This is a genomic window from Martinezella miluonensis (assembly GCF_900094545.1).
GTDB lineage: Bacteria > Pseudomonadota > Alphaproteobacteria > Rhizobiales > Rhizobiaceae > Rhizobium > Rhizobium miluonense.
In genome coordinates, this window is the sequence record NZ_FMAH01000033.1 from 1 (window position 1) to 55926 (window position 55926).

A 55926-nucleotide genomic window follows, 5' to 3' on the forward strand; every position below is an offset into this window, starting at 1 on the left:
GCCAAATACAAAGGAGAAAGGTTTAATTCCATCACGCTGCTTATTGTTGGGCGTGGCGGCCGGTCAGGGCAACCCTCGTTGTGATTCTGCGAGCCTGAAACGGCAACACGCGCCATGTGAGACAGAGGAAGGCCCGAGACGAACCACGGTCCTGCGGTATTCAACCCGCGCATCAGAGTCTGATCAACCGTCGTCTCAATGCCGCCGCGTCCTGCAATAGGCAGCATATTTGTCCCTCGTCGACGCTGAAAAAGGCGACAAGAAAAACCTATGCCCAAACTCTTGAAAACGGACATGAGAATCATAAACCCCCAGCCAAGGCCAGGGGTTTGTCAGCAATCTGAGGCCCCGGTTTCCGGGGCCCTTCTGGTTTTTTGCGGTTAAGCCAGCATTATCATAGGCTTGTGGAAGCAGATCCGCGCTTCGCCTTCCGGTTTACAGAGGAAGGAGCGCTACTGGCTATCAGAGATTGTTCACAAGTTGGGAAATGCCGGGCATTTTAATGATTCCATTAAAGACCTGGAAGCGCCTTCACCTCTATCTCACATGACTGAAACGGTGGCAGAGGAAGGTGAATCGCATGAAACAATGGATTTCGCTGCAAGCCGAAGTCGGCAATTTTCAGCAGAAGCGTGCGATTTATATTTTCGCGCTTAAGATGAGTTTTGCAGCTGTCATCATGTCGCTTGCGATCATGATCGTGATGCTTCCCGTTTTGCAATGGCTTGATCTCCTGCCATTGCCGATCATGGAGGTGATGCGCTTCGGTGTTCTCTTGGCCTGGATCATCGGCGGCACCGTTTCCGGTGTGCTGGCGATATTGGCCGGTTTCTCGATTCACAAGCTCGCCGTTTCCCGTGCCGAGTTCGAACGGTTGAGCCGCACCGATGGGCTCTCCGGCCTGCTCAATCGTCGCGCCTTTACGGAAGCATTGAAAGAGGCGGGGCATGGCGCCTCGCTGGTGATCTTTGACGTCGATCGCTTCAAGACGATCAATGATCGCTTCGGCCACGCATCCGGCGATGCCGTGATCGTTGCTGTATCGCAGATATTGGGGCGTGTCTTCACGGGTGAGGACATGATCGCCCGACTCGGCGGCGAGGAATTTGGCGCCATTATTCATGGTGGCGATATCGATGAACGCATCGCCCGCATCGAAGCTGTCAAGGAGCAGGTAGCCAATCATTCGATCGCTATCGACGGCGGCTCGGTCAAGATTACCGTCTCCGCCGGAATTGCCGACATGGGCAAGGATCGCAAGACGGAAGGCGTCTATGCCGCGGCCGACAAGGCGCTCTATCTGGCCAAGACGCTTGGCCGCAATCGCGTCGTCCACGAGCGCGAACGCCTGTCTCAGGTCTGGCGCCGCTATACCACCGAGCAGGAAGAGGAAGCCCTGCCGGCCCTCATGGAATTGCAGCGCTACGTGTATCGCATGTAGCGCCGCCGAACGGCATTGGCGCTTGCGCGGGCGGCGACTATTCTGCATGCTTCGGCAGAGCTTCAATTTGGATCCGCCATGCAACGCGTCACCTCCTACCTGCCGGCCGGCACCCCGTCTTCCAATCCGATCGATCGCGTCGTCCTGCCGCATGATCTCAGGCACTTGCGCCGCAAGCTGCTGCATCTCGAAAATGGCGAAATGGTCATGCTCGACCTGAAGGAGCCGGTGCTGTTTGCCAATGGCGATCTGCTGGTGCGCGAGGACGGCGAGTTGATCGAGATCGTTGCCGCGGACGAAAAGCTATTCGAGATCAAGCCACGCGATCGCAGGCATCTGGTCGAGCTTGCGTGGCATCTCGGCAATCGCCATCTTTCGGCGCAGATCGAGGAAGAGCGCATCCTCATCCTGCGCGATCACGTGATCCGCTCAATGCTCGAAGGGCTCGGCGCGACAGTCGCCGAGGTGAGCGAGCCTTTCCAGCCCGCGCGGGGTGCCTATCATTCCCATGGCAGCCATTCGCAAGGGCACGGCCACCAACACGATCATGGGCACGATCATCATTCGCATGATTGAGCGCAGACGGCTGACACGGCGATGACGGACGATCGCGACCTTCTGGCTTTGTTGCGGCTGATGGCCTGGCTGTCGCCGGCCTTCCCGGTGGGATCCTTTGCCTATTCGGGCGGCCTTGAACGGGCCGTTCACGATGGGCTAATTCATGACGACAGGAGCCTGCGGGACTGGATCGCGACCCTGATCCAGCACGGCGCCGCCTGGAACGATGCCGTTTTGCTGGCGGAAGGGCACCATGCGGGAGAAGATGCGCCGCGGCTCGCAGCCGTGGCGGAACTCGGCGAGGCGCTGGCGGGCTCGAAGGAGCGCCACACCGAAACCATGCTGCTTGGCGAAGCCTTCCTGTCGGCCGCCAGTGCCTGGCCGCACGAGATCTTTTCGATGCTGCCGGCAAAGGTTGCCTATCCCATTGCGGTCGGCGCCGTTGCTCGCGCGCATGATATTCCTCTCCAGAAGACGCTTGCCGCCTTCCTGCATGCCCTTGCATCGCAGATGCTGTCGGCCGGCATCCGGCTCGGCGTGACCGGGCAGAAGGATGGGGTCGCCATCCTTGCGGCCCTGGAGGATATCATTGCTGAAGTGGCGACGCGCGCGGCGAAATCCGATCTTGACGATCTCGGCGCGGCGGCAGTGCAGGCCGATATTGCGAGCCTGCGCCACGAAACCCAGAGGACGCGGCTTTTTCGTTCGTGATGCGCGGCCTGAAGAAAATTCCACTGCCGAGGTTCATCCTACGTCATTCGCCGCTGTGCGACAGGCGGATGCTTCGCTATCCTGCTATTTTACCGGAGTTGCGACTATGAAATCGAGAAATGGACCTTTGCGCGTCGGCATCGGCGGGCCCGTCGGCTCGGGCAAGACGGCGTTGACGGAAAAGCTGTGCAAGGCGATGCGCGACGATTATTCCGTCGCCGTCGTCACTAACGACATCTATACGACGGAGGATGCGGAGGCGCTGGTGCGGATGCAGGCGTTGACGTCGGATCGCATCGTCGGCGTCGAAACCGGCGGTTGCCCGCACACTGCCATCCGCGAGGATGCGACGATCAACCTGCAGGCCATCGCCGGCCTTAACGAGCGGCTCCCCGATCTCGACGTGGTCTTCATCGAATCCGGCGGCGACAATCTGGCGGCGACTTTTTCGCCGGATCTTGCCGATATCACCATCTATGTCATCTCGGTGTGCCAGGGAGAGGAAATCCCGCGCAAGGGCGGTCCCGGCATCACCAAATCGGACCTTCTCGTCATCAACAAGAAAGATCTGGCGCCTTTCGTCGAGGTAGATCTCGACGTGATGGATCGGGATGCGACGAGGATGCGTCAGGCTCGTCCCTTCGTCTTTTCCGACATGAAGCGGGGCGAGGGCGTCAGCAAGATCGTCGATTTCCTAAAGGAACAGGGCGGCCTGTGAGCCGCCCCGTCATTATTCAAGGACCCAATCAGGCTGCTCTATTCAGCCGCAAAAGGCGGTAGTCTTAGCACATTCGTACCTTTCGGCTTGGAGCTGCGCGTATCCCTGTTTTCCATGGCGTCCAGGCGCTCCTCCAAGGTGGTGAGCGACTGGCGGTTTTCATTGACAGCGGTTGCCAGGCCTTCCTTGGTCAAGACCTCATCATCCGCATCCTTCTTGCCGACCAGCCTGCCGAAGAGGAAGCCGAGCAGGCGCGATACGTCGTCCATGATCAGGAAGAAGGACGGCACGACCACCAGGCTGAGCACCGTGGAGACGATGATGCCGCCGATGACGGCGATCGCCATCGGTGCACGGAAGGAACCACCTTCGCCGACGCCGAGGGCTGACGGCAGCATGCCGGCCGACATGGCGATCGAGGTCATGATGATCGGGCGGGCACGCTTGCGGCCGGCCTCGATGACGGCGTCGAGCCTTGGCATGCCCCGGTGCATCATCTCGATGGCGAAGTCGACCAGAAGAATGGCGTTCTTCGTTACGATGCCCATCAGCATGAGAATGCCGATCATGACGGGCATGGAGAGTGCGTTGCCGGTCAGGATCAAGGCCAGCGCCACGCCGCCAATCGCCAATGGTAGCGAAAACAGAATGGTGAAGGGCTGGATCACGTCCTTGAACAGCAGGATCAGCACGGTCAGAACAAGCAGAAGGCCGAGCAGCATGGCATTGCCGAAGCTCTGCACCATTTCCTTTTGTACCTTGGTGTCGCCGCTTTCCGCCAGATGCACGGTTGCCGGGATCTTGGCGCTATTGACGATATCGAGGAAGTGCTCCGACGCCGTATCCAGCGCCACGCCCTGCGGCAGGTCGGCGCCGATGGCGACGACGCGGTAGCGGTTGTTGCGCTTGATGGAAGACAGGCCTTCGGAATATTCGATATCTGCGACGGTCGACATCGGCACGGTGGCGCCTGTCGATGTCTTGATACGCAAGGCGCGGATTGCGGCAAGATCGCGCCGCATGCCGAGCGAAGCCTGGACGCGGATCGGGATCTGGCGATCGTCGAGCGAGATCTTTGCGAGCGAAGCGTCGATATCGCCGATGGTGGCCACGCGGACCGTATCGGAAATCATCTGTGGCGTGATGCCAAGACGGGCCGCCTCATCCTTGCGCGGGTAGATCTGCAGTTCGGGACGCGGCAGCGCGCCGTCGGCGCTGACGTTTGCCAGTGCCGGATCGGTGCGCAACTCTGCTTCCAGAATGCCGACCGCCTGCCTCAGATCCTTCTCGCTGCGGGAAAGGAAATTGTAGGTCAGGTCACGATCGCCGCGGTCGTTGAGCTTGGTGATGCGCACGTCGGGGATCGAGCGCAATTTTGCGAAGACTTCCTTTTCCACCTCCCACTGCGGATGCAAGCGGCCATGCACCGTGACTTTCGGCAGGTAGGGGCCGATGACGGGCAGCGAGCCGAGGACGTCGTTGACAAGCTTCTTCGTCAGCGACTGGTCCAGCTTGCCGAGCTCCAGGGTCACCGTTGCGCGGCGCAGCTCCAGATCGCCTTTCGGCGAGGCGCCTCCGAGCACGAAGACGTTTTCAACACCGTCGATGCCCTTGACGCGGCGATAGATCTCGTTGGTCGCCTGCTCGGTATCATCGAGCCGCGCATTCGGGGGAAGCTCGGCCGACAGCACGATGCGCGAGGAGTCTTCCGGCGGGATGAAGCTGCCGGGGACGAACATGATGAGCGCGGCCACGGAGGCGATGGAGAAAGCGAATGCCGCGATCAGCGTCGGGTAGCGCGTATACCACTTCCTCGTCGTCAGCCGAACCAGCCAGCTATAGCCGCGCATAAAGCGGCCGTCATTGTCGTGATGATCGTCGACGCCGTCTTCGGCGCGCATGAGGTAGGCGGCCATCATCGGCGTGATCAGACGCGCGACAAGGAGGGAGAAAAACACCGAGAAGGCAACCGTCAGGCCGAACTGGATAAAGTACTGGCCCGGAATGCCCGGCATGAAGGAAACGGGTACGAAGACCGCGATGATTGTGAAGGTCGTCGCGATGACGGCGAGGCCGATTTCGTCCGCCGCGTCGATAGCGGCTCGGTACGGCGTCTTGCCCATCTTGATGTGGCGGGAGATGTTTTCGATTTCGACGATGGCGTCGTCGACGAGGATGCCGGTCGCGAGCGTCAGCGCGAGGAAGCTGACGAGGTTCAGCGAAAAGCCGATCTGGTTCATGATCCAGAATGTCGGGATCGCGGAAAGCGGCAGGGCGACTGCCGAGATCAGCGTCGCGCGCCAATTCCTCAGGAAGAGGAAGACGACGATAACGGCCAGAAGCGCGCCTTCGAGCAGCGTGTGCATCGCTGATTCATAGTTGCCGTAGGTGTAGTAGACCGCATCGTCGATCATCTCGATCGAGACGTTCGGGTTTTCAGCGCGTACCTTGTCGAGCGTGTCGCCGACGGTCTTGGCAACGGTCACTTCGCTGGCGCCCTTGGCGCGGAATACGCCGAAGGTAACGACAGGGGCGCTGTTGAAGCGCGAGAACGACTTCGGTTCCTGATAGGTATCCTTGATCACGCCGAGGTCGGAGAGTTTGACGAAGCGGCCGTTCGTCAGCGCGATCGTGGTGTCGGTCAGCTGCGCGACAGCGCGTGCGTCGCCGAGCACGCGGATTGCCTGCTCGCTGCCGGCAACCTGGCCGCGGCCGGAGCCGAGATCGATATTGGTGTTACGCAGCTGCTGGCTCACCGACAGCGCGGTGATGCCGTAGGCGTTCAGCTTGTTCGGATCGAGTTCGATGCGCACTTCGCGGTCGGCACCGCCATAGCGGTCGACGCGGCCGATGCCTGCCTTGCCTTGCAGAGCGCGCTTGACCGTATCGTCCACGAACCAGGACAGCTCTTCCAGGGTCATGTTGGGCGAGGAAACGGCGAAGCTCTGGATCGCCTGGCCGACCACGTCGACCTTGGAGACGATGGGCTGATCGATGGTGGACGGCAGGTTGCCGCGGATGCGGTCGATAGCATCCTTGGTGTCCTGAACGGCTTGCTGTGTCGGTATTTCCAGGCGGAAGATGACGACCGTCTGCGATTGGCCGTCGGTAACGGTCGATTGAATTTCATCGATGCCGTTGATGCCGGCAACCGCGTCTTCGACCTCCTTCGTCACCTGCATTTCGAGCTCGGCCGGCGATGCGCCGCTCTGCGTCACTGTGACGTTGACGACGGGCACGTCGATGTTCGGAAAGCGCGTGATCGGCAGGTTGAAGAAGGCATGCGCGCCCACGATCATCAGCAGGAAAAAGCCGAGGAGCGGGGCGACCGGATTTCGGATGGACCAGGCTGAGAAGTTCATCGTGCCATTCTCGCTCAGTTGGAGGCTCGCGAGGCATCACGCACGGGCGTGATGCGATCGCCGTCACGGACATAGGCGCCAGCCTTGGCGACGACATCCTCGCCGGCCTGCAGGCCGTTGAGGATCTCGATATAGGCGCCATCCTGAATGCCGGTTTCGACATTCACGAACTTGACCACGCCGTTTTCGACCTTGCGGGCGGAAGAGCCGTTTTCGTCGGTGTTGACGGCCGTCAGCGGCAGGGCGACGCCTTCTTCCTGGCGAATGATGATCTCGGCGCTGCCGTACATGCCGGCGCGGGCCTTTTCACCCTCGTCGATGGAGACGTGCACCGCGCCGAGGCGGGTGACGGAATCGACGATCGGTGCGACCAGGCGTACGGTGCCGGCGAGCTTCTCGCGGCTGCCCGAGAGAGAAATCCGCGCCTTCTGTCCGATGGCGATCTTGGTGATGTCGCTTTCGGAAACATCGACCACCAGTTCGAGCTGGCTGTTGCGGATGATGGTGAAGAGCGGATCGCCATTGCCGTTGGCGATAGCGCCGACTCGGGCGTTGCGCGAAGCAACGGTGCCGGCCACAGGGGTTTTGATGCCGGTGCGGGCGAGCTTGAGATCCGTATCGGCGATCTGGCTGTCGGTGACCTTGAGATCGGCCTCGGCAACCGCGATCGCCTGTTCGGCCGATGCTTCGCGCGCCTTGTTGGCTGCTGCCGCTGCGTTCGCCTGTTCGACGGAGGAGGTCGACATCGTGCCCTTGGCGCCCATCGCAACGGCGCGGACGCGCTGCAACTCGGCTTCCTCGGCGTTGGCGCGAGCCTCGGCGAGCTGCGCGTGCAGCTGGGCAAGGCTGGCCTCGCCCTTGGCTCGCGTTGCTTTCATCTGGCTCTTCTGCAGGACCAGCGCGTCGTCGTTGAGCGCGGCGAGGGTGCTGTTCGCCTCGACCTTATCGCCGACGTCGGCATTGAGCGTGCGGATCGAGAGGCCATCGACCTGCGGCTGGATGTAGACTTCTTCGACAGCCTTCACCGTGCCGGTCGCAACCACCTTGTCGGTCAGCTTCCGCGTGGCGGCGGTGGTGATGACGATCGCGGGCAGGTTCTGCTTCGGTTTCGCAACGACGGGCTCATCGGCCAGTGCGGCGGGCGTCAGCAGGGAAAGCAGGATTGCAGTCGTGCTTAGCAGTCTAAACGGCGTGGAGGCCATGCGTCCGGTTCCAGTTCGGCAATTGGTCAAAGGGATTTCGCTGTTTTCCGTCGCGAACACGGGGATCAATGCATGCGAGCCGGCTACTCCCGGCGGATCAACATCCGTCTGTCATGCCTGCAGATCCTCATCCTAAATTTGCTCTCTTAAATGGGAGCGGTTTTCAAATCCCGCAAGATCACGGGAAAATGATTTCGCGGGTATTTCTACCTGTCGCAACCATGCGAAGCAATCACGGCATTGTGATGTCGCAATTCAATTAGTTGATGACTGACCGCTTTTAGGCGACTGCGACGGCAAAGCCAGCTTTTTGTTGCTGCTGTTACAAAATGAAAAAAACGCGCGAGGTGGTGAACCTCGCGCGTTTCGTTATCTGTGGTCGGTATCGGAGCCTATTTCAAGGCTGCGTCCGTGATATCGTGCGTGTAGGCGCCGGTCGGCTTCTTGTTGATGATCTTCTGATCGAGCAGAGCTTCGACCGTACGGTCATAGAGCTTCATGTCGAGCTTGCCGTTGCCGATCAGCTTGGCGACTTCGCCTGCCATGCGCTTCTGGTGGCTTTCGTCCTGACCGCCATTGTCCATGACGATTCCGGCTGCTTCGTCCGGATGTGCGACGGCATATTTCCAGCCCTTCATCGACGCGCGGACGAACTTCACCATGTCGGCCTTGAACTTCGCGTCCTTCAGCTTGTCTTCCTTGACGTAGAGGCCGTCTTCCAGAAGGTCGTTGCCGAGCTTGGTATAGTTGAACACCGTCAGATCTTCCGCCTTGAAGCCGGCATCGATCGCCTGCCAGTACTCGTTATAGGTCATGACGGAGATGCAGTCGGCCTGCTTCTGGACGAGCGGCTGCACGTCGAAGCTCTGCTTCAGCACATTGACGCCATCCTTGCCGCCATCGGTCTTGAGGCCGAGCTTATGCATCCAGGCGAAGAACGGATATTCGTTGCCGTAGAACCAGACGCCGAGCGTATGCCCCTTGAAATCCTTCTCCGTCTTGATCGGCCCATCCTTCGGGCAGATCAGCTCCAGACCGGACTTCTCGAAAGGCTGGGCGATGTTGATTAGCGGCACGCCCTTTTCGCGGGCAACGAGCGCACCACCCATCCAGTCGACGATGATATCGGCGCCGCCGCCGGCGATCACCTGCTCAGGGGCGATATCCGGGCCGCCCGGCTTGATGTCGACGTCGAGGCCTTCCTCCTTGTAGAAGCCCTTGTCCTTGGCGACGAAATAGCCGGCGAACTGGCCCTGGGCCACCCATTTCAGCTGCAGCGTCACCTTGTCGGCGGCCATGGCGGCCTGGGCGGCAGCCAGGGTCATTGCACTTGCCATCAATGCGAGCATTATTTTTTTCATGTCTTCACCCTTTTTTCCCTCTGAAGTTATGCCTTGATCCCTTGAGGAGATCCCGGATTACGTCTGCCCACCACGGATAGACGGATGCCAGAACGTCACCATTCGTTCGATGATGGCGACGATACCGTAGAAGACGGAGCCTGCGATCGCGGCAATCGCGATTTCAGCCCAGACCATATCGAGGTTCAACCGGCCATTTTCGGTTGAGATGCGGAAGCCCATGCCGGACATGGGTGTGCCGAAGAATTCCGCCACGATGGCACCGATAAGGGCCAAGGTCGAGTTGATCTTCAGCGCATTGAAAATAAAAGGAGCGGCCGCCGGCAGGCGCAGTTTGAACAGTGTTTGCCAGTAGCTCGATGCGTAGGTGCGCATCAGGTCGCGTTCCATATTTCCGGCTGCAGTGAGGCCCGCCACCGTGTTCACCAGCATCGGGAAGAAGGTCATGACGACCACGACGGCGGCCTTGGATTGCCAATCGAAACCGAACCACATGACCATGATTGGCGCAACACCGATGATCGGCAGAGCGGAGACGAGATTGCCGATCGGTAACAGGCCGCGGCGCAGGAGGGCGAAGCGGTCGGCCAGGATGGCTACGACGAAGCCGCTCGCGCAGCCGATGATGTAGCCGACCAGAACCGATCGGAAGATCGTCTGTTGAACATCGATCCAAAGGGTCGAAAGAGAGTCGGCAATTCTGGCACCGATGGCGCTCGGCGGCGGCAGGAGGATGAAGGGAATACCGGTCCCACGCGTAATCGCTTCCCAGACAATAATGATCCAGACACCGAAAATGGCAGGAATGAGCAACCGCAGCGTATAACTGCCGGCGGCCGAATGCACCGGGATGATCGACAGGATCGAGACGCAGCGCCAGGCAAGCAGCCAGGTCGCGGCGAGCAGGATGAAAAACGCCGCCGTCGCATTGCCTTCGTTGCCGGATAATCCCGCGAGCAGCAGCCAAGCGGCTGCGTGCGCGGCAAAGAACAGGATTGCTGCGTTAAGGGTTGCCGACAGGCTCATGATGGAAATGGCGGCGGCGGCGCCGATGAGAATGAAAATAACAAACGTCGTTCCGCTGCTGACCGGTGCGGCGGTGTCGGCGGCAAATAGCGGTAGCACCGGAACAGCTGCAAGACAGAGAAGCAAGGCGAGGGCGGCTTGCCATGACAAGTGAAAGCTCTTCATGCCGCCCGGCCTCCCATTGCACGATCGACGATACGTGCCGCGATGCTGACGATGGCGATCAATACGGCCGCGAGGATCGAGCCGGCTACGAGCGCTGCCCATATATCGATCGTCAGGCTTTGATAGGAACCGGCGAGCAGCTTCGCTCCGATGCCGGCCACTGCGCCGGTCGGCAATTCGCCAACGATCGTTCCGGTCAGGCTCGCGGCAATCGCCACTTTCATCGAGGTGAAGAGGAATGGCACCGATGCGGGAACGCGCAGTTTCCAGAAGGTCTGGATCGCGCTGGCATTGTAGGTGCGCATCAAATCGAGATGCATGACCTCCGGCGACCGCAACCCTTTCACCATGCCGACGGCAACAGGAAAGAAGGAGAGGTAGGTCGAGACCAACGCCTTGGGAATGAGGCCGGTAACGCCGATCGAGCCCAGCACGACAATGACCATCGGCGCGATGGCGAGGATCGGTATCGTTTGCGACGCGATGATCCACGGCATCAGGCTGCGGTCGAGAGCGAGGACATGGACGATGCCAACCGCGATCAGGATACCGAGAACCGTGCCGAAGGCAAAACCGACGGCAGTGGACGACAAGGTCACCCAGGCATTGTAGACGAGGCTTCGATTGCTGGTCAGCGCGCGAAGAAAGGTATTTTCGAAGACGTTTTGCGCCACCTGATGCGGCGCGGGCAGGATCGGTTTCGGCTGGGACAGCGTCTTGCCGATGAATTCCATCGTCGTCGACGTGACGTTGGCGCGCCGGTCGAGATCGCGCTGGAACGGCGCGTTGAGGACGACGGCGAAGACATACCAGAGGACAAGAATCGCGAGGACGATGGTTCCGACCGGCAGGAACTTGTGTTTGAAGAACTGTTCTTTCTCCATCGTCATGCCTTTCCTTGTGCGGGAAGCAGCATCAGCGCCATGGCGACGATGCCAAGCCCGACGCCGCCGAGCTGCTGCAGGCTCAGGCGCTCGCCGAAAACGATGAAGGCGATGATGTTGATAACGACGAGCTGGGTGATGGCGGAGGCTGAAATCGCGAGGCCGAGGCCACCTTCGCGCATGAGCCGCACCATCATCAGATTGCCGACGCAATAGAGGACGAGCGACAGGATCAGGATCAGTATGTTGTTGTTGGCGACGTAGGCTCGTGAGGCGGTCGCTCCGCTGATGAAGATCGCCATCGCGCCGGCAAGCCAAAGGAGGAATTGCGGGTTCATGGCGATCCTATTCCTCGTAGCTGTGTCCGGCCCGCAAACCTTCGCGGACACGATGGGCGATTTCCAGGAATTCCGGCGTTTCGCGAATGCCGAGCGGCCGTTCGAGTGGCAGCGTCGATTCGATGATATCGGTAACGCGGCCTGGACGCGGCGACATGACGACGATCCTGGTGGAAAGATAGACCGCTTCCGGGATGGAGTGCGTGACGAAGCATATGGTCTTGTTCGTGCGCTTCCATAGCTTCAGCAATTGTTCGTTGAGGTGGTCGCGGACGATTTCGTCGAGAGCGCCGAAGGGCTCGTCCATCAGCAGCAGATCGGCATCAAAAGCCAGTGCGCGGGCGATCGAGGCACGTTGCTGCATGCCGCCGGAAAGCTGCCAGGGGAATTTCTTCTCGAAGCCGCTGAGATTGACGAGCTCCAGCGTTTGGGCGATGCGCTTGGCCTGTTCGCCCTTATCATAGCCCATGATCTCAAGCGGCAGGGCGATGTTCTTTTCGATGGTGCGCCAGGGATAGAGGGCGGCGGCCTGGAAGACGTAGCCGTAGGCGCGGGCCTTGCGGGCCTCCTCCGGCGACATGCCATTGACGGTGATATCGCCCGAGCTCTTCCGTTCGAGATCGGCGATGACCCGCAGGAAAGTTGTCTTGCCGCAGCCCGAAGGGCCGATGAAAGAGACGAAATCGCCCTTTTGAACATCGAGATCGACGTTGCTCAGTGCATGCACCGGCCCATCGTTCGTATCGTAGGTGAGACAGAGATTCCGCGCGGAGACGACGGAAGAAGCGGATGACGTCATTAACACCTACCAGTCCTGTTTTCGCCGCACGGTCGGGGCGGATTGCGTGTTATCCTGTTTGGCATTGCTGCAGCCTGGATTGGCGAGGGTGCCTTGCGGCTGCTGGATCCAGGGGAGCAATGCCATGCGTGTTTCATCGAAGCCCACCTGCCGTGTCGTGCAGCCCGGCGATACCTATGCCGGAAAACAGGGCCTCAACTATTTTGAAGGGATCGCCGCCGAGACAGTGGGCTCGACGGGGATCTGCATGCATCTTTTGACCATACCGCCAGGAGGTCGTGCCAAGGCGCATCTTCATGTCTCGCATGAGACGGCGATTTACGCGATTTCCGGCGAGACGCATTGCTGGTTCGGCGACGCTCTGGAAGAGCACGTCATCGTTCGTGAAGGCGAGATGTTCTATATTCCGGCCGGCGTTCCGCATCTTCCCGCCAACCTCAGCGACCGGCCAGCGACAGCCGTCATCGCCCGCACCGATCCGAACGAGCAGGAAAGCGTGGTCCTGCTGCCGGAGCTGGAGCGGCATGTGCCGCGTTAAGCGGCGGATGAGCCGAGGCGCTGGAGCCAAGCTCTATACCCCGCTGGCGGGGATGCCGCTGCGCTGAACCTTGCGCGGCGTGGTGACTTCTTTCCACGTCGAAAGCGCCCGGTTGGCTGCTGTGAAGGGGTCACGCTTGACGAATTCGCCATGGCCTTCCTTCGTCTTGATCGTGCCTTCCTCAATGGCGACGACGCCGCGCGTCAGTGTGTAGCGCGGCAGGCCGGTTACTTCCTTGCCCTCGAAGACGTTGTAGTCGATCGACGATTGTTGCGTCTTGGCCGCGATGGTCTTCGAACGTTTCGGATCCCAAACGACGAGATCGGCATCGGCGCCGACGAGGATCGCCCCCTTCTTCGGATAGACGTTGAGGATCTTTGCGATGTTGGTGGACGTGACGGCGACGAATTCGTTCATCGTCAGGCGACCGGTGTTGACGCCGTAGGTCCAGAGCATTGGCATTCGATCTTCGAGACCGCCGGTGCCGTTCGGGATCTTGGTGAAGTCGTTGAGGCCGAAACGCTTCTGCTCGGTCGTAAATGCGCAGTGGTCGGTCGCGACCACTTGCAGCGAACCCGAGGCAAGACCGGCCCAGAGGCTGTCCTGATGCTGCTTGTTGCGGAACGGCGGCGACATGACGCGACGGGCGGCATGATCCCAATCCGGGTTTGCATATTCGCTTTCGTCAAGCGTCAGGTGCTGGATCAGCGGCTCGCCATAGACGCGCATGCCCTTCTGGCGCGCGCGGCGGATGGCTTCATGCGCCTGTTCGCAGGAGGTATGGACGATGTAGACCGGTGAGCCCGCCATGTCGGCGATCATGATGGCGCGGTTCGTCGCCTCGCCCTCGACCTCTGCCGGGCGGGAATAGGCATGCGCTTCCGGCCCGTTATTGCCTGCGGCCAGCAGCTTTGCCTGCATCTGCGCGACCACGTCGCCGTTTTCTGCATGGACGAGCGGCAATGCGCCGAGCTCGGCGCAGCGTTGGAAGGAGGAGAACATCTCGTCGTCATCCACCATCAGCGCGCCCTTGTAGGCCATGAAGTGCTTGAAGGTGTTGATGCCCTTGTCGCGGACGACGGCTTCCATCTCGTTGAAGACCTGTTCGCCCCACCAGGTGATGGCCATATGGAAGGAATAGTCGCAATTCGCGCGAGTGGACTTGTTGTCCCACATGGTCAGCGCTTCGAGCAGCGATTGGCCGGGCGAGGGCAGGGCGAAATCCACCACCATCGTCGTGCCGCCGGCAAGGGCTGCGCGCGTGCCGCTCTCGAAATCGTCGGAGGAATAGGTGCCCATGAACGGCATTTCGAGATGCGTATGCGGGTCGATGCCGCCGGGCATGACGTAGCAGCCGGAAGCATCCAGCACCTCGTTGCCTGAGAGATTCTGCCCGATTTCGACGATCTTGCCACCTTCGATCTTGACGTCCGCCTTATAGGTCAGGTCGGCCGTGACGATGGTTCCACCCTTGATGACTGTGCTCATGGCGCATGCTCCAGATGTGTGAAGTACCGATGTTGGGAATCGTGGCGGTCACGCCACGATCTCCGCCGTCTCGACGACTGCGTGAAACAGCACATCTGCGCCGGCGGCGGCCCATTCCTTGGAGATTTCTTCGGCCTCGTTGTGCGACAGGCCGTCGACGCAGGGGCACATGACCATCGTGGCGGGGGCGACCTTGGCGGCCCAGCAGGCATCGTGGCCTGCGCCGGAGATGATGTTCATGTGGCTGTAGCCGAGCTTCTCGGCCGCGTTACGCACGGATGTAACGAGCTTCGGATCGAAGGTCACCGGTTCGAAATGGCCGATGGCTTCGACGGAGCAGCCGACGCCGAGGGCGTCGCAGATGACAGGTGCTTCGGCCTCGATCTTGGCGCGCATGCGATCAAGCTTCGCTTTGTCGGGCGAGCGGATGTCGACCGTGAAGACCACCTTGCCGGGCAGCACGTTGCGCGAGTTCGGCGAGAAGAGGACCTGGCCGACGCCGCCAACGGCGCCCGGCTGGTTTTCCATCGCCACGCTCTGCACCATTTCGACGATCCGGGACATGGCAAGGCCGGCATTGACGCGCATCGCCATCGGCGTCGAGCCGGTATGCGCTTCCTTGCCGGTCAGCGTGAATTCCAGCCACCAAAGGCCCTGACAGTGCGTGACCACACCGATGGCCTTGTTCTCTGCTTCGAGGATCGGACCCTGCTCGATGTGATATTCGAAATAGGCGTGCATCTTGCGGGCGCCGACCTCTTCATCGCCGAGCCAGCCGATGCGCTTCAGCTCGTCGCCGTAGGTCTTGCCTTCCGGATCCTTGCGGCCATAGGCATAATCAAGCGTATGCATGCCGGCAAACACGCCCGAGGCCAGCATGGCCGGTGCGAAGCGCGCGCCTTCCTCGTTGGCCCAGTTGGTGACCGCGATCGGATGCTTGGTCTTGATGCCGAGGTCGTTCATCGTGCGGACGACTTCGAGGGCTGCAAGCACACCGAGGACGCCGTCATATTTGCCGCCGGTCGGTTGGGTGTCGAGATGCGAACCGACATAGACGGGCAGTGCGTTCGGGTCTGTGCCGGCGCGGGTTGCGAACATCGTGCCCATCTTGTCGACGCCAACGGTCATGCCGGCCTTGTCGCACCAGCTCTTGAAAAGGCTGCGTCCCTCGGCGTCGGCATCGGTCAGCGTCTGACGATTATTGCCGCCGGCAACGCCGGGGCCGATCTTCGCCATGTCCATCAGCGTATCCCAAAGGCGATCGCCATTGATACGCATGTTTTCTCCTGGCGCAGCCACCATGATGCAATCCTCACCTGTTTGTCCTGGGGCATGCAAGGTGCATGCCCGATTGTTCCCGTTGGTCTTATTTCAGATTCCAGAGCGTCGTCTTGTTTTTCTTGCCCGGAAAATCGCCAGTTGCCTTTAAGAAACATCTGACAGATAATTTGACCGATTGGTAAACATTACAACTTCCGTGGCGCGGCTCAAGACGAAAAGCACGAAAATTTCCGATAAAATTTCAGGCGATTGCCTAAATTAGACGCACTGACAGGGTGAATGAGAGCTCGGCCGAAAGGCTCGGATTTCAAGGAGAAACAGAGCACACATGGCCATCCCGAGAGCCGCCAAGACGCAGCGCCGCACCCGAATCCAGGAAGAGAAAGAGGAAATTATACTCGAGGCGGCGCTGGATGTGTTTTCCGTGAATGGTTTTCGCGGCACTACCATCGATCAGATCGCCGAAGTAGCCGGCATGTCGAAGCCGAATCTTCTCTATTATTTCCGCACCAAGGAAGCGATGCATCGAGCACTGATCGATCGTGTCCTGTTTACCTGGCTGGAGCCGCTGCGCGCCTTCGATGCCAACGGCAATCCCGAAAGCGAAATCCGCTCCTATATTCGCCGGAAGCTCGAAATGGCGCGCGATTTCCCGCGCGAAAGCCGGCTTTTCGCCAATGAAATGCTGCAGGGCGCGCCGCATGTCGAGGACGAGCTGCGCGGACCGCTGAAAGCCCTTGTCGACGAGAAGGCCGAAGTCATCCGCGCCTGGGCAACCGCCGGCAAGATCACCAAATGCGACCCCTATCACCTGATCTTTTCGATTTGGTCGACCACGCAGCATTATGCCGACTTCGACGTGCAGGTGCGTGCGGTCCTGGGGCAGGAGCATGCGGGCGAGGGGCGATTCGAGGATGCCGCCCGCTATCTGGAGCAGCTTTTCGTCGACGGACTTCGCATTCGCCACAACTGAAAGCGGCGCAATCTGCAGGAGGATCGCGCCGCACATGGAAGTGAGCGAGCTCAGCTCCGCTCTTTTGTGATCAACGCTAATGGCGGCGACGAAGAAGGCGGCCGCAGCAAGCTGCGGCCGTCCCTGTAGTACTCGCGCGGGTATTCGCCGCTGTCATTCCGCCGCCTGGCGCGCCATCGGATTATTCGGATGGGTCGTCCAGTTGGCGTAGTTCGGGTCGACTATCTTGCCGGTGCGCTTGTCGAGCGAACCTGCCGGCAGTTCTTCCATCGTGATGCAGTTCTCGACGGGACAGACGCTGACGCAGAGGTTGCAGCCGACGCATTCCTCGTCCATCACCTCGAAATGTCTGGCGCCATCGACCATGTTGGTGATTGCCTGATGCGAGGTGTCCTCACAGGCAATGTAGCAACGGCCGCACTTGATGCAGGCGTCCTGGTCGATCTTGGCCTTGGCGATGTAGTTGAGGTTGAGATACTGCCAGTCCGAGACGTTCGGCACGGCGCGGGCGATGATGTCGTCCAGGCTGCGATGACCCTTCTCGTCCATCCAGTCGGAAAGGCCCGATATCATCTCCTCGACGATCTTGAAGCCGTAGGTCATTGCCGCGGTGCAGACCTGCACGTTACCGGCGCCAAGAGCGAGGAATTCCGCCGCATCGCGCCAGGTGGTAATGCCGCCGATGCCGGAGATCGGCAGACCGTAAGTTTCGGGATCGCGGGCGATCTCGGCCACCATGTTGAGTGCGATCGGCTTGACCGCCGGGCCGCAATAGCCGCCGTGGCTGCCCTTGCCGCCGACAGTTGGGTTCGGTGCGAAACTGTCGAGATCGACGGAGACGATCGAGTTGATGGTGTTGATCAGCGACACGGCGTCAGTGCCGCCGGCCTTGGCGGCGCGGGCCGGCTTCCGGATGTCGGTGATGTTGGGCGTCAGCTTCGTGATGACGGGCATGCGGGTGTACTGCTTGCACCAGCGCACGACCATCTCGATATATTCCGGAACCTGTCCGACCGCAGCACCCATGCCGCGTTCGGACATGCCGTGCGGACAGCCGAAGTTGAGCTCGATGCCGTCGGCTCCGGTCTCTTCGACCAGCGGCAGGATGGCCTTCCAGGCCTGTTCCTCACAAGGCACCATGATCGAGGCGATCAGAGCGCGATCCGGCCAATTCATCTTCACCTGCTTCATTTCGCGCAGGTTGGTGTAGAGGTCGCGGTCGGTGATCAACTCGATATTGTTGAGGCCGAGCAGGCGGCGGTCGGCTCCCCAGATTGCGCCATAGCGCGGGCCGTTGACGTTGACGACCGGCGGGCCTTCTTCGCCGAGCGTCTTCCAGACGACGCCACCCCAGCCAGCCTTGAAGGCGCGCTCGACGTTGTAAGCCTTGTCGGTCGGCGGCGCGGAGGCGAGCCAGAACGGGTTCGGGGACTTGATACCGATGAAGTTATTGCGGAGATCAGCCATGTCGGTTCTCCTTTCAGGCGACTGCAGCGGCCGACTTGTCGGCAGCGAGCGCATGGTTGATGGATTCGGCCGCGTCGCGACCCTGTGCTACGGCCGAGACCGTCAGGTCATCGCCGCCGAGCACGCAGTCGCCGCCGGCCCATACGCCTTCGATCGAGGTCCGGCCTTCGCCATCGATGGCGATGCGGCCGGATTCCATGCGCAGGGCGCCGAGGCCTGAAGCTTCGAACGTCTGGCCGATGGCTTTGAAGATCTGGTCGGCGGCAATGACGCCAACATCGCCGGTGGCGGTGAGTTTGCCGTCGCGCAGTTCGGTATATTCGACCTCGATGCCGGCGACCTTGCCGTCCTTGTCTAGGATGCGCTTCGGGGCTAGCCAGTGGCGGATGATGACACCCTTGGAGGTGGCCAGATCCTGTTCAAATTCCGAGGCGTTCATATGCTCTTTGCCGCGGCGATAGCAGATCGTCACTTCTTCGGCGCCGAGCAGCTTGGCTTGCACGGCCGCGTCGATCGCGGTCATGCCGCCGCCGAGGACGACGACGCGGCGGCCGATGGCGATATCGGCCTTGCTACCGGCCTGACGCAGCTCGGCGATATAGGCAACGGCGTCGGCGACGCCATCGAGATCCTCGCCTTCGGCGCGTAGCGCATTGACGCCGGCAAGGCCGAGGCCGAGGAAGACGGCATCATACTGCTGGGAGAGGTCGGAGAGGCTGAAATCGCGGCCGAGCGCCTGGCCGTTCTTCACCTCGATGCCGCCGATAGCGAGCACATAATCGACTTCTTTCTGCGCGAAGTCGTCGACCGTCTTATAGGTAGCGATGCCGTATTCGTTCAGGCCGCCGGCCTTTTCGCGAGCGTCGAAGATGGTGACGTCATGACCCTTCACGGCGAGACGGTGCGCGCAGGCAAGCCCGGCCGGGCCGGCGCCGATGACGGCGATTTTTTTGCCAGTGGATTCGGCACGGGAATAGAACTGCTTGTTTTCGGCCATTGCCGCATCGGTCGCATAGCGCTGCAGGCGGCCAATCTCGACCGGGCGCTCTTCGGCAGTGTTGCGCACGCAAGCCTGCTCGCAGAGCTGTTCGGTGGGACAGACGCGGGCGCACATGCCGCCGAGGATGTTCTGATCGAAGATCGTCTTGGCCGAGCCGATCGGGTTGCCCGTCGAGATCTGGCGAATGAACATCGGAATGTCGATGGAGGTGGGACAGGCCGTCATGCACGGCGCGTCGTAGCAGAAATAGCATCGGTCGGATGCGACCAGCGCCTCGTGTTTGTTGAGGCGCGGGTGAAGATCGGAAAAGTTTGCATCATATTCGGCGGGCGTGAGCCTGCCTTTATGAATCCCAGTTTCCAGTCGTCCCATTGAAGTTCCCTCTTATAGTAAACGGCTAGTACAGGAACGGTAACTCAGCTTAAAAAATTTATCAAACGGTAAAATTTTGAAGCGCAGATTTGCTTGAAGGGACGTTTGAGCCAAGCGGATCGGCAGCTTCCTGGGATCGCGATCTCCTTCCAACTATCTGTTTTTATGCGCTTAAATTCGCGTTTTCCTTTCGGACGGCGCGAGACCAAAGAGGCTGCAGCACTCGATAAAGGAAGCGCAGTCGGCATCGAAACGGCGAGCAATCTCGCGCCGCTGCAAATGCATGTGAAGAAAAAATGAAATTTTCCGACATTGGATGGAACCAAGAACCGGCAACATCGTTAACCAGCTGTCGCGATGATGATGCATCCCCCTGATGCATGCCCAATAGCGTCATCCGACATCTACTCACGGTCCCCTCCCGATGAGTGTAAAGCAGCCAGTGCGCCGCCCTCGCACTGGCTGCCTTCTATTCCCCGTCAACGACGTCTGAGAATCTCGTATTCGGTCTCGGGAATGGTGAGGCGATAGCCGATGCTGCCATCGCCCATGGCGAAGTCAGCACGGCCGTTCATCGAGGTCGGCACGACGCGCTCGAGCACGGTGCGGCTGAAGCTGTTGTCCTCGAACTCATGGTTGCCGGGCGTATAGAAGCGCTCGGACCACGCCACCTCGATCGCCTTCCTGCCGTCGAGCTCGGCTTCCTTGCAATTCAGCGTGATGCTGGTCGCTCCCACCGAGATGGCGCCGTGCGAGGCGGAGTTGACGATCAGCTCGTGCAGCGCAAGCCCCAAATGCACCGCGGCATTGGGCGTCAGATGGGCATTGATGCCATAGATCGGCATAGGCACGCCGGCATCGGGCCAATAGGGGGCGAACTGCTTCTCCGCGAGTTCGAACAGATAGGCGCCGCGCCAGCTGGAGTCGGTGATGAGATCCTGCGAATTCGACAGGGATTGCAGCCGGCCGCGGAACTTGATCAGGAAATTGTCGACCGAAAGCGTATGGCGCGCCGTTTGTGTCGCGATGCCTTGAATGATCGCCAGCAGATTCTTGGAGCGATGCGACAGCTCGCGCAGCAGCGACTTCAGAACCTTTTCGCGATGGCGGCTTTCGGTGATTTCGGAGATGACGGACAATACGCCTTGCGGCTTGCGGCCGCCAATACGCTCCATTTTCAGCTCGTAGACGCGTATGCCATCGCCGCTTGGAATTTCGACTTCGGCGGTCGCCGGCTTGCCGCTTTCGAGCACACCCCGCTTCAGGCGCAGGAGGTGCTCGCCATCCTTCTCGCCGAACAGATGCAGATCGTTGCCGCCAACCACGAGGGATGGCCGCAGATGATCCGGCAGATTGTCGGCATGACGAATCGCAAGCGTCTGATCCTGAAACAGGATAGACACGCTGGCACTCGCAAGCGCGCGCTCCATCAGAGCGGCTTTGCCTTCCAAACTCAAAGGCGCGCCGGGTAATGGTTCAGACGTATTCACCGGCTTGCCTTTCACTCAAACTTCGAGAGCCCCGCCGACAGGGCATCTCCACTCGTAAGAACTTGAACCGACCTATAAAATCACCCGGCATAACGGGCGGTAAACCGGTCGTCTTCAACAGCAACGACCGGCTGCAATCTTTGTTCCGTTGCAGGGTTTTCACTTCAATCAGGCAGCTACTCTTGTGGTTTCATTAAAGAAGAGGGCCTGACTGATCAGGGCCTTCACCATGTCCGGATTGAACGGTTTGGTCACGAGGAAGGTTGGTTCAGGCCGCTCGCCCGTCAACAGCCGCTCCGGGAAGGCGGTGATGAAGATGACCGGAATGCTGGCTGTCTTCAGGATATCGTTGACGGCGTCGATGCCCGAGCTGCCGTCGGCAAGCTGGATGTCGGCAAGCACCATTTTCGGCTTCGTGGCGTTGAACAGCGCAACCGCTTCCGCATGCGTGCGGGCAATCCCGGTGACGCGATGTCCGAGGCTTTCCACCATCTGCTCGATATCCATCGCAATCAGCGGTTCATCCTCGATGATCATGATTTCGGTTGCCACCTGCCGCGAAATTTCCTGCGACGCGGTGTCTAGCAGGTGCATGGCGTCGCTTTCGGAGATGTCGAGAATGTCCGCAATCTCGGCGAGGCGGAAACTTTCCACGGAGGCGAGCAGAAACGCCTGACGAGCACGCGGAGAAACCTTGGACAGGTTGACCGAGGCGCGCTGTTCCCAGGCAAAGGGTGAGGCCGGCTCGGGAATCTGAAGTGTTACGGAACCGAACAGCTTGGTGAACAGTTTATAGAGCGCGACTCGGTCGCTGTCCGTGTCGGGGAAGATCGAAACGTCGGCGATGATGGCTTCCAAAACCGCAGCAACATAGGCGTCTCCTGACGTCTGCGTTCCGGTCAAAGCACGAGAGTAGCGCCGCAAATACGGAAGATGCGGCGCGATGCGTGTGGAAAGTGTCATCAATGGCTCCCGCCCTTTATAAAATTCTAAATAAAATACAGCGTGAGAGCTGCAGTGACTAACAAACGTCAGTTCAGTAAAAAAGTTCCTCTTTGCCGGAACTTTTTTTATGCAGTCGCATTACAATGCTTACAGTCAGTTGGCTTCATCCTTTACGATTCGTAAGGAAACAGCTTTGGGCGAAGTTGACTGGTCTCCCGGGCGGGAAAGCAGTGATATAAAACCCACCCATGAATGCGAGACAATTGAAGAGCGAGCAGGGTAAATGACCATCCAAAATTCCGAGGACGCAGATAAGAAGGTATCGGACCTGAGCGCAATGGATATCCTCGATCCCAACAATCAGATCGGCAACAGACTGCGTTCCTTCTATTCCGCCGTGCAGGATGAAGCTATTCCGGATCGCTTTCTTGATCTTCTCGAGAAGCTGGATCATGCTGAGAGCCTGGCTTCCGCAAAGGTCTCCGAATAGGAGGTGGGCGCGATGGAAACCCAAACGAGCTTCAAGCGCGAGCTTCTCGCAGCCCTTCCGAGCCTCCGTGCCTTCGCCATTTCACTGACCGGCCGTCACGATCGGGCTGATGATCTTGTGCAGGACACGATCATGAAGGCCTGGGCGAAGCAGGACCATTTCGAGATGGGCACCAATATGAAAGCCTGGCTCTTCACCATTCTGCGCAACGAGCTTTACAGCCAGATGCGCAAGAGCGGCCGCGAGGTGCAGGACAGCGATGGCGTCTTCACGGAGTCGATGGCGACGCATCCCTCGCAATACGGCGCCGTCGATCTGCAAGATTTCCGCAAGGCGCTGGATCAGCTGCCGCCGGATCAGCGTGAAGCCATCATCCTGGTCGGTGCTTCCGGATTTTCCTATGAGGAAGCGGCGGAGATTTGCGGCTGTGCGGTCGGCACCATCAAGAGCCGCGTCAACCGCGCGCGCCAGCGGCTGCAGGAGTTACTCGATATCTCCGGCGAAGCGGATTTCGGCCCCGATGCCACGTCGGCGCCACTGACCTCAAAGGCATTCGCCTTCTGACAAACAAGCCCGGTCGAAAGACCGGGCTTGTTCTTATCTGCACCAAATCAGACAGGCCTCGCGCTTTCGCGCCGGAGCCCAGGCTTCGAGAGCAGCCGGATCAGTCGTCCTTGTCGCTCGTTCCGAACAGGTTGCCGAATACCAGGGCGGCCGCAATGGCAGCCGTCATCAACGGCTGCTTGCGCGCGAGGCCGAGAACCGCCGCCGCCACCGATTCCATCGCCAGCCGACGTTCGCGAGCCCGTCGCTGCTCCCGCTGGTTGACGATTGCCATGATGACGAGGACGATCAACCCGAGCAGCAAAGCTCCTGCTGCTATCAACAGTGCCGAGACCACTGCGCCATAAATGGCCGCAAGCCAGATAGTTGCCGCCACGAGCGCGAATGCATAGGCGGTGAGCAGAAGAAGGACGGCGATGGCAATGAAAATACCGTTGCGCTTGGTTCGCGCAACGGTGCGGTTGAATGTGCCTGACAGAAGCAGACCTAGGATCGGAGCGAGCATGCCGCAACCCTAGCGGCGAGACAGAAGCAGGGCAACGGCGAGGCCGAATGCAGCCGCCGCACCGATGGTGGCAACCGGATGCTGGCGCACGGTCCTGCGGACTTCGCGGGAGCCTCTAGCATAGCCGCGCTGCAGATCGTGCAGCAATTCCTCTCCGCGGACCGTCAGATCGTCTAATCTCGTTTCAGCGCCTGCGCGCAATCTCTTGCTCTGCTTTGCGCTGCTGTCGCTGATGAGCTTGGCAAAGGCTGCAACTTCTTCGCGCAGCGATTCGATCTGTTCTTCGATGCTGGCCTCAACGTCTTGCAGGTTGCTGCCATTGCGCTTGCTTCGCGCCGAATGAAGAAAGGATGTCGCCATATCTAGCTCCCTTTGCTTTAAGCGGGCGCCCGAGGCGCCTGTTGTTTGCGATGATCGGGCAATATCCGGCACGCTAGACCATGTAGCACACGGAACATTGATTCAGATCATCGAACCTCAACGCGCGGGTGTTGCAAAAGGTTCCGGGTCAGGTGCCTGAAGGCGCATCAGTCGGCGAGTGCGCTGTGGGCAAGAACGAAGGGCGCATCGTTGGCAGGAACGCAATTGACCCGCAGACTGCAGCCGAACACATCCTGAAGGTGCCTATCGGTCAAGACCTCTTTCACTGGACCAGCTGCCTGCAGGCGGCCACCCTTTAGCAAGACCATTCGGTCGGCAAAAAGCGCGGTCAGGTTGAGATCGTGCATGACTGCGATAACCCCGCCACCGCGTCGGCAGAATTGCCGGGCGAGCGACATGATGGTGAGCTGGTGGCTGATGTCGAGGCTGGAGACCGGCTCATCGAGAAGCAGCCAGCAGGGCCTGCCGTCGATGACGGGCTCGGATATCTGGCAAACCACGCGGGCGAGCTGCACGCGCTGCTGCTCGCCGCCGGAGAGCTCTTGGTAGAGCCGCCCTTCGAAGCCGACGAGGTCGACGGACGCGAGCGCCTCGGCGGCAATGCGATCGGTATGTTCGGGATGTCGGTTGCGACCGCTGGTGAGACCCATGCGAACGATTTCGCGCACGGTGAAGGGGAAGGAGATCGAGCTTGCCTGTGGCAGGACGCCCCGCATTTCCGCGAGCTGCCACGGTTCCAGAGCGCCGACCTCGGCGCCGTTGATGTGCACCGAGCCTTTGTAGGCCAGTTCGCCCGAAATGGCTTTCATCGTCGTTGTCTTGCCGGAGCCGTTCGGGCCGCAAATTGCTGTCAGCGTTCCAGGCTCGGCCGCAAAGGACACGTCTTGCACGATGGTCTTGCCGGCGAGCCGGACGACGAGATTGAAGACATCGATCATCGCAGGCTCACAGGCTGAGGCGCGAGCGCTGCCTGAGCAGCATCCACAGGAAGAAGGGACCGCCGACACCGGCCGTCAGAATGCCGATCGGCAGTTCGGCCGGGGAAACGATGGTGCGGGCGACGACATCGGCAATGACCAGCAGCGAGCCGCCGAGCAGGGCCGAGGCGGGAAGCAGGAAGCGGTGATCTGGCCCGATCACCATGCGCAGGATATGTGGCACGACGATGCCAACGAAGCCGATGCCACCGCTGACGGCGACGGAGGCGCCGACGGCCGCCGCGACGCTGACAATAGCGACATTCTTAAGCCGCTGCACGGCGACGCCCATGTGAAAGGCTGCCGCTTCGCCGAGTGTCAGCGCATTCAGGCCGCGCGCCATGAAGGGAAGGGGCAGCAGCGAAAGGATGATGATCGGACCGGCGCCCGTGACCTTGTTCCAGGTCGAGCCGGCCAGTGATCCCATGCTCCAGAAGGTGAGGTCGCGCAATTGCCGATCGTCGGCCATGTAGATAAGGATCCCTGTCGCCGCCAGGGCGAGGGAGCCGAGCGCGATGCCAGCAAGCAGCATCGTTGCGATCGATGTCTGCCCGTGTCGCGTCGCAATCCGATAGAGCAAAATCGTTGTTATCAGGCCGCCGACGAAAGCGGCGATGGGCAGCGAAAAGATGCCGAAGATGTGCGCGACTGGCGCAAGAACGCTGCCGCCGAGAACGATCATCGCAACCGCGCCAAGGCTGGAGCCTGCAGAGACGCCGATCAGGCCGGGGTCGGCCAGCGGATTGCGAAACAGACCCTGCATGACGGCGCCCGAAACCGCCAGCCCGCCGCCGATCAGGAAGCCGAGTATGGCGCGGGGCAGGCGGATGTCGAAAATGACGATGCGGTCGCGAATGCTGAGCGCGTTTTCCGCCCGGCCGCTCAGCATGCTGGCGATCACGTCGACGATCGAAGCGTTCGAGGCGCCAGTCGTGATCGAGAAGGCGATGGCTGCCGCCGAAACCAGAACGAGGCCGGCGATGACGAGGATCGCAAGTGCGGTGCGATCCCCTTCGCGACGGCGCGCCGTGGTTTGCGACATTTGCTTCAGCCCTGCCATGGCATCGTTGAATGCCACGTCAGCCTCCGTAGATGGCTGCGTTCAGCTCGCGGATCGCACTGGCGGTGCGCGGTCCGAAGCCGAGCAGATGCAGGCCATCCATGCGTATGATCGCCTTGCTGCTGGCGGCGGGCGTCAGCGAAATCGCCGGCTGCTTGAGCAGGTCCTCGTTCGACATAGACATCGGGCCTTCGCGATCCATGATCAGGATGACGTCGGGCTTGGCTTCGATGATCGCTTCGTCGGTCACCGACTTGTAGCCGGAGAAGCCGCTAATCGCATTGATGGCGCCGGTGAGCTTGATGATGCCGTCGGCAGCCGTGTTGCTGCCCGACGCTAATATCTTGCCGTTCTGGTTGCTGAGCACGAAGAGCACGCGCTTGCGCTCAGCTTCCGGGCGCTTGGCGGAATCGCCGATGGCGGCGTCCAGATCGGCGGCGACCTTGTCTTCCAGTGCCTTCGTCTTTTCCGGCACGCCGAGCAGCGAGCCGACGACGTCAATCTTCTTCAGAATGCCGTCGCGATCATAGGTTTGCGGTACGGTTTCGAACGGCAGGCTGGCATTGCGCAATACGGCCAGCGCCTCTGGCGGGCCGGAGCCCTCGACCGCGATGATGGCCGTCGGGTTGACAGCCAGGATGCCTTCCGGCGAGAGCGCGCGCATGTAGCCGACATCGGGAAGCTTGGTCGCTTCCTTCGGATAGAGACTGGTGGAGTCGCGGGCGATCAACCGCTTCTCCTCGCCGAGCGCATAGACGATCTCGGTCACATCGCCGCCGATGGAGACGAGGCGCGTGGTGTCCAGCTTCTTTAGCGTTTCCGCGGCATGGGCATGTCGGACGAAGCCGCCATAGCCTGCGATGGGGCTTGCCGGCACGAGTGGTAGAGCCATCACAAGCATGGTCAGGGCGACTTCCCAAGGCCTGATGCGCTTGAAGTTCTTAAACATCGTCATTTGCCGTCTCTCACGCAGCGACGCTGGCGCCGTCTTTCGTCAGGTTTTCGATGATGGCACGCCAATCGGGACGCTCGTCGAAGCCTTCCTTCCGCTTGCCGAAGAACTGGATGATCATCTCGCCCTTGGCGTTGTAGGCTTCGAGCGAAGTGACATGGCCGTCCTTGGTCGGCTTGCGCACGGCCCAGGCTTCGGCGATCTGGTCCTGGCGCAGATGCAGGTGGAAGGTCGGATCCATGACATTGATCCAGGGACCCACGGTCTGCACGTTGAAGATCGGGCCGGAATGGATCTGCACGGTGCCTTCATTGGCGACGAAGCACATGATCGGCAAGCCCTCGCGCACGGAGGCGTGCATCATCTCGGCGACGGCACCGGCATCCAGCTTCCATGCATAGTCGTCGCCGACGGTGCGGATGGCATCCTGACGGCCGATTTTCAGTTTCTTCAGCATGCTGAAGAATTCGTGCGTGTCGGTCATGCGGCTCCAGTGGTCGCGCAGCTCGTCGCGGCTGATATCGCCCTCCGTTGGGCCGTTATCATAACCGGAGCGGTCCTCGACGAATTCCTGCGACTGGTCTTCGATGCGCAGCTCTGCGACCATGGCGTGATAGGCTTCGACATTCGAGGCGGGACGTAGATGCACCTTATGGACGGCATCGCCGGCCTTGTCGAAGAACTGCAGGCTCAGCTTCTTCTGATCGCCATCGAGCTTGGTGACGGCAAAGCCATGCACCCAGCGCTTCGGGAAGATGCGCAGGTCGATATTCTCGCCAAGCACGATGGCCGCCTGGACGCCGAACTTCATGTTTTCATAGACGCCGATCTTCTCGTGCACGGCACTTTCGTTGCGCGAGAGGGCCATGATCTCGCCGAGCGAGGCGATCCGCGCCAGGAAGCGATCGACGCTTGCGTCGATGCGGGTAGCTGAGATGCCGACTTCGGCAGCCACCAGGGCTGCCTCGGAAATATTGAGGCGGGCTGCGATATCGCGCTCGCGCATCTTCGGATTCTCGGCGCGGAAGGCGCGGATTTCGGCGGGTGTCGGTCGGGTCGTCTCAGTCATTTTTCATGCCTATTTGTTGAGTATGAGCTTGCCTTGGCGCGTAATCTTCATGCGGTAGATGACGCCTTCGTGCTTGATCATGATTTCGGTCTGGCCCCGGAAAATATCCGTGCTCTCGACAATTCTTAACTGCGGTGCCGCCGCGCTTCGCGCCGGCGGCGTTGGGGTCTTGTCAGCAATCATCCTGTTTGGTTTTGCCTGAAAATTCATCGGTGGCCGAACTGCTGCCCGGTCAAATTTATCTTGACTCTCATACTCATGGTTTCATAAAAACGCAATAGGATACAAAGAAAGTCAAGTTTAAAAATTGCGACGGTACACGCTAGGGCAGTTGGCCGGCTGGCGCGCGTCAAAGCATATTCAGGAGACATGCCGATGCTGACGAAAACGATCTTGACGCTCGCTATCTCGGGAATGTTCGTCTCGGCATACTGCGTTCCCGCCTTCGCCGAGGATGCGAGCGCGGTCCCGACAACCGCCGCGCACAAGCTCAATGTCGAGCTCAATGCGCTGGCGCCGTCGCAGAAGGGTTGCATGATGACCTTCGTCGCCGAGAACGAGATGGCGACGCCGATCAACAAGATCTCTTTCGAGCTCGCCTTCTTCAACGACAAGAATGCCGTCGACCGTGTCACCGTCCTCGATTTCCGCGATCTGCCGCTCGGCAAGAAGCGCGTGCGGCAATTCGATATGCCCGGCGTGAAATGCGAGGCCGTCTCCCGCATCATCATCAACGATACGCCCGTATGCGATGGTCCGGCGGCGGGCGAGTGCAAGGCCGCACTGGCGACCCGCTCGCAAACATCAGTTCCTTTTGAAGGCTGACGGCCATGGCGATGCGCTCGGTCAAGGTTTCTATGGAGCGCCGTGCCAACGGCGGCTTGAATGACAACTATCCGAGCGCGCTGCCGGGCCATGAATTGACCGGCCTCGAAGGCGTGCCACGTCCGCCGGCTGGTGAGACGGTGATACACTATAGCCGCCTTACGCAGATCAGCCCCTTTCCGGACAACCCAGCAGAGCCGGTGACGGTCGCGGCGGCGGAGCAACTGCCGATGGATGCGCTGCCTGAAAAGCTTGAGGTGGCGGCTTCGGGCCGCAAAACGCCGCTTCTTTTTTCCGGCCTGGGATCCTGCCTGTTCCACGCGCTTGTCGTCACACTATTGCTGCTAACCTTCGTGGCGACGCCGGAAGAGGCGCAGGAGGAGGCGGGCGATACAGTCAGCGTCATTATGATCGGTAATGCCGATGCGGATCAGATGGCGGCAGGCGAGAATAATCCGCAGACGGAACCGGAACAGGTGACGGCAGAGGCGGTACAGCCGCAGACGGTCCAACCGACCGAAGTCACGCCGGAAGAGACCCAGCAGCCGCAGCCCGACGTTGTGCAGCCTCAGGTAGTTGAAGCTCAGCCCGTCCAGACGATTGAAGCCGTACAGCCGGTTGATCAGGTTCCGCCCGAAACCGTTGTTTCGGAGCAACCCCAGATCCTGGCAACCCAGGCGCCGGCCGAGACGACGGTGATGCAGCCCGCCGAGCCGATCCAGCCCGTCAACACCCAGGTTGCCGAGGCCCAGCCAATCCAACCCATGCCCGAAGCGGTTACTCCCGTTGCAAAGCCGAAACCCGTCGAGAAGCCGAAGGAAGTCAAGAAGCCGATCGCAAAGATCGTAAAGGCGAAGTCGGGGTCGAAGGGCGAGAGCAGGGAGGACAGCAAGAGAGGTTCTTCCGAGGGGACTGAGACGGCTCAATCCGACACCAATTCAATGGCGAATGCTCAGCGCATGGGAGCGGGAAGCGCCGCTGTTGCCAACTATCCAGGCAAGGTTCAGGCTCGTATTCGGAGAGCGGTCCGTGTCTCGTCGAAATATGAAGGCGGCATCACGGTGCGTGTCCGCCTTACGATTGGTGCCAACGGCGGTTTGAGTTCAATGTCGATCGCCCGAAGCTCGGGTATTCCTGAACTTGACGAAGCAGTTGCCGACGGTATCCGCAGGGCAGCGCCTTTCCCGCCATTGCCGCCGGAGTGGGGTAAGCCAAGCTGGTCGTTCACTCAGGAAGTCCAGGTGACGCGGCGCTAAGTCGGCGCGGGAATGCCCAGTCCGTGCATCTGTTTCAGGACCCAATCGCTGCGAATGAATTGCATCGGTGCACACCGAGAAGGCTCTGCAAGTTGGCTAACCGAGTTTCGCTCTAAAATATGATGTAAATCCTCAACTTTATACTTTACTATAAAACTCATGTTTACTAAGGTCGCCTCGCGCTCGGCGGAATCGAGCGTGCAAGAGCAACCAGCAAGCGGGTGATGCATGGCGCGTAAGGGGAAGAAGGATTCTGGCCGCGGGAGCCGTGAGGTGCAGGCTACGGCGCAGACCTCCGGCAAGTCCAATCTCGATGTGCGCAGCTTTCTCTATGTCGGCGGTCGCGATTGCCAGGTGGCGCATCTGCGCCAGATCGCCAGCAACTTCGGGGCTGAACTGATCCATCACGACGGCGGGCTGCGCGAAGCAGTGTCGCGCATCGATACGGTGCTGCCTTCGGTCGACTGCGTCTTCTGCCCTATCGACTGTATCAGCCACGATGCGTGCCTGCGGGTGAAGACCGGCTGCAAGAAGTTCGGCAAGGCCTTCATTCCGTTGCGCAACGGCAGCAAGTCCAGCCTCGAGCGGGCGCTGCAGACCATGAAAGAACGAGACGTTTCCCAATGATCGACAATGGCCCTGACGGGTTTATGCTGATCGGCCTGCACAAGCTGGCCGCGCAGAATGGTGATGGGCTTGTGCCCGAACTCTATGAATTGCTGATGCGCCGCGCCGAGGAACGGCAGCGTGCTGCGAATGTTGCGACTTTTCCGGCGTGGAAGGCGCGCATGCCCGGAGAAGCGCCGGATCAGCCGCTGGACGAGGCCAGCCGTGACGGCGCAAATGTCGTTGCCTTTGCGCCGAGGGTGGATAAGAGTGTCGCACGCCGCAAGAAGGTCTGATCGTCGAACGAGGTTGCCATGTACATCGCCATGAACCGCTTCAAGGTCGTCATCGGTTTGGAGGGCGAATTCGAAGAGGTTTGGAGAGGGCGCGATTCCCGCCTCTCCGACGTGCCCGGCTTCCTGGAGTTTCGCCTGTTGCGCGGTAAGGCGGATGTCGATGGAGGCTATACGCTGTTTTCCTCGCACACCGCCTGGCACAGCGAAGAGGATTTCATCAACTGGACGAAATCCGAGCATTTTCGCGTGGCACATCGCAACGCAAGCGACAACAAGCGGCTCCATTGGGGGCCGCCGCAATTCGAAGGCTTCAGCGTGGTTCCTGGCGTTTAAGCCGGTATTGCCAGCTCGCCGGTGACGATGCCGGCTTTATGCCTTCGCGGTATTCGTCCTGAAGAAGGCGCCGAGCGCTATCACGGCCCAGCCGGCAATCATGCCCATTCCGCCCGTCGGGGCGGCCATCGGAAATAACGAGCTGCCGCCGAAGTGACGGCTGATCAGGTCGCCTGCGAAGATCAGCGTTCCCAATCCCAGCAGAACAGCGGCAACCGGCGCGGTGCGAATGCGGTCATAGCTGGCATAGAGCGCCAAGAGGGCAGGGGCGTGCGCGAGGCTCATGGTGGAGGCTGCACCAAGGAAATGCGTATCGCCGCCATGGGTGGCAGCTGCAGCAAGCGCGACGCCGCCGCCGCCGAGAATGCCGGCGATAAACAGGGTGGCCGGACGGATTACGGCGCCAATGCTCATATCTTCCTCATTCTCGGTTCTGCATGTGGAACGCCAGACGCTCGACGGGCTCCCAGATGATTGCACGCAGTTTTTCGTTCTCGATGGTTTCGTCCATGGCTCGGCGGAAACAAAGTAGCCACTCATCGCGTTCTCTCGGGCCGATGGCAGCGACGAAATGCCGGCTGCGCAGGCGGGGATGGCCGCGCTTTTCGATATAGAGCTGCGGTCCGCCGAGATAGCCGGTCAGATATTCGTAGAATTTCTCTTGCGAGCCTTCGAGGCTCGGCGGGTGTACGGCGCGGCAATTGGCTGCTTCCGGCAGCGTATCCATCAATTCGTAAAAACGCGAGGTCAACGCCCGCACCGTGCGGTCGCCGCCGATCGCTTCGTAAAGTGTGATGGTTTCTTCGCTCAAGCCTCGGCCCCTGTTTGCGATGTTCTACATGGCAACTGACGGGCGCTGCCGCAACCGTCGATATGGCCGGTGCGGCGTTTCGGCGCTGCCTTATTTGCCGGTCGTCAGGTGAAAGGCGTCGCTTTCGCCGGGAACGAGTTCGAGCGGCCAGGTCCTCTGGCGCTTCGTGTTGGGGTAGATATGGTTGTAGGCGGGCATGCTGGAAAGCAGGATTTCCGCGAGTTCGACCCCGAGATCGTGCAGCGAGGTACGAAAGCAGGTCAGCGTCGGCTGCAGGAATTTGGCGCGCGGCGCCTCGCGAAAGCCAACGACAGCAACATCGCGACCGGGAATGATGCCAGCCTCCATGACACGCCGATAGAAGCCGATGGCCATCAGCTCATAGATCAGGATCACAGCCGTCGGCCTGTCTTTCAGGCCAAGCAGCTCATCGGCGACCTGATAGCCACCCTGTTCGCTCGATTTGGCGCGGATGACCAGCGCGGGATCATAGGGGATACCATGCCGCTCCAGTGCGCGGCGATAGCCTTCTACGAAGACGAAGCCGAGATTGATGTCGCTGGCGGGCGTGCTGATGGCAATGCGCCGGTGCCCATGCGCCACAAGCCGGTCGACGGCGCAATTGGCGACGCCGTCGAAATCCAGGTCGGCCCAGGGATGCTGCACGCCCGAGAGGCTGCGGCCAAGCGCCGCGAATGGAATTTTCGCCTTGGCGAGCATATCGAAGCGCTTGTCGACACGCTGCGTCTCGGAAAGGATCAGCGCATCGACGATGCGCCTCGCGACCATGCGCTTCAGATATTCGTAGGGGTCTTCGTCATGCGGGCAAGGGAGCATGATCAGATCGAGATTGTGTCGCGAGAACACGCTCTGCAGCCCGCCCGTCACAGTCAGAAAGAAGTTGTCGCTGTTTTCAACCGTTTCCCGGCTGGATTGGATCATCAGCCCGATAACGTTGGTGGTGCCTTGCCGCAGGCTGCGCCCGGATTGGTTGGCCACATAGCCGAGTTGTTCGGCGGCGGCGAGCACGCGCTTGCGGGTCTCTTCGTTCACATCCGGCTTGCCGTTCAATGCGCGTGATACTGTGCCGATCGAGATATCGAGATGCTCGGCAAGCTGGCGAATTCCCTTCATTGGCCGCGGTTTTCCTCCATGCGCCATTTTCCGCTGTCCTCCTCTATTGACACAGGAAAGTCTTTTCGCATAGTATCGTAAACGTTTACGGAGCGCGTGTCATGAGGGGTTGATCACCGCCCGCTGGAGGACATCGTGAAATTCAATGCCATTTTGTGCGGGTGCGGAGCTATGTCTAAAGGCTGGCTCAGGGCCATTGCCTCGACGCCATCGCTTGCCGAATCCATTCAGGTTGTCGGCCTGGTCGATCTCAATCGAGCGACCGCTGAAAACCTTGCGAAAGAGTTCTCTCTCGAAAATGCCGTCATCGGCTCCGATCTCGCGGAGGTCATTGTCGCGACCAAGGCCGATCTCGTTTTTGACGTCGTCATTCCGGCCGCGCGCTTCGGCGTGGTTTCGACGGCACTTAAGGCTGGTTGCCATGTGCTCAGCGAAAAGCCGATGGCGACTTCGCTTTCCGAGGGTGCTGCGCTGATCGATCTCGCCGCTCAAGCCGGCAAGGTCCACGCCATTATCCAAAACCGCCGCTACATCTCCGGCATCCGGCGCCTGCGCCGGCTCGTGGAGGAGGGAGCGATCGGTGAACTCACGGGTGTTCATTGCGATTTCTTCCTTGGTCCGCATTTCGGCGGCTTCCGCGAGGAAATGGATAATGTCCTGCTGCTCGACATGGCGATCCATACGTTCGATGCCGCCCGCTTCGTGTCCGGCAAGGTGCCGGTCTCGGTCTATTGCGTCGAGAAGAACCCCGTGGGCTCCTGGTATAAGCACGGCGCTTCTGCCCACGCGCTCTTCGACTTTTCCGACGATGTCGTCTTCAGCTATCGCGGCTCCTGGTGCGCCGAGGGACGGCGCACGAGCTGGGAGAGCCAGTGGCGGCTGACCGGCAGCAAGGGCATGCTGACCTGGGACGGCGAAGAGAGTTTCGAAGCCAGTGTCGCCGGCAATGAGCCCGGCCTGCTGCATGGCTTCACGCCGATCGAAGTTCCCGGACCGAAACACGAAGAAGAGACGCACGGCCATGCCAGCGTCATCGCCTCCTTCATCGAAGCGATCAGGACCGGCAGGCCGCCCGAAACGGCAAGCCGCGACAATATCCGCAGCCTGGCCATGGTTCTCGGCGCGATCGAGAGCGCCCAGACCGGCCGGCGCGTCGACATTTCAGCACAAGGACAGTGAGATCATGACTAATCCGGCAAAGGCTATCCGCATCGGCACGATGATCAGGGCGACGAACGAGGATGCCGCCAAGAACATCGCCAAGATCGCCGACCTCGGTTTCGAAAGCTTCGAGCCCTTCTTCTGGCAGACCACCAACGGCCAGAACCTCGCGGAACTTGGCAAGCGCTGCCGCGACGCCATCGGCGATCGCGACATCACCATCTCGACCCTCGGCATGTTCGGCAATCCGCTCGAAGAGCGCGAGATGGACCTGCAGACGCTGCAGGGCTGGAAGGACTGCATCGACAATGCCCATCATTTCGGCGCGACCTGCGTTGCCGGCTTTACCGGTCGCATCCGTGACAAGCCGCTCACCGACAGCCTGCCGCGCTACAAGCAGGTCTGGAGCGAGCTCGCCAAGCGGGCTGCCGACAGGGGCATCAAGATCGCTTTTGAAAATTGCGCCATGGACGGCAACTGGGCGACCGGCGACTGGAACATCGCGCACAATCCCGACGCCTGGGAGCTGATGTTCAACGAGACCCCGGACGACAATCTCGGCCTGGAATGGGAGCCATGCCATCAGATGGTCTATCTGATCGAGCCGCTGCCTCAGATCCGCAAATGGGCAAGCAAGATTTTCCACGTTCACGGCAAGGACGCGACGATCCGTTGGGACGTCATCAAGGAACATGGCATCTTCGGCAAGGAGAAGTTCGTCTTCATGCGCACGCCGGGCTTCGGCGACAGCAGCTGGACCGACATTATCTCCGAGCTGCGGCTTGCCGGCTGGTCCGGTTCCATCGACATCGAAGGCTGGCATGACCCGGTCTATCGCGATGCGCTTGAGATGACTGGTCAGGTTCACGGCCTGAACTATCTCAAGAGAAGCCGGGGCGGTGAATTCGTCGAGTAACGCGCGTATTTGCGAATCTGCATCGATTCAGGAGGCAAGTTGTGCGTTAATCAAAGGTGTGGAGCGGCAGCTGCTCCACGCGAGACGGTATCCAAACGGAGGAACTGCCGAGCATCCGCTGATCGCCTCATGGGACAGGCGAGTGCTTGGTAGAAATGAGGGAAAACCCGATGGCAGCGCGGGCCATGTCGTCGGACTGAAACCGTCACGGTTCGCAGGTGGAGGAGAACATATGAATATTTTTTCGAAGCTGGCGGTCTCGGCCGGCATGTCGCTTCTGTTGGCTGCCGGTGTGGCGCAGGCCCAGGGCAAGACATTTAACGTCTGGTGGTACGAGCTGCCCGACACGCCTCAGGCGGTAGCCTGGACGAAGGCACTCGGCGTATTCAAGGCCAAACATCCCGATGTAACCGTCAATTTCGAGCAAAAAACCTTCGATCAATTGCAGAAGGCCGGCAGTCTTATCCTGAATTCGGATCAGGCGCCTGATGTGCTCGAGTACAATAAGGGCAACGCAACAGCGGGCCTCGTCGCCTCGCAGGGGCTGCTGACGCCGCTCGATGATGAGTTCAAGAAGCGTGGCTGGGGTAAGGTCCTGAACGAAACCAACACGCAGCTCAGCAAATATGACCAGAATGGCGTCTATGGCTCGGGTCCGATCATCGGTATTCCAGCGCTTGGCGAGTTCGTCTCGGTCTTCTACAACATCGACATGTTCCAGGCCGATGGCTTGAAGGTGCCGACGACGCTGGCTGAGTTTGAGGCGACTCTCGACCACTTCAAGCAGAAGGGCATTACACCGCTTGCCTACGGCACGGTGGATTCGAACGCACAGCATCTGCTCTACACGCTGGCACTGACGCAGGCCGATGACACCTGGGTCAAGAATTATCAGGGTCTCAAGGCGCCGCTCGATACCAAGCCCTTCCTGTTCGCTGCTCAGAAGATCGCTGACTGGGTGGGCAAGGGATACATCTCGAAGGATTCGACCGGCCTCAAGGGGACGGACGCCGCCAATGTGTTCTCTTCGGGCAAGGCGCCGATGTTCGTCAGCGGTACCTGGAACAACGGCAATTTTGCGAACACAATCAAGACGTTCAAATGGAGCCAGTTCATTTTCCCGACGACGAAGTACACCGTCGGCTCAACTGGCAGCATGTTCATGGTGCCAAAGAGCGCCAAGAACAAGGATCTCGCCTATGATTTCATCGATCTGGTGCTGAGCAAGGACAATCAGAACGAACAGGCAAATCTTGGCGGTGTGGCTATTGATGCAGATCCGGCTGCCATCACCGATGAGGTCGGCAAGCGCAATGTCGAACTCTTCCACCAGATTTCCAGCAAGGGCGGCCTCGGCTTCTACCCGGACTGGCCGGTGCCCGGCTATTACGAACTGCTGATTCAGGCGACTACCGGCCTGGTGAACGGCTCCACGCCACCTGATCAATTGGCTGCACGGCTGAAGAAGGCCTACGACGACGTGCAGGCGGCGCAATAACACCATCGGCGACAATCACAACGGCGGGACGGCTCTGATGCCACCCGCCGTATCGGACTGGAGGAATTCGATGGAAAAGTCGAAGAGCGCCGGCAGGGCGGGGTACTATTTCTACATGATCCCCGGGATGCTGGGATTTGTGCTGGTGGTGCTCATTCCGCTGATCGCCAATTTCGTGATCAGCTTCACGACATGGAAGGGCGGTGTCATTCCGCCGCGCTATGTCGGCTTTGAAAACTATCAGAGATTGCTGCTGGACAGCCTCTTTTGGAGTTCGATCCAGCATACACTGCTGTTCATCATTTCGATGACCATCGTGCCCATCCTCCTGGGGTTGGTGCTGGCGGCGGTGCTGTTCGACTATATCAGTGCGCAATTCAGCGAGACGTGGTCGAGTTTCTTCCGCGCCGGTTTCTACCTGCCGCAGATTCTGCCCTTGACCGCGGCCGGTGTCCTTTGGGGGTGGATCCTCAACCCCATCGGCATTATCAACGCGGTATTGAAAACCATTGGGCTTGATTTCCTCGCCAAGAACTGGCTGGGAGACGCAAACTATGCGCTTTGGGCCGTTTCCGCCGTCATCGTCTGGGTCCAGGTCGGCTACTGCCTTGTCGTGTTCATGTCCGGATTGGCGCGCGTCGACCCTTCGCTCTACGAGGCGGCCGAACTCGACAATGCGAGCTGGTTCGGGCGCTTCCGCTCCATCACCATTCCGATGCTCATGCCTGAGATTTTCGTGGTGGCGCTGACGACGCTGATCGCGGCACTCAAGGTTTTTGCGCCGATCTACGTGCTGACGTCGGGCGGACCCGACAATGCGACCACGGTGCCATCCTATCTGTCCTACTATCATTTCTTCACGACGAACCGTGTTGGCTATGCTGCGGCCATTGCGACGCTGCAGACCGTCATCACCATCATACTCGGCGTCGTGTTCCTGCGCATGCAATCGAAACAGGCCGAGGGAGGGCACTGACATGGCGATGACGTCTTCGATTTCCGCCCCGGTTGTTTCGGTGCATCACGGCCAGAAGAAAGGGATTGGCCGATGGGTCGTTCTGGCTATCCTGCTTGTTTTCCTTGCGGGTACGCTGTTTCCGTTCTTCCTGGCCGCCTTCAATGCCATAAAGACGCCTTCCGACTATGCCGCCAATGGCCCGCTTGCCTTTCCGCATAGCTTCGACCTGACAGCGCTCAAGAACTTCTGGATGAATGTCGATTTCCCCCGAAAGCTCTTCAACAGCATTCTCATCAGTGGATGTACTGCGATATTGGCCGTCGTTCTCAGCCTGCTGAACGCCTATGCCATCGGCATCGGCCGCGTACGCGGCGGACAGGTGATGCTTGTCATCCTGCTGATCTCGATCATGGCGCCGCAGGAAGCCTTGGTCTATCCGCTCTACTACATGTCCAAGCAGGTCGGCCTGTTCGATTCGATGCTCTCGGTGATCCTGATCATCGGCGTGCTGCACACCGCCTTCGGGACCTATCTTCTGTCTTCGGTGCTGGCGACCTTCCCCCGCGAAATCATCGAGGCGGCGCAGATCGACAATGCTACGCGCTGGCAGATCCTTTGGATGGTCATCGTGCCGGTGCTGCGGCCGACGCTTGCGGTGCTGGCGACCTTCTTCTTCATCTGGACTTGGAACGAGTTCCTGATCCCGCTGGTGTTCCTGGTTTCCAACAACAACCAGACGGTTTCCGTCGCCATGGGCGTGCTGTCGGGTGCCAATACGCAGGAGCCGACCGCGATTGCGGCGGCCTCGCTGCTCGGCATTACGCCGACGGTGATCTTCTTCCTGATTTTCCAACGGACCCTGACGCGCGGTGTCGCCGCAGGTGCCGTCAAATAACCAATGCGGAAGCCTCGTTCCGACTGTGATCGTCGGGCCGGGCGCGATGAATGGCAAGTCTGACGAAGTTCGATTTTTCCGCAGGAGGAGCAAAGTGGCAGGCATCAACATCAAGTCCCTCACCAAGCATTTCGGTGCCGTGCAGGTTCTGAACGACATCGATCTGACGATCGAGCGTGGCGAGTTCGTCGTCTTCCTCGGCGGTTCGGGCTGCGGTAAGTCGACATTGCTGCGTATGATCGCCGGTCTGGAGTCGATCACCAGCGGCGAGATCTGGATCGGCGGACGGCGGGTCGATCAGTTGCCGCCCGGCGAGCGCGGCGTATCGATGGTGTTCCAATCCTATGCGCTCTATCCGCACATGACGGTTCGCGACAACATGTCCTTCGGCCTGCGTAACATCAAGACGCCGAAGACCGAGATCGCCAGGCGCATCGAGGCGGCGGCGAAGATCCTCGAAATGCCGCACCTTCTGGATCGCAAGCCTTCGGCTCTATCAGGCGGCCAGCGCCAGCGTGTTGCGATCGGCCGCGCCATCGTGCGCGAGCCTGATGTCTTCCTCTTCGACGAGCCGCTCTCCAACCTCGACGCCGGCCTGCGCACTCGTACGCGCGTCGAGCTGGCGCAGCTGCATGAGCGGCTGGGTGCAACGATGGTGTTCGTCACCCACGATCAGGTAGAGGCGATGACGCTTGCCGACCGTATCGTGCTGCTCAACAACAAGAAGATCGAGCAAGTCGCTTCGCCTGTCGAGATCTACACGCGCCCTGCGACACGCTATGTCGCCCAGTTCGTCGGCTCACCGGGCATGAACTTCATCAATATAGCTGGCATCGGCGAGGCGGGCGGATTGGCGACGGCGACGTTGCCTGATGGATCGGTCATCAAGACGGCGGTCGGGCTCAACGGCATTTCGAATTCCGGGCTGACGCTTGGCATCCGCCCGGAGCATCTGGTCGTCACAGCGGCGGAGAAGGGCGATATTGGCGGGCAGGTCGAGACCGTGGAGCGCCTCGGCGACCGTTCACTCGTTCACGTCCGGCTCAGGGACGGTTCCAAAATCATCGGCACGGATCCGGGCATGACCACCATCACTACCGGCTCGCCGATTGCGTTCACCGTCGATGCTGCAAAAGTGTCGATTTTCGATGAAAATGATGTCGCGCATCATAGTGTGATTTGAGAGGAGGATGGCTTTGATGAGGTCCGGAACTCATGGGTTTTCGGACCGCCGATTAGTTGATTGACGAAACCGTCCAATTGGTATGTTATGTCGCCATGTCCACAGCGCACCACAGGAAGAAGCAGCCTTTGTTCGTCCGCCAGCAGTTGCTGGAGGTCGCGGCGCGGCTTGCTTCCGAAAAGGGAATGGCTGCGGTGACGCTGGATGCCGTTTCCGGCGCCTCCGGGGTGAGCAAGGGTGGCCTGCTGCATCACTTCCCCAGCAAGAACATGCTTCTCGAAGCGCTGTTCGACAGCCTGCTGGAGCGGCTGGATGCTGCAATCGAGGAAGCGATGCGCGCGGATCCATTGCCGCATGGTCGCTTTACCCGCGGTTACCTGCATGCGTGCCTGGCACTGCGCGATCAGCCGCAGGGCAACAAGGACTGGGCGCAGGTGACGATGGTGCTGCTTACCGAGCCGCAATTGCGGCAGCGCTGGCACGAGTGGGTGCGCGAGCGCAGCGAGGAATATGTCGGTACGGATTCCTCGGTGGACGCGGCAATCGTCAGGTTGGCGGCCGATGGGATCTGGCTTGCGGACCTGCTCGGTAGTCACGACATGGACGCAAACGCGCGCGCGACGCTCATCGGGCGGCTTGTCGAGCTCACACACCTCTAGGAATCGTCGGAGACATGGGAATGGCGAACGCATCTGTCTATGCAATGCTGCTGGTTGCGATCGTGCTGGAGGTGATCGGCACGACGGCGTTGCAGATGTCGCAGCAGTTCACCCGCCTCGGTCCGACGATCGTTCTGGTGGTTTGCTACACGGCGGCCTTCTATTGCCTTTCGGTAACGTTGCGGGTCATCCCGGTGGGCATCGCCTACGCTATCTGGAGCGCGCTCGGCATCGTGCTGATTTCCGTGGTGGGGTTCGTGCTGTTCCGTCAGAAACTCGACCTTGCCGCCGTCATCGGCCTGGGGTTGATCATTGCCGGCGTGCTCGTCGTCAATCTCTTTTCAAAATCCGTGTCGCACTGAAAACAGAGGTGTTGTTCATGGCCGTTTTTGCCTTTGTCAAATCGCTTTGAAGGTTCTATGTCTCTACAAAGCAGGCTGATGAAGGTTTGAAGTACGGCGCTTTCCCAAAGCGCTTTGGATCGTAAACCTATTCAATCCCAATAGAATTAGAGGAGTGCCGTAATGACTATTCGTGCCGTCGTTTGGGGCGAGAACATTCATGAGCAAACAAACAAAGTCGTCGCCGAGATCTATCCGGAAGGCATGCACAACACCATCGCCAAGGCGCTGAGTGCCGATGCCGGTATCCAGGCAACCACTGCAACGTTGCAGGAGCCGGAGCATGGTCTTAGCGAAGCGCGCCTGAAAGACACCGACGTCCTGCTGTGGTGGGGTCACAAGGACCATGGCGCCGTTAACGACGAAGTGGTCGAGCGCGTCGCCAAGCGCGTGTGGGAGGGCATGGGCCTCATCGTCCTGCATTCCGGCCATTTCTCCAAGGTCTTCAAGCGCCTGATGGGCACGCCTTGCGCGCTGAAATGGCGCGAGGCCGGTGAGCGCGAACGCCTCTGGGTCATCAATCCGCGCCATCCGATCGCGGCTGGTCTGGGCGAGCATTTTGAGCTCGAGAACGAGGAAATGTACGGTGAGCAGTTCTCCGTTCCGGAGCCGCTGGAAACCGTGTTCATCTCCTGGTTCCAGGGCGGCGAAGTCTTCCGCTCGGGCATGACCTGGCGCCGTGGCGCCGGCAACATCTTCTATTTCCGCCCTGGCCATGAGACCTACCCGACCTATCACGACGCCACGGTCCAAAAGGTGCTGATCAATTCCGTGAAGTGGGCCCACAATCCGCTCGGCACTCAGGCCAGCATCCATGATGCGCCCAACGTGCCGGTCGAGACGGCGTTGGAGCCGATCGTCGAGCGTGGTCCGAAACTGCACCAGGCCGGCGAAGCCGGTTATCGCTGAGGTATCATATGCGTCTCATAGTAGTTGGCACGGGCGGCATGGCGAAGAACCATGTGGAGCATTTCGCCCGCATTTCTGGCGTCGAAATCGTCGGCGCCGTCGATACTGACGCGACGAGGCTCACCGCCTTTTGCGATATGTTCGACATCAATAAGCGCTTTTCGTCGCTCGACGAGGCGCTGGCCTGGGGCGAGTTCGATGCGGTGACCAATGTCACGCCGGACAAGGCTCACCATCCGACGACCCTGCCGTTGCTTGCCGCCGGCAAGCACGTTCTCTGCGAGAAGCCGCTCGCGGAGAATTATGAAAAGGCGCTCGAGATGACGGAAGCTGCCGAGAGGGCAGGGGTCGTCAATATGGTCAATCTGACCTATCGCAATGTTGCGCAGCTGCAGAAGGCGCGCGAGATGGTGATCTCGGGTGAGATCGGCACGGTCAAGCATGTGGAGGCGTCCTATCTGCAGAGCTGGCTCGTCTCCAAGGCATGGGGCGATTGGCGCAGCGAATCCAAATGGCTCTGGCGCCTGTCGACCGGTCACGGCTCGAACGGCGTTCTCGGCGATATCGGCATTCATATTCTCGATTTCGCCGCTTATGGTGCAGCGACGGATATCGATCACGTCTTCGCCCGCCTCAAGACCTTCGCCAAGGCGCCTGGCGAGCGTATCGGCGAGTATACGCTTGACGCGAACGACAGCTTCTCGATGTCGGTCGACTTTGCCAACGGTGCGCTCGGCGTCGTGCATGCGAGCCGCTGGGCAACGGGACATCTGAACGAGCTGAAGCTTCGCATCTACGGCGAGCGCGGCGGCCTGGAAGTGACCCACAGCCCGAACGGCTCCGAACTGCGCGGTTGCCTTGGCGATGATACCGAAACGGCGACGTGGAGGGTCATCGAGGTGCCGGCGGTCCCGACCAACTACCAGCGGTTTGCCGATGCCGTCATGACCGGCAGCAGCCAGGATCCGAGCTTCCGCCACGCAGCCAACTTGCAGCGCGTGCTGGATCTTGCCATGGTAACGGAAACGGAGCGGCGCGAACTGAAGGTCTGATGTCATAGGCCACCTTCAGGCAAAACCTTGGGAGTGCATGCATGTCCACCGAGGAAAAAGTTGCCAGCCACTACACGCATGGATCGCTGGAAACGGCGATCCTGCAAATCCTGTCGACCAGTGGCAAGGATATCGACAATCTGCGCCTTAGGGACCTCGCCGGTGTCGATGAGTTCCACCTCGGGCGTCATGCCGCCACGGTGGAGTTCGCGCTCGATCTCGATCTTTCCGCCGGTCTGCGGCTTGCCGATATCGGATCGGGGCTCGGCGGGCCTGCCCGCCATTTTGCCGACTCCTACGGATGCGCGGTATCGGGTATCGATCTCACCGAAGAATTCGTTCAGGTCGCCAAGTCGCTGACAGCCCTTTGCGGTCTGGCGGATCTGGTATCCTTCCGGCAGGGAAGCGCCTTGGACTTGCCCTTCGAGAGCGGCAGTTTCGACCGCACGACGCTCATTCATGTCGGCATGAATATCGAGGACAAGGCGAGGCTGTTTGCAGAGATCCGCCGCATTCTCAAGCCGGGTGGCCGGTTCGGGCTCTATGAAATTATGCAGATGCGCGAGGGCACACTACCTTATCCGATGCCCTGGGCGATGGAGCCGGAAACGAGCTTCGTCTGCAGCTCCGATGTCTATCGCCATCTACTCGAAGAAGCCGGCTTTGCGGTGGAGCTGGAGCGGGATCGCAGCGCATTGGCGATCCGGCTGGCGCATGAGGCGCGCGCCAAAGCTGCGGCAGGCGAGGGGCGAGACCCGGGGTTCCGAACAGTGATGGGGCCGCGGGCGAGTGAGCGGAGCAGCAATGTCAACATGTCGGTGGAAGCAGGGCTGCTCGCGCCGATTGAGATGATTGCTCGGGCGGTGTGACGGAATGCATCCGGCGTGCTCAAGTGCGGCACATTGACAGCGGTGGGCGTATTTCTATATTGAAATCTCAACGGTAATGGATTTCTGCCGGGCCATGGTGGCCGAACCGCTGCTCTGATATTTCCAGGGAAGCTGATGACTCCTACTCGAGACGCCTGAAGGGCGAAGGAGTAGAGTCGTGTCCGTTTTCTTGCCGTTATCTCACGCATGTTTCCTATCCTGTATCCCCGGGAAACCGTCCGTCGGCTTCGCGGGAGGGGCAAAATGATGTCCGCATCCGCATATTTTCATCATCGCTTTCAGCAATTTCGCAGCCTGTTCAAATGGATCCTTCTGGTCGTGCCGATGGCAGTCGTCGTCGGCTCGCTCTGCGCGCTTTTCCTTTGGAGCCTGGACAAAGCGACTGCGACGCGCTTCGACCATCCCTGGCTGATCTTCCTGATGCCGGTAGCCGGCTTCCTGATGGTCTTGGTCTACCAGCATTTTGGCCGCGGGTCGGAAGGCGGCAACAATCTGATTGTCGATCAGATCCACGAGCCCGGTGGCGGCGTGCCCTTGCGCATGGCGCCCTTCATTCTGGTCTCGACAGTTCTGACGCATCTGGTCGGGGGGTCGGCGGGGCGCGAGGGGACGGCGGTGCAGCTCGGCGGCAGCATTGCGAGCGCTTTCGCGAATATCTCCCGGCTCAGCCATGCCGAGATCCGGATCATCCTCATGGCGGGTATAGCCGCCGGCTTCGGCGCGGTTTTCGGTACGCCGATTGCGGGTGCGGTCTTTGCGCTCGAAGTGCTGACGATCGGGCGAATGCAATATGAGGCCCTGATCCCCAGTCTTGCGGCGGCGATCGCGGCCGACTGGACCTGCCATGCCTGGGGTATCGAGCATATCCAGTATCAGATCGGCTATCTCGCCGGTACGCCGGCAAGCACCTTCCATCTGGATGCCTTGCTGCTCCTCAAGGTGGGCATCGCAGGCGTCGTGTTCGGCCTGATGGCGCGCTCATTCAGCGAGGTCTCGCATAGGACGTCGGCGGCGTTCAAGCGGTTATGCGCCTATGCGCCGCTGCGGCCCGTCATCGCCAGTGCGATCCTGATCGGGCTCGTCTATCTGCTTGGCACCCGGGAATATCTCGGGCTTGGCGTCTGGTCGCCCAATCCCGCCGATGCAACGATCCTCGGCTTTTTCGATCCGGCTCATGTCGATTACTGGAGCTGGTTCTGGAAAGCGGTCTTTACGATCGTAACGCTCAGCGCCGGCTTCAAGGGCGGGGAGGTGACGCCGCTGTTCTTCATCGGTGCGGCGCTCGGCAACGCGCTTGCCGCCATTCTCGGCGCGCCGGCTGATCTCTTTGCCGCATTGGGCTTTGTTGCCGTCTTTGCCGGCGCCACCAACACGCCGCTCGCCTGCATGATCATGGGCATCGAGTTGTTCGGCGCAACGCACACCGTCTATCTCGCCGTCGCCTGCTTCCTTGCCTATATTTGCAGCGGCCATACCAGCATCTATCTGTCGCAGCGTCTCGGCATCGCCAAGACGGCGGCTTCTGGAGAGATCCTTGCCGATACTCCGCTTCGCCATATTCGCGAACGCGGTCTGGAGACGCGGCGGGAAAACGTCCAAAGGATCGAAAAGCTTTGATGCAAGGACGACTGGAGATTGTAGTGCTCCATTCTGTCGTGTTTCTCGGTGCAGATTGGGCGGGGCGTTCGCATGGCGCTGCTGACCGAGTATTTCGCCTTTCGCGGCGGTATGTCGCAAGAGGTGCGATTGCTTCTGACGGCAGGCGTTCTAGGCGGATTCACGACATTTTCGACCTTGCGCTGGAAAGTGTGGTGCTCTGGGAGCGCGGCCAGTTGGTACCGTCTATTGCCTATATCGCGTTGCCCGTTTTCCTGTCGATTGTGGCTTTGATAGCGGGACTTGCAATTGTCCGGCTAATAATTCAGGCTCAACCCGCATGAGGAAAGAGGGTCGGCAGATTTCGCCGTATTTTTGCCGATTCTGAGGTGAATGCCTCCGGAAATCGCTAAGGATTCCTTCCATGACAAACTACCGTTCGTTGCGAACGGACTCTCTTGCGAAATTCGACTAATCAACTCATATAATCGGCTATTGTAATCATCGCATAACAAAGGAGTTGGGTGTCAATCGGGAGGGACAGGCGAATATCCCAAGTTTTAAGCCTGGCACCCCTTCGGGATTTGCATTCCTCCGGGCCGGCAACTTCCTCCTAGGCAGCCCTTAAAGACAGACATGACGGAGAGCCCCTTGAGCGCACCTGCTCCCACTTCCAACCAATCCCATGCTCCGGAACAGACCTTTGGCACGGCCGGCATTGCGCCGATGGATCGCCCCAGCGCCATGACGCGCTTCTTCATGGGCATCGTCGCCTGGGCCGAAAGCCTCAATCTGAAATATGCCAAGCTCGGCAATCCGCCTGTTTACGACACGGCGACCTTCCCTTGGGCTGCAGAGATCGAGAAGGATTACCCCGCAATCCGCGCCGAGCTGGAAAAGGTACTGCTGCGCCAGAGCGAGCTGCCGACTTTCCAGGACATCTCCACCGATGTAAAGACGATTTCGACCGATACCCGCTGGAAGACCTTCTTCCTTCTCGGTTTCGGCGTGAAATCCGAGCAGAACATCAAGGCGTGCCCGAATACCTGGGCGGCCGTGCAGAAGATCCCCGGCCTGACGACGGCAATGTTCTCGATCTTCGAGCCAGGCAAGCATCTTCCGGCCCATCGCGGTCCCTATAACGGCGTGCTTCGCCTGCATCTCGGCCTCATCGTGCCGGAGCCGAACGAGAAACTTGCTATCCGCGTCGACAAGCAGGTTTGCCACTGGCAGGAAGGCAAGGCGCTGATTTTCGACGACGCTTATGAGCACGAAGCCTGGAACCATTCCGACAAGACCCGCGTGGTGCTCTTCGTCGATTTCGTAAAGCCGCTGAAGTTCCCGGCCCGCATCGTCAACTGGGCCCTGATGAACCTGGCGATCTTCACGCCCTTCATCAAGGAAGGCCTCGACAATCACAAGGAATGGGAAAAGAAGTTCTACGCCGAAGCAGAGGCATTCAGAAATCGCCCGAAGGCCTGATCACCTTGGCCGGCGAGTTTAACGAAAACCCCGGAACCCTTGCGGATTCAGGGGTTTTATTTTTGTCGATCAGAGGCAGGCGTTAGGCAGGCTTATCCGTCTCTTCGGCGTCGTCCTCTTCGTAATACTCTTCTTCTGCCTCAGCCCCAGCGGATTTGCCGTCCAGCTTGCCGAGCAGCGCCGAGATGGCATTGTCGCCGTCGAAGCCGGCCTCCTTGAGCAAGCGGTCGAGGATCGGCTTGTTCGCCTGGTAGGAGAGCAGCTGGCCGGCAAGGCCCTCACCGAGGCCGACGCCACTGCCGCCAGTGGCACCGTTGCCGTTGCGGCCGAGCATGCCACCGGTGTCGAAGATCCTGATATCAGAGATCTTCTCGATCGGCTTGACGGCCTCGGCAAGAGCGGCGGGCACGATGCGGATGCGCTCGCGGGTGATCTCGAATTCGATGATGGCGGGGCTAAGCTTGTTGCGGGCTTCGTTGAGCAGCGCCTCGCTTTCGGCCGTCGCCTTACCGGTTTCCAGAATGCCCTTGGCCTTGATGATCGCGGCATCCGCTTCAGCCGTTGCCAGCGTCTTGATGGCCTCCGCCTGGTCGGTCGCCGCCTGCTTTTCGGCTTCTGCCGCAATCGTGACGGCGGTCGCCTGGGTCTGAGCGCGCTTCTGCGCGTCGATCACGGCGATCTGCTTTTCACGTTCTGCAATCTCAACGGCTTTGGCGGTGCCGACCTTTTCTTCGGCAGCGATAGCGAGTGCGCGGGCAGCTTCCGCCTTCGCCTTGGCTTCCGACTCCTCACGGCTCTTGTTGGAGACCGCAATGGCGCTTTCCTGCGCGACGATCTGAATGTCGCGCCGGGCTTCGGTATCGCGCTGCTGCACCGCCCGGGTCGAGTCGATGTTGGCGGATTCGCGGGCCTGCTTTGCTGCCGCCTCGCGTTCGGCAATCGCCTGTTCGGCAGCGATGCGGGCTTCCTCTTCCGCGCGCTTGGCGGCCTGTTCCTGCTGCGCGGTTTCAGCGCGGGTTGCGGCCGATTTGTTGGCGATGTCGCGCTGCTGGTTCAGCTCGGCTTCGCGCTTCGTCCGCTCGATGGTGAGGGACTGCTGACGGGCTTCGAGGTCCTTCTGGGCGATCGCGACTTCGGTATCGCGGACGACCTCGTTACGTTCCTTCTTGCGCGCTTCGGTAACGCGGGTCAGCGCGGCAAGACCATGCGCGTCGAAGAAGTTGTTGGCATTGAAGTGCTTGATATCGGTCTGGTCGAGGCGTGTCAGCGACACGGATTCCAGTTCGAGACCGTTGGACTGCAGGTCGGAACCAACTGCATCCTGCACGGCTTTGACGAAGTCCATGCGTTGTTCCTGCAGGGCGTCGAGGTTCATCGTGGCCGCAACCGAACGCAGGCTGTCGACGAATTTTGCTTCGATCAACTGGCGCAGTTGCTCGCTGTCGTTGGTGCGGCTGCCGAGCGTTTGTGCGGCAAGAGCGATGGAAGAGCTGTCTGGCTTGACGCGGACGTAGAACTCGGCGCCGATATCGACGCGCATGCGGTCCTTGGTGATCAGCGCGTCATTCTCGCCGCGCTGGACTTCCAGGCGGAGGGTCTTGAGGTTGACGCGGGCGATCGAGTGGAAGATCGGCAGGACGACGGAACCGCCGTCGAGGACGACTTTCTGACCGCCGAGGCCGGTCCGCACATAGGCTTCATCCCGGCTCGAGCGGACATAGAGCGAGGCAAGGACAAAGCCGATCCCGAGGATAAGGACGACGCCGATGCCTGCGGGAACTATAAGGTTGTAAAGGTCGGTCATGAAGGTTGCTCCGTAGAGGATTTATCACCGGACTCCCTAAGGTCCGATGGGGCGGAAACTGCGACGAAGATGTCGGCCTTGCGGTCCACAAGCAGAACTTTCGCGCCGATCGGCAAAGGGTTTTCGCCCTTGGCGGCGCTGGCGCGCAGCTGATGCCAGTTGCCATAGGCATCCTTGACGCTGACGCGGCCGGGCAGGCCCTGATCCAGAGGGCCGATGGTAACCGTGCCGGTGCGGCCGACGAAATTTGCGGAGTCGACGGCGTAGCTCTCATCGCGGGGGATAAGCCGCGCGATGGTACGGGTTGAGCCTCTCACCAGCGGAATGGTGAGAACGGTGGCGGGAAGGACCGCGACGATTGCCGGCAGCGGTGCAGAGATACTATCGGCGACCGTCTGTACGGCGAAGCCGGTGATGGCGAACATGCCGAGCAGCAGCATGATCAGGATCAGCAGCGGCACGCCGCCAATATTGATCCAGGAAAGCAGGCCGGCGAGTACGCCTGCATGCCCATCGAAATGCGGCTTGCCGATGAATTCGCTCAATGAGAAGCCGAGCAGCATCGACAGGATTTCGATGACGGTCAGTCCGATCAGGATCATTGCCGCAATGGCAAAGGGCGCACATTCGGGTGCGAGAAACAGGTGCATCGTTTACTGGCCGTTGGCCTTGAAGCGGGCAAGGCGTGCTTCGATAGCCTGCTCCCGGTGCAGGCGGTCGAGCTCGTCGAGCTCGGCACTGGTTGTGGGTTCGCCAGCCGGCACGCCGGTCAGGCGGGAGACCGCGGCTGCTGCGCGTGCAGCGCCGGACGTCGAAGTTGCACGCGGATTTCCGCCTGTTGCTTCCTCTGGCGTGTGGCGGGCAATACTGCGCTTGAAATCGACCAGACGCGCTTCCGCCTCACGGCGGGTGGCAAGCACGGCCTGCAACGCCTTCTGGCCCTCGTCGATCTGCTCGTTCGCATCTGCCAGCGCCTTGTCGAGCGCGGCAATCTGGGCTTCGAGGTCGATCTGGCGGGCGACGCCAGCCTTGGCGAGATCGTCGCGGTCGGTGGAGACGGCAAGCCGGATCTTGTCGTCGAGGGCTGCGAGGTCATCGACGATTTCGTTGCGGCGGCTCTGAATGCGGTATTCCTCTGCACGTGCCTTGCCCAGATCGGCGCGGGCATCGTCTGCGGCTGCATCGATCTCCCGCAAAGCCTGCTCGATGACCGCGATCTTGTTTGTGCCTTCCACCTTGTCGATGGCGGTGTTGGCGAGGCCGGCGATCAGCCGCCCCATGCGGGAAAGAATGCCTTCGTTCGTCATGATGTTTTCCTCCGTTCGGCGGGAGTTGGGCGTTACGCCGATGTGAATCGCGTAGTGGCCGTCATCGGCGATCAAATAGGCGGGAAAGACGCTCTCCCAGCCCTTGAAATAACCGGCCACATCGAAGGGCACGGCGACGCGGCCGCGCACCGTCGAGATTGTCAGGTCTGACGGGCCCTTGATGGCAAAGAGTTTTTCATCGAGAGGCAGGCGGTTGCTGTCTGCCAAATCACCTCTACTGACCGCAAAAACGCGCAGGCCGAGTGTTACGAGGCGTGCGGGCAAGGCGGTGCGTTCGCGGATGGTTTCATAGGCAAGCTCATGAAGCTTAACCAGATTCGCGCCGGCTCTGTCCGGAACGATCTCTGTTAGCAGCGTCATCATCTGCCTGTATGCGGCGAAGGTCTCCTCCATTGCCTGTCGTGCCGTTGCATCGGGGGCAAGTTCGTATCGCAGATGCGTCGCATGCGCTGGAGCAGGTACCTTGGCCATGCACATCAAGTAAAGTACCGCTCAGGTGCTTTTCAAGGGATTGCACAGGCAAAGATGGATGAATTGTAATGAAGCATAGGCCGCATAGGTTGCAAAAACTTGATGCTTCGTGCTGCCTATGCGTGATCGCGACCGAGATCGTCTTCCCGCTTATGTGGGAATCGCCGCTGGATTGCGGCCATATTCGAGCGATGCCGCGCGCCCGGGAGGGGCGCGAAACATCTGTCCGATTAAGGTCGCTGGTCTGTTGGTTATTTCACCGTTCGCACGATCGCTGCGCCGGCGGTCATGCCGCCGCCGAAAGCGACGAGGCCAAGATTGAGCGGCTCGGAGTGTTCTTTGGCGACATGCAGCATGGCGAGCGGGATGCTCGAAGAGCTGGTGTTGCCATAGGTCTCGATGACGCTGAGTGCTGGGCGACCGCTGCGCTTGGCAATGGTGTCGATGATGCGCTGGTTGGCCTGATGCGGCACGAGCAGATCGATATTGGCAAGCTCGATGCCGGCATCGACGCAGGCATTCTCGATCGAGCGGGTCATCGAATGTACCGCTTCGGTGAAGACCGTGCGGCCGTTCATGGCGATGACGCCATCGTCCGGCAGCGGAACGTAGAGCAGATCGCCCGGTTCCGGCCGGCCGCTGACGATCGGGCGGTTCGCGGTAAAGAGCGGGTTGCGCGCCATGTCGCGGCTGGTCACGAGGCTGGCCGTGGCGGCGTCGCCAAAGAGGATTGCCGTGGAGAAATCCTTCATATCGAGCAGCGGCGACAATACTTCCGAGGTGATGATGAGCACCTTGGCGTCGTTCTGCTGCGCGATGAAATCATAGGCCTGCTGCAATGCGTAGAGATAGCCGGAGCAGGCCGCACCCATGTCGTAGGCGGCAAGCGAGGGGCGCACACCATCTTCGGCGACGGCAACCGCGACACGGCTTGCCAGCGACGGTGTGGCGATGTCAGGCGTTCCGGTGGCGGCGATTACCAGATCGATATCGTGGATCGAGATCTGATTCTGCTGTAGCAGGTCGCGCGTGGCTTTCGTGGCAAGGCTCAGCGTGCCTTCGTCGGGGCCGACCCAGAAGCGACTCTTGATGCCGGTTAAGGCGAAGATCTCGTCGGCGCGCCGGCTCGGCCAATGATGGATAATCTCGTCGTTGGTGACGCGGCGGCCACCGGTCGCAAAGCCAATGCCGTGGACGGCGATCTCCGAGAAACTGCCGGAATGGCGGCGCAACGCCGGAATCGTGTGCGACTTCAGGCGGCGCAGCACGAATTTGTTCTGCACTTCCGAAGCAAGAGCGAAATTCCGTTCGCTCGTCTCGCGATTGGCGTCGACGGTCAGAAGCGGGCTGTCGGTGGCGATCTGATCGCCGACCTTGGCGAAGACTTCCTGCACGACACCGCCGATATTGGCGCAGATCTCCACCGAAGCCTTCGTCGCTTCGACGACGGCGACGAGCTGGCCGACCTCGATCGTATCGCCCGGCTTGACCAGCACGTCAGTGACCAGCACGTTTTCATCGGCGGGGCCGGAGCCGATCGCCTTGATGGCTGCGGTCGGGCCGCTGTCGTCCTCTTCGTGCCAGGTGACCTCGCATTCGAGAACTTCGGCCATCAGGTCGACTAGCTTGCTGTAGGACGGCAATGTCTCGAGCTGGTTGCGGAAATTGAAGGGAACGTGTGCATCCGAGCGAGCAAGCCTGCGAACGACAACCGGTACGTCTGTCTTCTCGGTAACAGTGGCGATGATCTCAGCGCCCATGCCGACGGTGCGGTTGTCCTCATGGACGACGATCAGGCGGCGGGTGCGCCTCGCGCTTGCCAGCACTTCCTTTTCGTCCCAGGGCGAAATCGAGCGGAGGTCGATCACTTCGACCGAGAAGCCCTGGGCTTCGAAGGCCTTGGCGGCATTGGCGCATAGCGAGACCGTGTTGCCGTAGCTGACCAGCGTCAGGTCGCGGCCGCGGGTAACGTGGCGCGACAGTCCGGGATGGACGAAATGCTTGTCGAGGTCGGTCGAAGTACGCCCGTCCGAATTGTTAAGCACCGCCTTGGGATACATGAAGACGGTGGGGCGCCGCGATTGGAAGGCGGCATTGAGCAGACCGGCCGCATCGCCGGCGCTGGAGGGCATGACGACGTCGATGCCGGGCGTGTGCGCGAGCATGCTCTCGAAGCTCTGGGCATGGAAGGGACCAAGGCCCGGCTTGTAGCCGCCGCAGCTCACCATAAGGATGACCGGAGCTTCCCAGGCGCCATTGGTGCGCCAGAACATGCTGCCCATCTCCGAAACGATCTGGTTATAGGCGAGAGGGAGGAAATCGGCGAATTGCAGGAAGGCGACCGGCCGCTGGCCGGCGAGCGCACGGCCGACGGCGGTGCCGACGATGGTGGATTCGCTGAGGGCCGCATTGCGCACGCGGTCGGGATATCTGGTGCTGAGGCCGCGGGTGACGCCGAAGACATCGCCCTTCGGGTCTTCGATATCCTGGCCGAACAATACGACCTCGGGATTGGCGGCGAGCTGCCGCTCGAGCACATCGTTCAGCGCCTCGCGCATCGTGAGCGTCGCTTCGCGTTCGTTGCCGCGATATTCCGCCGATTGGCTGAAAGAAGTGGGGTAGGGAGCCTTGGCTTCCGGCTCGACCTTGGGAGCATCCTCCTTGCGCGCAAGGGCGGCCTCGGCCTGCACCTCGGCTGTCAGCTCACGCTCGATTTTCTCAAGCGCAGCGGCGCCGACGCCTGCGTTCTGCAGCATGGCCCGCAAGTTGGGCAGCGGATCGCGCGAGGAACTCGCTTCGATTTCCAGCGTCGTACGATAGGTCTTTTGATCATCGGCATTGGTGTGATCAGACAGGCGCTCGACGTTGAGAAGCACGATGCTTGGCGCGCGGCTGTCGCGGCTGTAGCGAACGGCCTTGCGGAAGGCTTCACGCGAGGCCGTCAGGTCGTCGCCGTCGGTGCGAATAATGTCGACGCCATAGAATGAGGAAGCCGGGCCGTCTGGCAAGTCGAAGAAGGTCTGCTTGCTCGTGCGCGTCGAGATCGAGAAGCTGTTGTCCTCGATGACGAAGACGACGGGATACTGGCCGCGCACGGCTTCGGCGACAGCTTCAACGAACTCGCCCTGCTGTGTCGTACCATCGCCGACGCAGCAGATGGCGATCGGCTTGCCGTGCCGGTGCTTCAGCGCCGCGCCGACGCCGGCTGCGTGCAATGCATTGTTACCGACCGGGCCAACGATCGAAGTGATGTTGAGAGCGCGAGAGGAAAGATGCGCGCTCATCTGCCGGCCGGCGGAATGAGAATTGGCAGTCGCGAGCAGGCTTGAGAAAAATTCGCGGATTGGCATGCCGCGGGCCAGCATCAGGGCCTTGTCGCGATAGTGCAGATGCAGCCAGTCATTATCCTGGAGGAATTCGTTGAGCAGCGCCGTCGACTCATGCCCGGCGCCGGAAACGTGAAAATGTGCTATTCCTTGCTTGATGAATTCTCGTTCAAGCCGGTCTATTTCTCTGGAAATGAAAAATATTCTATGAAGTTGCTTGAGGTATTCTGTGCTGAACCTCCCTTCCATCTCAATGATTTTCCTAATCTTTCATTGCTAATAAATCGCGTGGACCTAGGTAATCCCCTAGGGGGGCTTTTTCAATACACGTTAGATGACAATATCTTCCCGGTTTGAAACGGAATTACGTGCCTTCTCGGGTCGAAGTTTTTCGGAATGTTTCTATCCACAGGGCGTACCTCGATAAACGCATCCGTCGGGGTGCCGGGCGGATAGCGATTTTTCGAAAGCGGTTCTAGCCTGATTTGCGGATGGTGGCGTTGCTGCTCCGCCTTGCCGCCGTGGCCTGTTCTTCCTTAAGGATCAGTTCCTTCGGCTTCTTGCCGATGATCTCCTTGCGGCCCTTCTTCGAGAAGGGCTGGGTGAGCTGGGCGAGGAAGCCTTTGGCGACTTTGCCGGTGATGCCGATATCCGTGGAGGAGGGGCGCGCCGGATTATGGAAGGTGCCGAGCAGCTGATCCCAGATCACGAGATTTTCGCCATAATTGGTGTTGCCCTCGGCAAGCACCTTGGAATGATGCCAGCGATGCAGCCGCGGCGTCGAGAAGATCCAGTCGAGCGGCCCGGTGCGCATGTCGACATTGCAGTGCGTGAGCAGACCGATGAAGGCCGTCACCGCACCGATCCAGAGGAAGACGGGCAGCGGGGCGCCGAGCAGATAGAGCGGGATTTGGCCGAGCGCGATCTTGAACAGCGTATCGATGACATGGAAACGGCCGGTATTGATGACCCATAGGCGTTCGACGCTGTGATGCAGCGCATGGAAGCGCCATAGCGACAGATGCTCATGGGCGAGGCGATGCGCCATGTAGAGGCCGAATTCGGCGATGATGAGGCCGAGCGCCACCTGGAAGATCATCGGCCACTGGTCCGGCCAGAAGCGAGAATGGTAGCTCAGCATCGGCTGCGCCACCGTCGCCACTGCCATGGGAAAGGACGTGCCGATGGCGGCGGCGATCTGTACGCCCCCCTTGGTCAGCAGCGTATGGGCGACATCGTTGAATGTCTCGCCATCGCGCTTCAGCCAGGTTTTCTCATAGGGCATTAGCCGCTCGAAGAGCGCGATCACCGCTACCGTCGAGAGATAGACGACATTGAACCAGAGGAGGTGCATGTTCGATTCGAAGGCGAAATAGGCGCCGGTCAATCCAGCGCAGAAGATTGCCGGCCACAACAGGGCTGAAACAGCAGCGTAAAGACGCGAACTGCTTTGAAATGTCATGCCATCATCCTCAGATACTGACCATCGAATAATTTTCGCGTGAGCAAGCGCGATATGTAGCGTGATGATTGTGGAGTCGAAAGTGAAATTTTTCCACCCTCACTGACGGCCGGCAAAACCTTGGGAAGGTATGGGCGTGCGGATAGAGAAAGCTGGATCCGAATATTGGGATGCGTGGGCGCGGTTGCGCGCTGAGCTTTGGCCCGATGGTTCGGTCGAGCATCACCGTTCCGAGCTTGAACGGCTTGGTTCCGCTGAGGGCAGTATTGGGTTCGTGGCGATCGATGCGGCAGACCATGCTATTGGTTTTGCTGAAGCGGCATTGCGGCACGATTACGTCAATGGCTGCGAAACCTCGCCTGTCCTATTTCTCGAGGGTATTTATGTTCGCAGAGAAAGTCGCGGGCAGGGCGCGGCACAGGCGTTATGCGAGGCCGTTGCCGTATGGGGACGGGCCGCCGGATGCACGGAATTTGCGTCCGATGCTTTGATCGACAATCTTGAGAGCCACACTTTCCACGTAGCGCTCGGCTTCGTCGAAACCGAGCGCGTCGTTT

The 55926-nt window shown here is 60.2% G+C and carries 57 protein-coding genes and 1 riboswitch (1 of these 58 only partly in view); of the genes, 28 read left to right on the forward strand and 29 right to left on the reverse strand.

The features are described 5' to 3' along the window. A partial coding sequence (locus GA0061102_RS33335) for a hypothetical protein (RefSeq protein WP_208858692.1) occupies positions 1–227 on the reverse strand: 227 nt, incomplete at its 3' end. 353 nt (positions 228–580) lie between these two features. Between GA0061102_RS33335 and GA0061102_RS22715 the strand changes: the two genes are divergently transcribed. From GA0061102_RS22715 to ureG, 4 genes are all read left to right on the forward strand, one after another. Further along, a complete protein-coding gene (locus GA0061102_RS22715) occupies positions 581–1441 on the forward strand; it encodes a GGDEF domain-containing protein (RefSeq protein ID WP_092853478.1) in 861 nt (286 codons plus the stop codon). A 78-nt stretch (positions 1442–1519) separates the two neighbouring features. Further along, positions 1520–2017, forward strand: coding sequence for an urease accessory protein UreE (gene ureE, locus GA0061102_RS22720; RefSeq protein WP_092853635.1), 498 nt, complete (start codon positions 1520–1522; stop codon positions 2015–2017). 21 nt (positions 2018–2038) lie between these two features. Further along, complete coding sequence (locus GA0061102_RS22725) at positions 2039–2710, forward strand: urease accessory protein UreF (protein WP_092853480.1); 672 nt, start codon at positions 2039–2041, stop codon at positions 2708–2710. A gap of 106 nt (positions 2711–2816) precedes the next feature. Then, positions 2817–3428: an urease accessory protein UreG gene (gene ureG, locus GA0061102_RS22730; RefSeq protein ID WP_092853482.1), complete on the forward strand. Its 612-nt coding sequence runs from the start codon at positions 2817–2819 to the stop codon at positions 3426–3428. Positions 3429–3466: 38 nt separating this feature from the next. On the opposite strand, the gene GA0061102_RS22735 is transcribed toward ureG, so the two are convergent. The 7 genes from GA0061102_RS22735 to GA0061102_RS22765 all read right to left on the reverse strand — a co-directional run bounded on the left by GA0061102_RS22735 (position 3467) and on the right by GA0061102_RS22765 (position 12565). Continuing rightward, complete coding sequence (locus GA0061102_RS22735; RefSeq protein WP_092853484.1) at positions 3467–6790, reverse strand: efflux RND transporter permease subunit; 3324 nt, start codon at positions 6788–6790, stop codon at positions 3467–3469. A gap of 14 nt (positions 6791–6804) precedes the next feature. Continuing rightward, a complete protein-coding gene (locus tag GA0061102_RS22740) occupies positions 6805–7992 on the reverse strand; it encodes an efflux RND transporter periplasmic adaptor subunit (protein ID WP_092853486.1) in 1188 nt (395 codons plus the stop codon). Between the two features lie 392 nt (positions 7993–8384). Next, positions 8385–9353, reverse strand: coding sequence for an ABC transporter substrate-binding protein (locus GA0061102_RS22745; RefSeq protein ID WP_092853488.1), 969 nt, complete (start codon positions 9351–9353; stop codon positions 8385–8387). A gap of 57 nt (positions 9354–9410) precedes the next feature. Next, a complete protein-coding gene (locus GA0061102_RS22750; protein WP_092853490.1) occupies positions 9411–10544 on the reverse strand; it encodes an ABC transporter permease in 1134 nt (377 codons plus the stop codon). Then, entirely contained in the window at positions 10541–11428 is an 888-nt protein-coding gene (locus GA0061102_RS22755) for an ABC transporter permease (RefSeq protein WP_092853492.1), read from the reverse strand. The genes GA0061102_RS22750 and GA0061102_RS22755 overlap by 4 nt, the downstream gene beginning before the upstream one ends. Positions 11429–11430: 2 nt before the next feature. Then, complete coding sequence (locus tag GA0061102_RS22760) at positions 11431–11766, reverse strand: hypothetical protein (protein ID WP_092853494.1); 336 nt, start codon at positions 11764–11766, stop codon at positions 11431–11433. 7 nt (positions 11767–11773) lie between these two features. Continuing rightward, a complete protein-coding gene (locus tag GA0061102_RS22765) occupies positions 11774–12565 on the reverse strand; it encodes an ABC transporter ATP-binding protein (RefSeq protein ID WP_092853496.1) in 792 nt (263 codons plus the stop codon). 124 nt (positions 12566–12689) lie between these two features. Here GA0061102_RS22765 and GA0061102_RS22770 point away from each other — a divergent pair, with 124 nt between their 5' ends. Then, positions 12690–13103 (forward strand): cupin domain-containing protein, encoded by a 414-nt coding sequence (locus tag GA0061102_RS22770; RefSeq protein ID WP_092853498.1) that lies wholly within the window; start codon positions 12690–12692, stop codon positions 13101–13103. A gap of 33 nt (positions 13104–13136) precedes the next feature. Here the strand turns inward: GA0061102_RS22770 and hydA are convergent, their stop codons facing one another. Both hydA and GA0061102_RS22780 read right to left on the reverse strand, forming a co-directional pair. Continuing rightward, positions 13137–14591, reverse strand: a complete 1455-nt coding sequence (gene hydA, locus GA0061102_RS22775) for a dihydropyrimidinase (RefSeq protein WP_092853500.1) — start codon at positions 14589–14591, stop codon at positions 13137–13139. A 48-nt stretch (positions 14592–14639) separates the two neighbouring features. Further along, complete coding sequence (locus GA0061102_RS22780) at positions 14640–15893, reverse strand: Zn-dependent hydrolase (protein ID WP_092853502.1); 1254 nt, start codon at positions 15891–15893, stop codon at positions 14640–14642. Between the two features lie 307 nt (positions 15894–16200). Here GA0061102_RS22780 and GA0061102_RS22785 point away from each other — a divergent pair, with 307 nt between their 5' ends. Next, the gene (locus tag GA0061102_RS22785) at positions 16201–16845 is read left to right on the forward strand and encodes a TetR family transcriptional regulator C-terminal domain-containing protein (protein ID WP_092853504.1); all 645 of its coding nucleotides are present in this window, start codon (positions 16201–16203) and stop codon (positions 16843–16845) included. Positions 16846–16998: 153 nt separating this feature from the next. Here the strand turns inward: GA0061102_RS22785 and preA are convergent, their stop codons facing one another. Beyond that, positions 16999–18312 (reverse strand): NAD-dependent dihydropyrimidine dehydrogenase subunit PreA, encoded by a 1314-nt coding sequence (preA, locus tag GA0061102_RS22790; RefSeq protein ID WP_092853506.1) that lies wholly within the window; start codon positions 18310–18312, stop codon positions 16999–17001. A gap of 13 nt (positions 18313–18325) precedes the next feature. After that, positions 18326–19684 carry an NAD(P)-dependent oxidoreductase gene (locus tag GA0061102_RS22795; protein ID WP_092853508.1) on the reverse strand — a complete coding sequence of 453 codons (1359 nt, stop codon included), beginning with the start codon at positions 19682–19684 and terminating at the stop codon, positions 18326–18328. A gap of 93 nt (positions 19685–19777) precedes the next feature. On the opposite strand from GA0061102_RS22795, the gene GA0061102_RS22800 reads away from it, so the two are divergent. Further along, positions 19778–19984, forward strand: coding sequence for a hypothetical protein (locus tag GA0061102_RS22800; RefSeq protein ID WP_139115096.1), 207 nt, complete (start codon positions 19778–19780; stop codon positions 19982–19984). Positions 19985–20163: 179 nt separating this feature from the next. On the opposite strand, the gene GA0061102_RS22805 is transcribed toward GA0061102_RS22800, so the two are convergent. Then, positions 20164–21114: a sensor histidine kinase gene (locus GA0061102_RS22805; RefSeq protein WP_208858694.1), complete on the reverse strand. Its 951-nt coding sequence runs from the start codon at positions 21112–21114 to the stop codon at positions 20164–20166. A 228-nt stretch (positions 21115–21342) separates the two neighbouring features. Beyond that, complete coding sequence (locus GA0061102_RS22810) at positions 21343–22137, reverse strand: response regulator (RefSeq protein ID WP_092853511.1); 795 nt, start codon at positions 22135–22137, stop codon at positions 21343–21345. Between the two features lie 265 nt (positions 22138–22402). On the opposite strand from GA0061102_RS22810, the gene GA0061102_RS22815 reads away from it, so the two are divergent. Then, positions 22403–22609: a NepR family anti-sigma factor gene (locus tag GA0061102_RS22815; protein ID WP_092853513.1), complete on the forward strand. Its 207-nt coding sequence runs from the start codon at positions 22403–22405 to the stop codon at positions 22607–22609. A 12-nt stretch (positions 22610–22621) separates the two neighbouring features. Further along, positions 22622–23173, forward strand: coding sequence for an RNA polymerase sigma factor (locus GA0061102_RS22820; protein ID WP_004107036.1), 552 nt, complete (start codon positions 22622–22624; stop codon positions 23171–23173). Positions 23174–23273: 100 nt separating this feature from the next. Here the strand turns inward: GA0061102_RS22820 and GA0061102_RS22825 are convergent, their stop codons facing one another. The 7 genes from GA0061102_RS22825 to hemP all read right to left on the reverse strand — a co-directional run bounded on the left by GA0061102_RS22825 (position 23274) and on the right by hemP (position 28300). Further along, a complete protein-coding gene (locus tag GA0061102_RS22825) occupies positions 23274–23678 on the reverse strand; it encodes a hypothetical protein (RefSeq protein ID WP_092853514.1) in 405 nt (134 codons plus the stop codon). A gap of 9 nt (positions 23679–23687) precedes the next feature. Further along, positions 23688–24038 (reverse strand): glycine zipper domain-containing protein, encoded by a 351-nt coding sequence (locus tag GA0061102_RS22830; protein ID WP_092853516.1) that lies wholly within the window; start codon positions 24036–24038, stop codon positions 23688–23690. Positions 24039–24205: 167 nt separating this feature from the next. Beyond that, positions 24206–24997 carry a heme ABC transporter ATP-binding protein gene (locus GA0061102_RS22835; RefSeq protein WP_092853518.1) on the reverse strand — a complete coding sequence of 264 codons (792 nt, stop codon included), beginning with the start codon at positions 24995–24997 and terminating at the stop codon, positions 24206–24208. Positions 24998–25004: 7 nt separating this feature from the next. Continuing rightward, a complete protein-coding gene (locus tag GA0061102_RS22840; protein ID WP_425348560.1) occupies positions 25005–26096 on the reverse strand; it encodes a FecCD family ABC transporter permease in 1092 nt (363 codons plus the stop codon). A gap of 19 nt (positions 26097–26115) precedes the next feature. Next, positions 26116–27051 carry a heme/hemin ABC transporter substrate-binding protein gene (locus GA0061102_RS22845; RefSeq protein WP_092853522.1) on the reverse strand — a complete coding sequence of 312 codons (936 nt, stop codon included), beginning with the start codon at positions 27049–27051 and terminating at the stop codon, positions 26116–26118. A 10-nt stretch (positions 27052–27061) separates the two neighbouring features. Further along, positions 27062–28117 carry a hemin-degrading factor gene (locus GA0061102_RS22850; RefSeq protein WP_092853524.1) on the reverse strand — a complete coding sequence of 352 codons (1056 nt, stop codon included), beginning with the start codon at positions 28115–28117 and terminating at the stop codon, positions 27062–27064. A gap of 9 nt (positions 28118–28126) precedes the next feature. Continuing rightward, positions 28127–28300 carry a hemin uptake protein HemP gene (gene hemP / locus GA0061102_RS22855; protein ID WP_092853526.1) on the reverse strand — a complete coding sequence of 58 codons (174 nt, stop codon included), beginning with the start codon at positions 28298–28300 and terminating at the stop codon, positions 28127–28129. A gap of 192 nt (positions 28301–28492) precedes the next feature. Between hemP and GA0061102_RS22860 the strand changes: the two genes are divergently transcribed. The 5 genes from GA0061102_RS22860 (at position 28493) to hmuQ (ending at position 31433) form a co-directional block, all read left to right on the forward strand. Then, complete coding sequence (locus tag GA0061102_RS22860) at positions 28493–28942, forward strand: hypothetical protein (RefSeq protein WP_092853528.1); 450 nt, start codon at positions 28493–28495, stop codon at positions 28940–28942. A 5-nt stretch (positions 28943–28947) separates the two neighbouring features. Continuing rightward, on the forward strand, positions 28948–30198 hold the full coding sequence (locus GA0061102_RS22865; RefSeq protein WP_092853530.1) for an energy transducer TonB: 1251 nt from the start codon (positions 28948–28950) through the stop codon (positions 30196–30198). Positions 30199–30426: 228 nt separating this feature from the next. Further along, on the forward strand, positions 30427–30825 hold the full coding sequence (locus GA0061102_RS22870; protein WP_092853532.1) for a DUF2325 domain-containing protein: 399 nt from the start codon (positions 30427–30429) through the stop codon (positions 30823–30825). Beyond that, entirely contained in the window at positions 30822–31100 is a 279-nt protein-coding gene (locus GA0061102_RS22875; RefSeq protein WP_092853534.1) for a hypothetical protein, read from the forward strand. Before GA0061102_RS22870 ends, GA0061102_RS22875 begins: the two co-directional genes overlap by 4 nt. An 18-nt stretch (positions 31101–31118) precedes the next feature. After that, entirely contained in the window at positions 31119–31433 is a 315-nt protein-coding gene (gene hmuQ, locus GA0061102_RS22880) for a heme-degrading protein HmuQ (RefSeq protein WP_092853536.1), read from the forward strand. A gap of 36 nt (positions 31434–31469) precedes the next feature. On the opposite strand, the gene GA0061102_RS22885 is transcribed toward hmuQ, so the two are convergent. The 3 genes from GA0061102_RS22885 to GA0061102_RS22895 all read right to left on the reverse strand — a co-directional run bounded on the left by GA0061102_RS22885 (position 31470) and on the right by GA0061102_RS22895 (position 33378). Beyond that, the gene (locus tag GA0061102_RS22885; protein WP_092853538.1) at positions 31470–31847 is read right to left on the reverse strand and encodes a DUF423 domain-containing protein; all 378 of its coding nucleotides are present in this window, start codon (positions 31845–31847) and stop codon (positions 31470–31472) included. Between the two features lie 7 nt (positions 31848–31854). Next, on the reverse strand, positions 31855–32244 hold the full coding sequence (locus GA0061102_RS22890; protein ID WP_092853540.1) for a group II truncated hemoglobin: 390 nt from the start codon (positions 32242–32244) through the stop codon (positions 31855–31857). Between the two features lie 90 nt (positions 32245–32334). Continuing rightward, entirely contained in the window at positions 32335–33378 is a 1044-nt protein-coding gene (locus GA0061102_RS22895) for a substrate-binding domain-containing protein (RefSeq protein WP_092853542.1), read from the reverse strand. A 135-nt stretch (positions 33379–33513) separates the two neighbouring features. Here GA0061102_RS22895 and GA0061102_RS22900 point away from each other — a divergent pair, with 135 nt between their 5' ends. The 13 genes from GA0061102_RS22900 (at position 33514) to olsC (ending at position 46978) form a co-directional block, all read left to right on the forward strand. Then, positions 33514–34557: a Gfo/Idh/MocA family protein gene (locus GA0061102_RS22900; protein ID WP_092853544.1), complete on the forward strand. Its 1044-nt coding sequence runs from the start codon at positions 33514–33516 to the stop codon at positions 34555–34557. 4 nt (positions 34558–34561) lie between these two features. Further along, positions 34562–35455 (forward strand): sugar phosphate isomerase/epimerase family protein, encoded by an 894-nt coding sequence (locus tag GA0061102_RS22905; protein WP_092853546.1) that lies wholly within the window; start codon positions 34562–34564, stop codon positions 35453–35455. Positions 35456–35687: 232 nt separating this feature from the next. Then, positions 35688–36953, forward strand: a complete 1266-nt coding sequence (locus GA0061102_RS22910; RefSeq protein ID WP_092853548.1) for an ABC transporter substrate-binding protein — start codon at positions 35688–35690, stop codon at positions 36951–36953. 70 nt (positions 36954–37023) lie between these two features. After that, positions 37024–37929 (forward strand): carbohydrate ABC transporter permease, encoded by a 906-nt coding sequence (locus GA0061102_RS22915; RefSeq protein ID WP_092853550.1) that lies wholly within the window; start codon positions 37024–37026, stop codon positions 37927–37929. A gap of 1 nt (position 37930) precedes the next feature. Continuing rightward, positions 37931–38806 carry a carbohydrate ABC transporter permease gene (locus GA0061102_RS22920; RefSeq protein ID WP_092853551.1) on the forward strand — a complete coding sequence of 292 codons (876 nt, stop codon included), beginning with the start codon at positions 37931–37933 and terminating at the stop codon, positions 38804–38806. A 94-nt stretch (positions 38807–38900) separates the two neighbouring features. After that, complete coding sequence (locus GA0061102_RS22925; protein ID WP_092853553.1) at positions 38901–39989, forward strand: ABC transporter ATP-binding protein; 1089 nt, start codon at positions 38901–38903, stop codon at positions 39987–39989. Positions 39990–40084: 95 nt separating this feature from the next. After that, positions 40085–40648, forward strand: a complete 564-nt coding sequence (locus GA0061102_RS22930) for a TetR/AcrR family transcriptional regulator (protein WP_092853555.1) — start codon at positions 40085–40087, stop codon at positions 40646–40648. Between the two features lie 14 nt (positions 40649–40662). Then, the gene (locus GA0061102_RS22935; RefSeq protein ID WP_458550770.1) at positions 40663–41010 is read left to right on the forward strand and encodes an SMR family transporter; all 348 of its coding nucleotides are present in this window, start codon (positions 40663–40665) and stop codon (positions 41008–41010) included. Positions 41011–41172: 162 nt separating this feature from the next. Next, positions 41173–41958 (forward strand): ThuA domain-containing protein, encoded by a 786-nt coding sequence (locus GA0061102_RS22940; protein WP_092853559.1) that lies wholly within the window; start codon positions 41173–41175, stop codon positions 41956–41958. 8 nt (positions 41959–41966) lie between these two features. Further along, the gene (locus tag GA0061102_RS22945; protein ID WP_092853561.1) at positions 41967–43010 is read left to right on the forward strand and encodes a Gfo/Idh/MocA family protein; all 1044 of its coding nucleotides are present in this window, start codon (positions 41967–41969) and stop codon (positions 43008–43010) included. A gap of 41 nt (positions 43011–43051) precedes the next feature. Then, positions 43052–43879 (forward strand): class I SAM-dependent methyltransferase, encoded by an 828-nt coding sequence (locus tag GA0061102_RS22950; protein WP_092853563.1) that lies wholly within the window; start codon positions 43052–43054, stop codon positions 43877–43879. Positions 43880–43942: 63 nt separating this feature from the next. Continuing rightward, a riboswitch (Fluoride riboswitch) is annotated at positions 43943–44031 on the forward strand. Positions 44032–44146: 115 nt separating this feature from the next. Further along, the gene (locus GA0061102_RS22955; protein ID WP_092853639.1) at positions 44147–45517 is read left to right on the forward strand and encodes a voltage-gated chloride channel family protein; all 1371 of its coding nucleotides are present in this window, start codon (positions 44147–44149) and stop codon (positions 45515–45517) included. Between the two features lie 615 nt (positions 45518–46132). After that, complete coding sequence (olsC, locus tag GA0061102_RS22965) at positions 46133–46978, forward strand: ornithine lipid ester-linked acyl 2-hydroxylase OlsC (protein WP_092853567.1); 846 nt, start codon at positions 46133–46135, stop codon at positions 46976–46978. Between the two features lie 82 nt (positions 46979–47060). Here the strand turns inward: olsC and GA0061102_RS22970 are convergent, their stop codons facing one another. From GA0061102_RS22970 to olsE, 5 genes are all read right to left on the reverse strand, one after another. Continuing rightward, positions 47061–48782, reverse strand: coding sequence for a flotillin family protein (locus GA0061102_RS22970; protein ID WP_092853569.1), 1722 nt, complete (start codon positions 48780–48782; stop codon positions 47061–47063). Then, a complete protein-coding gene (locus GA0061102_RS22975; protein WP_092853571.1) occupies positions 48779–49432 on the reverse strand; it encodes an OB-fold-containig protein in 654 nt (217 codons plus the stop codon). The genes GA0061102_RS22970 and GA0061102_RS22975 overlap by 4 nt, the downstream gene beginning before the upstream one ends. Before the next feature lie 3 nt (positions 49433–49435). Next, positions 49436–50587, reverse strand: coding sequence for a PspA/IM30 family protein (locus GA0061102_RS22980; protein ID WP_092853573.1), 1152 nt, complete (start codon positions 50585–50587; stop codon positions 49436–49438). Positions 50588–50832: 245 nt separating this feature from the next. After that, positions 50833–54156, reverse strand: coding sequence for a thiamine pyrophosphate-dependent enzyme (locus tag GA0061102_RS22985; protein WP_092853575.1), 3324 nt, complete (start codon positions 54154–54156; stop codon positions 50833–50835). A 226-nt stretch (positions 54157–54382) separates the two neighbouring features. Further along, on the reverse strand, positions 54383–55369 hold the full coding sequence (gene olsE / locus GA0061102_RS22990; protein WP_092853577.1) for an ornithine lipid hydroxylase OlsE: 987 nt from the start codon (positions 55367–55369) through the stop codon (positions 54383–54385). Between the two features lie 130 nt (positions 55370–55499). Here olsE and aac(6') point away from each other — a divergent pair, with 130 nt between their 5' ends. Next, on the forward strand, positions 55500–55926 hold the 5' portion of the coding sequence (gene aac(6') / locus GA0061102_RS22995) for an aminoglycoside 6'-N-acetyltransferase (RefSeq protein ID WP_167668047.1). Its footprint extends 20 nt past the window's final position; the window shows 427 of its 447 coding nt (coding positions 1–427); its start codon is at positions 55500–55502; the stop codon falls past the right edge of the window.

Coding starts and splice junctions, on each gene's coding strand:
- ureE (WP_092853635.1), top strand. CDS start 1,520: ATGCAACGCGTCACCTCCTACCTGCCGGCCGGCACCCCGTCTTCCAAT.
- GA0061102_RS22755 (WP_092853492.1), bottom strand. CDS start 11,428: ATGGAGAAAGAACAGTTCTTCAAACACAAGTTCCTGCCGGTCGGAACC.
- GA0061102_RS22780 (WP_092853502.1), bottom strand. CDS start 15,893: ATGGTGGCTGCGCCAGGAGAAAACATGCGTATCAATGGCGATCGCCTT.
- GA0061102_RS22860 (WP_092853528.1), top strand. CDS start 28,493: ATGCTGACGAAAACGATCTTGACGCTCGCTATCTCGGGAATGTTCGTC.
- GA0061102_RS22825 (WP_092853514.1), bottom strand. CDS start 23,678: ATGCTCGCTCCGATCCTAGGTCTGCTTCTGTCAGGCACATTCAACCGC.
- GA0061102_RS22870 (WP_092853532.1), top strand. CDS start 30,427: ATGGCGCGTAAGGGGAAGAAGGATTCTGGCCGCGGGAGCCGTGAGGTG.
- GA0061102_RS22885 (WP_092853538.1), bottom strand. CDS start 31,847: ATGAGCATTGGCGCCGTAATCCGTCCGGCCACCCTGTTTATCGCCGGC.
- GA0061102_RS22830 (WP_092853516.1), bottom strand. CDS start 24,038: ATGGCGACATCCTTTCTTCATTCGGCGCGAAGCAAGCGCAATGGCAGC.
- GA0061102_RS22840 (WP_425348560.1), bottom strand. CDS start 26,096: ATGGCAGGGCTGAAGCAAATGTCGCAAACCACGGCGCGCCGTCGCGAA.
- olsE (WP_092853577.1), bottom strand. CDS start 55,369: ATGACATTTCAAAGCAGTTCGCGTCTTTACGCTGCTGTTTCAGCCCTG.
- GA0061102_RS22875 (WP_092853534.1), top strand. CDS start 30,822: ATGATCGACAATGGCCCTGACGGGTTTATGCTGATCGGCCTGCACAAG.
- GA0061102_RS22805 (WP_208858694.1), bottom strand. CDS start 21,114: ATGGAGCGCGCGCTTGCGAGTGCCAGCGTGTCTATCCTGTTTCAGGAT.
- GA0061102_RS22940 (WP_092853559.1), top strand. CDS start 41,173: ATGACTATTCGTGCCGTCGTTTGGGGCGAGAACATTCATGAGCAAACA.
- GA0061102_RS22955 (WP_092853639.1), top strand. CDS start 44,147: ATGTCCGCATCCGCATATTTTCATCATCGCTTTCAGCAATTTCGCAGC.
- GA0061102_RS22920 (WP_092853551.1), top strand. CDS start 37,931: ATGGCGATGACGTCTTCGATTTCCGCCCCGGTTGTTTCGGTGCATCAC.
- hemP (WP_092853526.1), bottom strand. CDS start 28,300: ATGATTGCTGACAAGACCCCAACGCCGCCGGCGCGAAGCGCGGCGGCA.
- GA0061102_RS22945 (WP_092853561.1), top strand. CDS start 41,967: ATGCGTCTCATAGTAGTTGGCACGGGCGGCATGGCGAAGAACCATGTG.
- GA0061102_RS22975 (WP_092853571.1), bottom strand. CDS start 49,432: ATGCACCTGTTTCTCGCACCCGAATGTGCGCCCTTTGCCATTGCGGCA.
- GA0061102_RS22910 (WP_092853548.1), top strand. CDS start 35,688: ATGAATATTTTTTCGAAGCTGGCGGTCTCGGCCGGCATGTCGCTTCTG.
- GA0061102_RS22905 (WP_092853546.1), top strand. CDS start 34,562: ATGACTAATCCGGCAAAGGCTATCCGCATCGGCACGATGATCAGGGCG.
- GA0061102_RS22820 (WP_004107036.1), top strand. CDS start 22,622: ATGGAAACCCAAACGAGCTTCAAGCGCGAGCTTCTCGCAGCCCTTCCG.
- GA0061102_RS22865 (WP_092853530.1), top strand. CDS start 28,948: ATGGCGATGCGCTCGGTCAAGGTTTCTATGGAGCGCCGTGCCAACGGC.
- GA0061102_RS22785 (WP_092853504.1), top strand. CDS start 16,201: ATGGCCATCCCGAGAGCCGCCAAGACGCAGCGCCGCACCCGAATCCAG.
- hydA (WP_092853500.1), bottom strand. CDS start 14,591: ATGAGCACAGTCATCAAGGGTGGAACCATCGTCACGGCCGACCTGACC.
- GA0061102_RS22950 (WP_092853563.1), top strand. CDS start 43,052: ATGTCCACCGAGGAAAAAGTTGCCAGCCACTACACGCATGGATCGCTG.
- hmuQ (WP_092853536.1), top strand. CDS start 31,119: ATGTACATCGCCATGAACCGCTTCAAGGTCGTCATCGGTTTGGAGGGC.
- ureG (WP_092853482.1), top strand. CDS start 2,817: ATGAAATCGAGAAATGGACCTTTGCGCGTCGGCATCGGCGGGCCCGTC.
- GA0061102_RS22835 (WP_092853518.1), bottom strand. CDS start 24,997: ATGATCGATGTCTTCAATCTCGTCGTCCGGCTCGCCGGCAAGACCATC.
- GA0061102_RS22765 (WP_092853496.1), bottom strand. CDS start 12,565: ATGACGTCATCCGCTTCTTCCGTCGTCTCCGCGCGGAATCTCTGTCTC.
- GA0061102_RS22715 (WP_092853478.1), top strand. CDS start 581: ATGAAACAATGGATTTCGCTGCAAGCCGAAGTCGGCAATTTTCAGCAG.
- GA0061102_RS22760 (WP_092853494.1), bottom strand. CDS start 11,766: ATGAACCCGCAATTCCTCCTTTGGCTTGCCGGCGCGATGGCGATCTTC.
- GA0061102_RS22810 (WP_092853511.1), bottom strand. CDS start 22,137: ATGACACTTTCCACACGCATCGCGCCGCATCTTCCGTATTTGCGGCGC.
- GA0061102_RS22985 (WP_092853575.1), bottom strand. CDS start 54,156: ATGGAAGGGAGGTTCAGCACAGAATACCTCAAGCAACTTCATAGAATA.
- GA0061102_RS22740 (WP_092853486.1), bottom strand. CDS start 7,992: ATGGCCTCCACGCCGTTTAGACTGCTAAGCACGACTGCAATCCTGCTT.
- GA0061102_RS22745 (WP_092853488.1), bottom strand. CDS start 9,353: ATGAAAAAAATAATGCTCGCATTGATGGCAAGTGCAATGACCCTGGCT.
- GA0061102_RS22795 (WP_092853508.1), bottom strand. CDS start 19,684: ATGGGACGACTGGAAACTGGGATTCATAAAGGCAGGCTCACGCCCGCC.
- GA0061102_RS22930 (WP_092853555.1), top strand. CDS start 40,085: ATGTCCACAGCGCACCACAGGAAGAAGCAGCCTTTGTTCGTCCGCCAG.
- GA0061102_RS22970 (WP_092853569.1), bottom strand. CDS start 48,782: ATGACCGACCTTTACAACCTTATAGTTCCCGCAGGCATCGGCGTCGTC.
- olsC (WP_092853567.1), top strand. CDS start 46,133: ATGACGGAGAGCCCCTTGAGCGCACCTGCTCCCACTTCCAACCAATCC.
- GA0061102_RS22815 (WP_092853513.1), top strand. CDS start 22,403: ATGACCATCCAAAATTCCGAGGACGCAGATAAGAAGGTATCGGACCTG.
- GA0061102_RS22980 (WP_092853573.1), bottom strand. CDS start 50,587: ATGTGCATGGCCAAGGTACCTGCTCCAGCGCATGCGACGCATCTGCGA.
- GA0061102_RS22750 (WP_092853490.1), bottom strand. CDS start 10,544: ATGAAGAGCTTTCACTTGTCATGGCAAGCCGCCCTCGCCTTGCTTCTC.
- GA0061102_RS22935 (WP_458550770.1), top strand. CDS start 40,663: ATGGGAATGGCGAACGCATCTGTCTATGCAATGCTGCTGGTTGCGATC.
- GA0061102_RS22895 (WP_092853542.1), bottom strand. CDS start 33,378: ATGAAGGGAATTCGCCAGCTTGCCGAGCATCTCGATATCTCGATCGGC.
- preA (WP_092853506.1), bottom strand. CDS start 18,312: ATGGCTGATCTCCGCAATAACTTCATCGGTATCAAGTCCCCGAACCCG.
- GA0061102_RS22725 (WP_092853480.1), top strand. CDS start 2,039: ATGACGGACGATCGCGACCTTCTGGCTTTGTTGCGGCTGATGGCCTGG.
- GA0061102_RS22850 (WP_092853524.1), bottom strand. CDS start 28,117: ATGACTGAGACGACCCGACCGACACCCGCCGAAATCCGCGCCTTCCGC.
- GA0061102_RS22770 (WP_092853498.1), top strand. CDS start 12,690: ATGCGTGTTTCATCGAAGCCCACCTGCCGTGTCGTGCAGCCCGGCGAT.
- GA0061102_RS22735 (WP_092853484.1), bottom strand. CDS start 6,790: ATGAACTTCTCAGCCTGGTCCATCCGAAATCCGGTCGCCCCGCTCCTC.
- GA0061102_RS22845 (WP_092853522.1), bottom strand. CDS start 27,051: ATGACGATGTTTAAGAACTTCAAGCGCATCAGGCCTTGGGAAGTCGCC.
- GA0061102_RS22915 (WP_092853550.1), top strand. CDS start 37,024: ATGGAAAAGTCGAAGAGCGCCGGCAGGGCGGGGTACTATTTCTACATG.